Genomic DNA, 57671 nt, shown 5'->3' with positions numbered 1-57671 from the left:
GCTCACTTTTTAAAAAAGCATGTATCTTCACCCACCTATGTATGTACAGATTCCTTTCCTTCAGAAATCCAAGAAATTGAAGAAAATGTATATATAGCTAGACAGCTTGGTTTTGAACGAATTGTTGCTGAAGTCTCGTATGAACTGGTAGAAGGTCTGTTAGGAGACAGAGAACAAGATACGGCCATTCAAAAGCATATTGCGTACATTCATCAAATGGAGTTAGACTACACATTGTCTGTTTATCTCACCAATGAACAGTTTAGTACGAGGAGACGACATATTTTAGCTCATATGCAACAACTCTTAGATAAGTGGAAGTTTGATCGAATAGAGATTCGAGTACAAGCGAGTTCTGATTGTGACGACACGGAACATATGGTTTATCGTTTACTACAGCATATTACAAGCCTTCAAAAAGGAAGGCAAGTTTTAGAGGTTGGCTGCTTTGTGGTTAATAATCAATCGCCTCATTATAGTTTTCCCTCTTCTTTCATGATGAGTGATCGAGCAACAGAACGACTACATATAAAAAACTTGCGGCATTTGTATCCCAATCAGTCCATTCAATCACCGATTATTCAATGGCATGAAAACGAAAGCGTAGAAAATGCCTCGCTCTATTTTATTAACACATTATTTGCGGTGCCGCATGTTAGTATTAGCTTAAAACATTTAAGCTATGAACATTCACAGCTACTATCCTATTGGATTACATTTTGGAAGGAACACTGCAACCTTCTAAACGTTAAAAAGATAAGAGCTACCTCAGCTCAGATGAATGCGGCCATGAGCGTAGAACATGAGCATGAAAGCTTAGTAGTGCGCTACGACTCTACTGCTATTCAGTTAAAGAAAGATAATCACTTATGTACGATTGTGAACGGGTCGGAAGAAGAGACGATAATTGTAAAGTTAACAGCTGGAATATGGCAAGTAAGGATAGTTAACTGCTTAGGGAAAGTGGTTCATAATGAAAATCAAGCTCTAAGTTCAGGATTTCATACATTCAGATGTCCAAAGTCTGGCGTTATTCAACTAGTTAGAAGGGATTTATAAATAAGGTAGTTTTGCAGGTAACTTTTAAAGGTACCTGCTTTTTTTATAATCATCCAAATGTAAACTTATTATAATATTTTGTTGACATTTATCTATGGAAAATGTTAACTTTTATTTCATATAGATTAACATATTTAGAGGGAGGGAATTGCCGTGAAAGCAGCCTATATAAAAGATTGGGGCAAGCTGGCTACTCAGATTATTGAAGAGGGATATGTACTAACAAAAGAAGAAGCCCAACAAATATTAGCTATTCCAGATGAACAAATTTTAAGCATTATGAATGCTGCTTATCAGATTAGACACCACTACTATGGACGGAAAGTAAAGTTAAATATGATTATTAATACAAAGTCGGGACTTTGTCCGGAAGATTGTGGTTACTGTTCACAGTCTATTATTTCAGAGGCTCCGATTGATAAGTATGCTTGGTTAACGCAAGAAAAAATTGTTGAAGGTGCGTTTGAAGCAAAGCGCCGGAAAGCGGGTACATACTGTATTGTGGCGTCAGGGCGTCGTCCAACCGATAGAGAAGTAGAACACGTTATTGGTGCTGTGAAACAGATTCGTGAAGAAACGAACTTGAAAATTTGTGCCTGTCTAGGCTTTTTGAATGATGATCAGGCTTCCAGACTAGTAGATGCAGGCGTACATCGCTACAACCATAACTTGAATACACATGCTGATCATTATGATGAAATTTGTTCTACACATGGTTATGAAGATCGGGTTGATACGGTGCAAAAGTCAAAACAAGCGGGATTATCTCCTTGTTCCGGTGCTATTTTTGGAATGGGTGAAACGGACGAGCAGCGAGTAGATATAGCTTTTGAGATAAATAGATTAGATGCAGATTCTATTCCTTGTAACTTCTTAGTTGCAGTACCAGGCACACCATTAGAGAACCAAAAATCTCTTACACCGATGCAGTGTTTAAAGATTTTAGCCATGATGCGATTTGTTAATCCGACAAAGGAAATTCGCATTTCGGGTGGACGAGAAATCAACCTTCGTTCATTACAGCCACTAGGATTATTTGCTGCTAATTCTATCTTTGTTGGAGACTATCTAACAACAGAAGGACAAGAACCGACGTCGGATTGGCAGATTATCGAAGACTTAGGGTTTGAAATTGAAGAGTGTGCACTATAAAAAGCAGCGATTACATTTTTGTAATCGCTCTTTTTTTTGTTTACAAAACATCTACTCCCTCTTTACAAAACTATACACTTTCTTCACAGTTCCTTTATATGGACGAGCTAAGATAATAACTGTGAAAGACAAGTGAATAGATAATTGGTTATGAATAAGAGAAGCCATAAAAAAACAATAGAATGAAAGATCTATGCGTTTTTTTATGGCTTTTTGTTTACTCTATCTGAGGTGATTGTAAGCGTGAATATAGTAAGTGAATTTCAATTTTATCTAAATCGAGATCGAATGATTGCATCTGTTAAAACACCCAAGAGTCTAGAACTCTTTTTAGAATCAGATGTAAAAGTAGCTTTTCTTCTTACTGGTAACATTAGCGTCATTAAAAAGTACGTGGAGCTACTTAAGAAACATGACCGCTTTGTATTTTTGCACCTTGAGAAAATCAAGGGAATTAGCTATGACAAGGAAGGGCTAAAATTTATTGCGAAATTCGTGAAGCCTACGGGGATTGTAACCACAAAGAGTTCCCTAATCCAACTTGCAAAAAAAGAAGGATTGATTGCTATTCAGCGTTTGTTTTTAGTGGACACAGATGCGGTAGCAAACGGATTGAAAGTAGTTGAAGAAATTCAGCCAGATGCTCTTGAAGTTATGCCAGCTTTAATACCCGAAATGATTGAAAAGTTAAAATTGAAAACATCTTGTCCCCTTATTACAGGGGGATTAATTCAAAACCAACAACATATTGATCAAGCATTACAGAGTGGAGCAGTAGCTGTATCTACAGGTAAAAATTGGTTGTGGAAGACGCAAAATAGTCATGAATAATTATCTTTGTCCGTAAAGTAAAAAAGGGAGTGATGATATGAAAAGAGTACAGTTACAAAATTTCAAAAAATCGTATGATCAAAAAACAAATGTGATCAGCGACATTAACGTCACGATTGAAGCAGGAGAATTCTTTGTATTAGTTGGCCCGTCTGGATGTGGAAAAAGCACGATGCTTCGAATGATTGCTGGACTTGAAGACATTACAGAAGGCAACTTGTTTATTGGAACAGAAAAAGCAAATCGCTTGTTACCGAGCCAACGAAACTTATCAATGGTATTTCAAAATTATGCATTATATCCGCACTTAACGGTAGAGCAAAACATTACCTTTGGCTTGCACACAAAGAAAATTTCTAAAATAGAGCAAAGAGAGCGCTGTCATGAAGCTGCTGAGCTTTTGGGTCTTGACCAACTTTTGAATCGTAAGCCAAAACAGCTTTCTGGTGGACAGCGTCAGCGTGTTGCTCTAGCACGAGCAATTGTGACGCAGGCACCCATATGTTTAATGGATGAGCCATTATCAAACCTAGATGCGAAGCTTCGTGCCAAAATGAGGTCAGAAATCCGGCAGCTTCAGCGTAAGTTAGGCATCACAATGATTTATGTAACTCATGATCAAACAGAAGCGATGACAATGGCAGATCGCATGATGATTTTAAACGGTGGGCATATCCAACAGGTAGGGAAGCCCTTAGATATTTATAATTCACCTACCAATACGTTCGTTGCTTCATTTATTGGCGGGCCTCCTATGAATTTAGCAACCGTACAAGTGCATTCACATCAGCTTATTTTTGAACAAGGTCAGTCACTTTCATACCCTATGTCTATCGAATTAATGACGGAACATAAGGATTTAATTGTTGGCGTAAGGCCAGAAAAAGTGAAGTTGGCAAAAGGGGAGGAACCGAGCCTTTTAGTAAAGGTTATAAACGTAGAGATCTTAGGAACAGAAACGCTGATCACTTTTACAGTCGGTTCAAGCGAACAATGGATTGCTAAATGGAATGGTCAATGGAATATTGCTGTTGGTGATGAGATTCCGCTTTATATTGATTCAAAAGATATCTTTTTATTTCATTCTGAAACCGGTGAATGCGTGCATCAAGACACAAAGCATATTACGTCACACACGGTTGAGGAGGAGTTAGCATGAGTGCTATCCCGAAGTTATCGAATGCTGAGGCGATAAAACCGAAGCTTGTGTCTAACAAACGTTCATCAATGCTGGAAGGTTTGACTTACTTATTGCCTTCTATCCTTTTATTTAGCGTGTTCCTCTTTTATCCTATGCTTCGCACGCTGTATTTAAGTCTATTTATCACGGATAGTCAAGGTGTGCCCTTACGATTTGTCGGGGTAGATAATTTTGTGAATTTACTATCGAATCCTAATTTCTTGCAAAGTATGAAAGCTACTTTTTTATTTGTTTTATACACGGTACCTATTGGAATTACTCTCGCTTTATTTTTGGCTTTAATTGCTAATGAAAAGTTAAAAGGAATCGGCTTTTTCCGTACGATGTTTTCATCCACAATGGGTATGAGCGTAGCCGCATCATCAGTTATTTGGATGTTTATGTATAATCCTGCTATCGGTATTATAAATAAAGTCCTCAATACGGTAGGTATCCAAGGAGTTCAATGGCTGCTTGATCCAAAGTTTGCGCTCATTGCGGTATCCATTTCAACAGTTTGGATGAACGTTGGTTTTACTTTTTTAATCTTGCTTGGAGGTTTACAAAATATTGATGAAAAGCTTTATGAAAATGCGCAGATTGCAGGTGTGAGCTATTGGTATCAGCTAAGAAAAATAACGATTCCTATGCTATCTCCAACACTATTTTTTATCATTACTGTTTCGTTTATTAACGCATTTCAGACCTTTGGTCAAATCGACATTTTAACAAAAGGTGGTCCGACAGATTCTACAAATGTAATTGTTTACTCTATCTATAAAGATGCGTTTATTAATTACAATGTGGGCTCTGCCAGTGCACAAGCGGTTATCTTATTTTTCTGTATTCTGATTTTAACCATCCTTCAATTTAAACTAGGCGAGAGGAAGGTTCACTATCAATGAGTAAAACAAGAAAGTTTATCACATACACCCTATTGATTACCTCAACTTTTATTATCGTATTTCCTATTTTATACGCCTTTTCCATCAGCTTTATGACGGGAGCACAGGTGTTAGAAGGAAATCTTTTACCAACTTCGTTTACGTTTGAGAACTATCGAGCGGCTTTTGAGCGAGTACCGCTGTTGCATTATTTGCTTAACAGTTTCGTTGTGTCTATTTCCGTTATGCTTGGACAAATAATTGTTTCTAGCCTTGCAGCTTTTGCTTTTGTATTTATCTCATTTAAAGGAAGAGAGGCACTGTTCTTTCTCTTTATCTCTACAATGATGATTCCTTGGGAAGCAACGATGGTTCCAAACTTTTTAACAATTCAAAAGCTTGGTTGGCTGAACAGTCATCTCAGCTTGACTATCCCGTTCTTTGCTTTAGCATTTGGAACATTTTTGTTACGTCAGCAGTTTAAAACGATTCCTCATGAACTTTATGAAGCTTCTCAGGTTGCAGGAATTAGTCGCTTCCGCTTCTTTTGGAATGTTGTACTACCAGTTTCAAAGACAAGCCTGGTTACATTAGGAGTCTATAGTTTTTTAACGACTTGGAACATGTACTTGTGGCCACTTCTTGTTACCAACACTGAAGAGGCACGAACAGTACAAATTGGTTTGAAACAGATGCAAACTCAAGAAATTTCGACGGATTGGGGGGTGGTGATGGCAGCGGTTGTTGTAGTGATTTTACCGACATTATTACTTCTATTCTTAGGACAAAAACGACTTCAAAAAGGTCTCACACAAGGTGCAATTAAATAAGGGAGTGACAATGATGAAAAAATGGTTAGCGATACTGAGTGCTTGTATGTTAATGCTTGTTGCAGCATGTTCAAATTCGAGTAGTGGTTCTGAAGTGCAGGAGACAAAGAAAACAGAAGATGGTAAAACAGAAGTCGTCTTTTGGCATGCTATGAGCGGTGATTTAGAAAAAGTGTTAAATACAATGGTAGATGATTACAATAAGTCACAGGATGAAGTAGAAGTGAAGCCGATGTTTCAGGGAACATATGAAGAGGCATTAACAAAATTTAATACGGTAGCAGGCACAAAAGATGCGCCTTCTGTTATGCAAACATTTGAAGTAGGAACAAAATATATGATTGATAGTGGAAAGGTTCAACCTGTTCAAAAGTTTATTGATGAAGAAAACTATGATACCTCTCAGTGGGAACAAAATATTTCAAGTTATTATCAAGTAGACGGTGAACAGTACTCAATGCCTTTTAACTCGTCAACTCCCGTCCTTGTTTATAATAAAGACGCATTTAAAGAAGCGGGGTTAGATCCCGAAAAAGCACCAACGACTTACGATGAGCTACAAAAAGCAGCGGAAAAATTAACAAAGAAAAAAGGAAATCAAACAACGCAGTACGGATTCTCTATTTTAAATTATGGTTGGTTTTTTGAAGAGTTGGTAGCTGCTCAAGGTGGGTTATATGTTGATAATGAAAATGGCCGCAGCGGTAATGCTGAAAAAGCAGTCTTCAATGGAAAAGAAGGATTGAACGCGTTCAATCTTATTTCAGATATGTATAATGATGGTACATTCTACAATGTAGGACAAAATTGGGATGATATTCGAGCAGCGTTTCAATCAAAGAAAGTTGCTATGTTTTTAGATTCATCCGCAGGTGTCAAAACGTTGATTGATAATGCTCCATTTGAAGTAGGAGTGGCCTATTTACCAGTTCCAAAAGAAGAAGATCGCCAAGGGGTTATCATTGGAGGTGCTTCACTTTGGATGTCTAACGGGATTAGTGAAGAAACACAAAAGGCAACATGGGATTTCATGAAATATCTTGCAACACCTGAAGCTCAGGCAAAATGGCATGTAGAAACAGGCTATTTTGCTATTAATCCTAAAGCATATGAGCAAGATATTGTAAAGAAAGAATGGGAGAAATATCCTCAATTGAAAGTAACGGTTGACCAATTGAGCCAGACAAAGCCGTCTCCAGCAACACAAGGTGCGCTAATTTCTGTTTTCCCAGAATCTCGTCAGAAAATTGTATCGGGGATGGAAAGTTTATATCAAGGTGTGAAACCACAAGAAGCCTTAAATCGAGCAGCGGAAGAGACTAATCGTTCTCTTGAAGCAGCGAATCAAAAATAAGAAATGATATAAGGCCCGTTTAGGAAAAGGTAAGCGGGCTTTTATTCTACATAATAAGGGGAGTCGGTATGAGTCAAAAAACAAAGGTTTATGCCCATAGAGGGTTTAGTAGCAAATTTCCAGAAAATACGATGAGAGCATTTGAAGAAGCTAGGAAGAGAAATGTAAGTGGTATTGAACTAGACGTACAGCTAACAAAAGATGGAGAAGTCGTTGTTATTCATGATGAAGAAATAAATCGAACTACTAATGGCATCGGCTATGTTCAAGACTTTTTCTTAAAGCAAATTATTTTATTTGATGCCGGAACTTGGTTTCATAAGGCGTTTCATCAGGAGGCTATCCCTACGCTTCGAGATGTGTTTGAATGGATAGTTAGTACAAAGAGTGTGCTAACCCTTAATATTGAGCTGAAAAATGATGTGATAGCGTATGAAGGTCTGGAAGAAAAGGTGCTAGAGCTTATAGAAGAGTATGAGCTTGGAAACCAAGTCATTATCTCATCTTTTAACTACAAAAGCTTGATAAAAGTTAGGGATATACATCCACATATTTCACTAGGATTTCTCTTTGAAGGAATTGATAACAAAGCAGTTGAAAAAGCTTTGACCATTCAGGCAAGTGGCCTTCACTGTGAAGCTGAATATGCGTTTTCAGCAGAAGCAAAAAGAGCGAAGGCAGCTGGATTAGAGCTTCGCGTATATACGGTTAACGACAAGCACTTGTTTCTTCAACTGATGAATGAAGGCGTAGATGTTATTATGACTGATGACTTGGAAATAAATAAAAGAATGTAAGTGAATGAAAAAGGCCGTAAACTAACTATTTCAGTTAATGAGATGTCCGAATTGTTGAGAGGTAAATCCTTTTGGTGGTTCGGATATTTTTGTTGGCTTGAAAAATAAGTTAAGAAATTAGTGGAATAGGGGACAGTGTCTGTAGCGCGATAGAACCAATGGTTTCTTACAAACTAACTATTTTAAAAACATCATGACTCGTCTTGGAGACAGAATCATTTAGTCATAGCCTAGCCTCTTTTCAAGTTGCACAAATACAACTTCTTTTCCATAAAACTAAATAGTTTAATAGGCTCTATTTACGTGTTAAGAGTCAACAATGTTTCTATAGACCCACACGAAACTCGTTTGGTACACTAGTTTTGCTCATTTTGTTGAGAAAGGTTGCGAACAGTGTGGAAAATTATTATGAACAAGCTCAAAAAGGTGCATGGGTTAGCATTGTCTCATATATTACATTATCAATTTGTAAATTAGTTATTGCATTTATTGCAGGTTCATCGGCTTTAAAAGCGGATGGTTTAAATAACGTAACGGATATTATCGCTTCAATTGCTGTATTAGTTGGATTGAAAATCTCTCAGAAGCCTCGAGACCACGATCATCCATATGGCCATTCGCGTGCAGAGCATATCGCTTCTTTAATCGCATCGTTTATTATGATGGTTATTGGTTTGCAAGTTCTTGCTGATGCAGGACAATCTATCTTTTTAAAAGAAGTAGAAGCTCCTAATCTATTAGCTGCATGGGTAGGGTTGGCTGCCGCAGCTATTATGTTTTTGGTTTATCGTTATAACATTAAGCTTGCTAATAAGCTAAACAGTCAGTCGCTTCGAGCCGTAGCAAAAGATAATCTATCAGATGCATTAGTCAGCATTGGCGCTGTTATTGGAATTGTTGGCTCTCAGTTTGGATTACCTTGGATCGACTTGGTTGCAGCTATTATTGTTGGATTAATCATTTGTAAAACTGCTGTAGAAATCTTTAAGGAAGCGACGCATTCCTTGACGGACGGGTTTGACCAAGAGCAGTTATTGCATTATAAAGAAGTTATTTCTGAAGTTAACGGCGTAAACGAAGTTCACGATGTGAAAGCCAGAATGCTAGGCAATCACGTTGTTTTAGATGTAACGGTAAAGGTTGACCCCTATTTAGACGTCATTAACAGCCATCAAATTGCTGATAAAATAGAACATATGATGAGCGATGAGTATCAAATTAAAGATACGCTGGTACATATTGAGCCGGATGTATCAAGAAAGTTAACGTGAAAAGAGTGTTTTTCTTTAGGGAAAACACTCTTTTTTCTTTTATCAGAAGTAGATTGTTAGAAAAAAGTACTTGAAAACTCTTCACATTTTCAGATAAGTATCCGTTATAAAAGAGGACAGTGAATTAATGAATGTAATGTAGAAAGGTGAGAGTATGAAAAAATTAAGCACCAAAATGATTCTATTCTTCACATCGATTATCATCATCTTATTATTGCTTGTTTCAGGAATTGTTTATCAATTTACGAAAAAGCAAATTGAACACGATGTGCAGGTACAATCACAAACGCTCGTGGGAGAGCTCAAAACAAATATCGATACTTATTTGAAAATGTATAGTCGTAAAGTAGCTGAGTATAGTGAAAACGACGTACTGGTTAACTTTCTAAAAGAAGAAAAAGAGCCACAAAAAGACAGCTACTTTAGCTGGCAAACGGTCCAAAGGGAATTTCAGCAAGTAAGCGAAAAATATCCAAATATGGCCCTCCAATATATTGGAACTGAAAATAAAGGAATGTACACGGTTCCGACGTTAGAATATGACGCAGATTATGACCCAACTGCTAGACCTTGGTATAAACAAGCAGTTGAAAGTCCTGGAAAAGTTATTTATACAGAACCGTATGAAGATGCATCTACTGGAAAGACGGTAGTAACTATTGCTAAAACAATCGAAGATCCTCAAACAAATCAACGTCTAGGGGTACTAGCAATCGATTTAGAGTTAGATGCTTTAAATTCTATGGTAGCAAAAGCTCAAGTGAATTATGATGGTTACGCTTTTTTATTTGATCAGCAAGGTCTTGTTCTCGTTCATCCAACCGCAACAGGCAATGAGTTGCAAAAAGAAGCGTTTATGGATGACGTTTATGCAAAAGATAAAGACTTTCTTCATTATAAATATAAAGGAGAGAATCGAGTTCTAGCCTTTGAGACAATTGAAGATACAGGATGGAAAATAGGAAATGCCTTTATTTACGATAATATGCTTAGTAGCGCTAAGGAAATCTTTCGTATCATTATGACTATCGCAGCCGTTGGGATTTTATTATCAATTCTCCTAATCTTCTTTATTTCAAAAAGCATGACAAAGCCAATTGTTCGATTAAAAGAAGAAGTGGCAAAAGTGGCAGAGGGAGATTTAACGGTTCATATCCAAACCAAATCTAAAGATGAAATTGGTCAACTAACCAACTTGTTTAACGTGATGGTAGGGCGCAATCGCCAATTGATTGCAGCTGTTCAAGAATCTGTGGAAACAGTCAAGGTTTCTGTGGAAAATTTAAGTGCAGTATCAGAAGAAGCAACAGCATCTAGTGAAGAGATTGGAAGAGCCATTCATGAAATTGCAAGCGGCGCAACGCAGCAGGCTTCTGATGCTGATTCAACTAATCATAAAACGATGAGTTTATCAGCCCAAATTGAGCAGGTAATTGATAAAAATACCAAAATTAATACGTTAACGAGTGAAGCGATTCAAGCAAATACGCATGGTTTACATCAAGTGCAGTCACTGCGTGAACAAACGAATCAGTCTGCTAAAACGATTGAATCAGTTCAAGTTGTTATTAATGAGTTGACAGATAAGATGCAAGAGATTGAATATGTTATTCATACAATTAATGATATTTCAGATCAAACAAACTTACTTGCGTTAAATGCCAGCATTGAAGCTGCTAGAGCAGGAGAACACGGAAAAGGGTTTGCAGTAGTAGCAGAAGAAGTACGTAAGTTGGCTGAACAGTCATCTACTGCAACAGAGAAGGTTCGTTTAACAATTGCCAGCATTCAAAAAGAAGTTGCCATGGCTCGTCAAGAATTTGACCATACAAGAGAGCTATCAGTAGCGCAAGAAGGAGCCGTAGCGGATACAGAGCAATCATTTCGTGATATCGCCCAAAATATTGAACAGGTCGTTACATCTATTCAAGATGTGATGAACAATATGCAGGAAATTGATACTCATAAAGATGGTGTAGTAGCATCGATTCAAAGCATTGCAGCCATCGCGCAACAGTCGGCTGCAGGAACAGAAGAAATTACTGCATCGACTGAAGAGCAAATCCGAGCTATTTCGACTGTATCTGAATCTGCTGAACACCTGCAAGAGCTAAGTGAAGAGCTAATGAAAATGATTCATCAGTTTAAGATTGAAGAGGACATAAAAGGAGAATAAATAGTTAAGAAGCACAGCCTCAGGCTGTGCTTCTTAGTATCGAATTTAGCTAGCTTTTTGAATGGATTCAGCTTTGGATTTTTCAGAAGTAAAGCGATCAACTAATTGTGAAATTGCTCCGTCTCCTGTTACGTTACACGCCGTTCCAAAGCTGTCTTGAGCCATATATAGCGCAATCATGAGAGAAGTCATCGTTGCATCAAAACCTAGCATCGTTTGCAGTAAGCCTAAAGAAGCCATAACGCCACCGCCGGGTACACCTGGTGCGGCAATCATAGTAATTCCCAACATCAAAATAAAAGGTAAGACCGTTCCAAATGCTACTTCGGTACCGTTGATGTACAGTACAGCCATTGCACATGAAACAATAGTAATAGTGCTTCCTGATAAATGAATAGTAGCCAGTAATGGAATTGAGAAATCAGCTACTTTATCACGTACCCCATTCTTTTTGGCACGTTCCATTGTAACGGGAATTGTTGAAGCAGATGACTGTGTGCCCAGTGCTGTAAAGTAAGCGGGCATCATATTTTTTAATAAAGCAAGCGGATTTTTCTTAACTAACGTGCCGGAAACGCTGTATTGAACAAGTAAAATAACAAAGTGAAGAATCAAAATCATCACAAATACTTTTGCAAAAACGCTCATAATGGTCTGCACTTGACCACCTTGTGTCATGTTGGCAAAAATCCCTAAAATGTGAATCGGTAGTAAAGGGATAATAACCTTGCCAATCAGTAGTTCCACAACCGAACGAAAATCAATCATTACTTTTTTTAATGAATCATTTTTAATAGCTGCCATGCCTAGTCCGAGAGTAAAAGCTAATACAAGTGCTGTCATCACTTCCATTGGAGCAGGAATTTGAAGTTCTAAGAAAGGTTTTAGTAATGCTTTCTCAGGGTTTTCAAATGCAGAAGATTGAATGGAGTTATTCAGCATAACCGGATATAAATTATGCGCAACAAGATAAGCTAATAATCCAGCTATTGCTGTAGATCCATAAGCTAGAGCAGTTGTTAATCCTAAATATTTTCCTGCTCCCTTTCCAATTTCTCCGATTCCTGGAGCAATGAATGCAATAATAATGAGAGGAATTGCAAATTCTAAAAAGTTTCCAAATATTTCATTGAACGTAGCAAATATGCGAACAAACCATCCTGGCATAAAGCTTCCGATTACAACACCGGCAAAAATAGCCAAGATAATCCGTGGTAAAAGCCCAATTTTCTTCATGATGTCCTCCTGTGAAGTACAAATGTTTTCTAAGAATGTATTATACAGAAAGAGGGACGAAATGTTAAGAGGAAATTTTGTTCAGAGTAAATAAAAAACAGCTTCGCTCCAACACTAAGCGTTGAGAAAGAAGCTGTTTCGTCTTTAAAAATACTGATTATATGGAATTAACGAAGCCTGGTCGGTTTTTGCTGTTACGCAAATATCTTCGTGTGTAAATGGATGCCAAAAGGCTAATTTAAAGGCATGTAAAGCTTGTTGTTGACCGCTTTGTTTACGTCCGCCATACAAGGTATCGCCGATTAAAGGATGGCCGATATAGCTTAAATGCACACGAATTTGATGCGTGCGTCCACTTTCGAGCATAAGTGAGACGAGCGCCTCATTTTTTGACTTGTTTTGTCTCAACACTTGAAAGTGAGTAACTGCAGCTTGACCGGATTTTGAGACTCTTCTCCTTGTAGAGTGATGGCGGTCTTTCCCAATCGGTTCTGAAATTGTTCCTTGTTTTTTAGCAAATAGGCCGTGTACAAGAGCAACGTATGACCGCTTAATTTGTCTTTGTGCCAGCATCTGATCAAATACAGAACTAGCAACATGGTGTTTGGTAAATAAAATAGCTCCTGACGTATCGCGGTCAAGCCGATGAACATGTCGAGGTTTTGTGTATAAACCTTGTGTAGAGAAATAATAAGCAACAGCGTTTAACAGTGTCTTAGTATCTTCAGGAGATGAAGGATGTGTATCCAAGCCCTGTGGTTTATTTATAATTAACACATGAGGGTCTTCATACAAAATTTCAAGCGGTAGTGGATACGGCTTAATTGTATGCTCTTCCGGGCTGTAAAGGTGAAGGTCAGCTTTATCTCCTTCTTGTAGCACATATTTCCATGGTAAGGTTTCTCCATTTATTTTGATGCTTTTATTCATTCGAAATAAATGCAGCGTTTTTTTAGAAAGATGCCATTTTTCTTTTAAATAGTCTTCAATTGTTAACTGACTGTCTTGTTTAGTAATGGGAATTGTTACCCATTCACTTTTTGCATTCACGCTTATCTCATCCTTTTCTTTCATGAATTATGGTAGATTTCAACAAGTGCGGAAGTTCCTTTTTTTAGGAGGAAATAACTACCTTATCTTCTTTGTTTTTATTTATGTTATCCTACGTATATAAACTTGTTTTATAAAAGGAGGGGCAACGTTGAAAATTGCATGTGCAGCTCCAGCTGAGATGGAACATTACATAGAAGAATTAACAGAGCAACTTCTATATGATTTATTACCTCAATATGTATCAGATGAACGACTACAGCATATTCATAGCCATTATTTACTTGGTCATCATGATGAGTCTAACCCATTATATAATGGATTACTTGATGAAGCATTGCAAGTCATTAGTAGTTTGCAAACAGTTATTGCTTTAGTTGAATCCATTCAACATCGTCCAATTAAAAAGAGTGATCGTGATCGATTCGGTAAAAATGTGAGAATACTTAGTAAATTTGGGTTTGTTTTTCCTTTATCTATTGAACTTTTTGAACGAGAGAACTTACTTGTATCTTATTCACAACACTCATCTCAAACTGAATATTATCATTAAAAAGGAGCATCCGCTGGGTGTTCCTTTTTTTAGGATGCTAAATAGTTAGAATTTTTAATTTTGTTTAATATAATGAAAAAAAGGGAAACTAAATTTTCAGTTGTGTGCGAAAGAGGGTTGGTAAATATGTCAACAATAGATTTGTCTAAGTTTGAAAAGAAAATGATTATACGAAACATTAAACACTCTGATATAGATGCAATATTAGCACTTCAAAAACTATCATTCCCAGGAATGGAGCCGTGGAAGCGTGAGCAGTTAGAAAGTCATCTTGAAATCTTTCCAGAAGGTCAAATTTGTGCAGAGTTTGATGGAGAGATTATTGGTTCATGTTCAAGTTTGATTGTCAACTTTGATGAGTATGATGACCAGCATACGTGGGATGATATTACAGATGAAGGATATATCACAAATCATAATCCAGAAGGGTATAACCTATATGGAATTGAAGTGATGGTTCATCCAAATTATCGTGGGATGAAAATTGGGCGACGACTCTATGAAGCGCGCCAAGACTTAGCACGTGAACTGAACTTAAAAAGTATTATCATTGGTGGGCGCATTCCTAATTATCATAAACATTCAGGAGAAATGTCTCCTCGTGAATATGTAGAACAGGTAATTCACCATAAAATTTATGATCCTGTTTTATCATTTCAATTAATGAACGGTTTTACTTTGATGCGAATCAATCCTGGCTACCTCCCAGATGATTTAGCTTCTAATAAATATGCAACGCTCATGGAATGGAATAACGTAGACTATGTGCGACGTTCAAAACGCCATTTCAAAACATCATTCCCAGTGCGAATCTGCGTTGTGCAGTATATGATGAAGCAAATCAATTCATTTGAAGAGTTTGCTACTCAAGTGGAATACTATACGGACGTTGCGTACGATGCGAAAGCAGACTTTTGTGTATTCCCAGAGATATTTACGACGCAGCTTATGTCATTTTTAGATGAGCAAATTCCAAGTAAAGCGATTCAACGCCTTACAGAGTACACAGAAGAATACATTGAGCTCTTCACAGGGTTAGCTGTAAAATATAACGTAAACATTATTGGCGGTTCACACTTTGTGGAAGAAGATGACGGCGATATCTTTAACATTGCGTACTTATTTCGCAGAGATGGAACAATTGAAAAGCAGTATAAGGTGCATATTACACCAAATGAACGCAAATGGTGGGGAATTAGTCCAGGAAATGATGTAGAAGTATTTGATACAGATTGTGGGAAAATTGCCATCCAAATTTGTTATGACATTGAATTCCCTGAACTGGCACGAATTGCAACAGATAAAGGCGCTAACATTATCTTTACACCTTTCTGCACAGAAGACCGTCAAGGTTATTTACGCGTTCGCTATTGTTCTCAGGCACGCGCTGTAGAAAATCAAATTTATACCGTAATTGCAGGGACAGTAGGGAATTTACCGGAAACAGAAAATATGGATATTCAATACGCGCAATCAGCTATCTTTGCCCCTTCAGATTTTGAATTTGCAAGAGATGGTATTGTAGGAGAATGTAATCCAAATATTGAGATGGTCGTTATTGGCGACGTTGATCTGGAGATTTTACGCAGACAGCGCCAATCAGGAACAGTCCGTCAGTTAAAAGATCGTAGGCATGACGTTTATAATATTAAATATAAAAAATAAATTATTTTACACCATGCAAATGCATGGTGTTTTTTTACTCATCTTTTGTCATAATATAAAGAAATAAATAAACAGAGTGAGGGGAAAACATGAGTTTTCATGGACAATCCGTTTTGCCTGCTGTACGTGATATGAAGCAGTTGGAACGCTTTTTAGCAAGTGAATATGAGTATGGTGTTTTGTTAGATAACCAAGTAGGTTTACTGCGAGGCATTATGAAAGAAGTTCATCGACACCAAAAGAAAATGATTATTCATCTCGATTTAATACATGGTCTAAAGCAAGATGAATATGCGGTTGACTTTCTATGTCAAGAATTGAAGCCGGCTGGCATTATCTCCACGCGTACCAACGTGATTTTAAAAGCGAAACAGCGAGGTATTTATGCCATTCAGCGCGTCTTTTTGCTAGATAGTACAGCCCTCAAGAAAAGCTATGAGCTCATTAAAAAGGTAGAGCCAGATTTTATTGAGCTATTACCAGGGATTATTCCATCACTTCTTAAAGAGGTAGCGGAAGAAACCGGGATACCAGTTCTCGCGGGTGGTCTTATTCGAAGGGAAGAAGAAGTAAAGAATGCAATCGCTGCAGGTGCAGCTGCAGTCACTACTTCGAATAAACAATTGTGGAATACGTTTAAATAAAGAGTTATAAGGTTTGAATTTTTTGTCGAAAATGTGTTGACAACGCTTTCAACAGCTAGTAAACTTGTAAACAAGTTAATACATGTGACGGAGAATAGGAGATCCACGATATAGCTCTTTAAATTTATATGCATGAATTTAGAGGGAAGTATGGTGGATTTTTTTATTCTCTTCTTGGTGTAAACGGTTTCTTATTAGACCGAAGGAGGTTTTTTATATGAGTCCATTTTTAGGTGAAGTAATTGGCACGATGATTTTAATTATATTAGGTGCTGGAGTTTGTGCCGGCGTTAATTTAAAAAAATCATATGCAGCAAATTCAGGTTGGATAGTTATTACGTTTGGTTGGGGACTAGCTGTTGCAATGGCTGTATACGCAGTTGGTAACATTAGTGGTGCTCACTTAAATCCAGCGGTAACAATCGGATTAGCAATTGTCGGAGATTTTTCGTGGAAGGAAGTCCCACTTTATATACTAGCACAAATGATTGGTGCAATTTTAGGAGCAACATTAACATATTTACATTATCTACCGCATTGGAGAGAAACAGCTGATCAAGGAACAAAATTAGGTGTTTTTGCAACAGGGCCAGCTATTCCTAATCCATTTTCAAACTTATTAAGTGAGACAATTGGTACGTTTATTTTAGTAGTTGGTTTACTAACAATTGGTGCAAATGAATTTACAGAAGGATTGAACCCATTAATTGTAGGCTTTCTTATTATAAGCATCGGTTTATCCCTTGGTGGTACAACTGGTTATGCTATTAACCCTGCACGTGACTTAGGTCCGCGTATTGCACATGCCATCTTACCGATTGCAGGAAAAGGTTCATCAAATTGGAGTTATGCTTGGGTGCCTGTCCTAGGCCCGATCTTAGGTGGATCATTAGGGGCAGTATTCTATCTTGCAGCTTTTAAAAATCAAACAGGAAGCGCGCTATGGTTTGTATTAACACTTGTGGCAATTGTGTTTGCTGGAGTGTATGGGATATCAAAAGCAAAAAATGCGCCAGGAATGGCAAAGAAAAGCGTTATCAAATAAATGAATGCGTTTTAATCACAGTCAGAGTAAAATAAAAGAAATAATACAAAAAGGGGAAATAAAGTATGGAAAAATATATTTTATCATTAGACCAGGGAACAACGAGCTCTCGCGCAATGTTATTTAATAAAAAAGGCGAAATCGTTCACGTTGCTCAAAAAGAATTCACTCAATACTTTCCAAATCCAGGTTGGGTAGAGCATAATGCTAACGAAATTTGGGGGTCAATCCTATCGGTTATTGCTTCTTGTTTATCGGAATCAGGAATAACACCTGAACAAATTGAAGCAATTGGAATTACAAATCAGCGTGAAACAGCGGTTGTGTGGGAAAAAGCAACAGGAAAGCCAGTTTATAATGCAATTGTATGGCAATCTCGTCAAACAGCAGGAATTTGTGAAGAGCTAAAAGAAAAAGGATATAATGATACGTTTCGCTCGAAAACTGGTTTATTAATTGATGCATACTTCTCAGGTACAAAAGTAAAATGGATCTTAGATAATGTGGAAGGTGCACGTGAGAAAGCTGAAAACGGTGAGCTTTTGTTCGGTACAATTGATACATGGCTAATTTGGAAATTATCTGGAGGGAAAGCTCATGTAACCGATTACTCAAATGCGTCTCGTACACTAATGTTTAATATTTACGATTTACAATGGGATGATGAACTATTGGATATCTTATCGGTACCAAAATCAATGTTACCTGAGGTCAAACCGTCATCAGAAGTGTATGGACATACGGTTGATTACCATTTCTTTGGTCACAACATTCCAATCGCAGGAGCAGCAGGCGATCAGCAGGCAGCTTTATTTGGACAAGCGTGCTATGAAAAAGGAATGGCAAAGAATACGTATGGAACTGGTTGTTTCATGTTAATGAACACGGGTGAAAAAGCCGTTAAGTCTGATCATGGGCTTTTAACAACGCTAGCTTGGGGTGTAGATGGGAAAGTTGAATATGCACTAGAAGGAAGTATCTTTGTCGCTGGTTCTGCTATTCAGTGGCTTCGCGATGGGCTGCGCATGTTTAAGGATGCAAAAGAAACAGAAAAGTATGCTAATCGCGTAGATTCAACAGATGGTGTATACATGGTTCCAGCTTTTGTAGGCCTTGGCACACCGTATTGGGATAGTGACGTTCGAGGTGCCATGTTTGGCTTAACGCGAGGTACAAAAAAAGAGCATTTTGTTCGAGCTACGCTAGAAGCATTAGCATATCAAACAAAAGACGTGCTAAGCGCAATGGAAGCTGATTCGGGCATTACATTAAAAACCCTTCGTGTAGACGGTGGAGCAGTTAAAAACAACTTCTTAATGCAGTTCCAAAGCGACTTGTTAAATGTTCCCGTTGAGCGTCCTGAAATTAATGAAACAACGGCGTTAGGAGCAGCTTATCTTGCAGGTCTAGCTGTAGGCTACTGGAAAGACCGCGAAGAGATTGCGCAGCAGTGGAATATGGAAAAGTCGTTCGAACCTGATATGGAAGAAAGCCGTCGTGAAGACTTATATGCAGGCTGGAAAAAAGCAGTTAACGCAACAATGGCGTTTAAATAAAAATGTAGATATTGGTATTTTGAATGTTAAAATTGAAAAATTCCTGCTGATATAGAGGAAAAACCTTTAAAATTAATCATATTTATGCTATACTAAAGACAAGTTAATAATTTGGTTGGAGAATCGGAGAGACCACGAATCCATATGTTATACATATGCGATTTGTGGTCTCTTTTTTTTAGATAACTGTAAAAAATTGAAAAAAGAAAAGGGGAATGACAAATGTTTTCAAGCAAAATGCGTGTAAATAAATTAGAAGAAATGACAACTCAAAAATATGATTTACTTGTTATTGGTGGAGGTATTACAGGCTCAGGAATTGCTTTAGATGCAGCAAATCGCGGAATGAAAACAGCATTAGTTGAGATGCAGGACTTTGCATCTGGAACATCAAGTCGTTCGACAAAGCTTGTCCACGGTGGCCTTCGTTATTTAAAGCAGTTTGAAGTGAAAATGGTTGCAGAAGTTGGAAAAGAGCGTGCCATTGTGTATGAAAATGGTCCACACGTAACAACACCAGAGTGGATGTTATTACCATTTCATACAGGAGGTACGTTTGGAAAGTACTCAACATCAGTGGGACTACGCGTATATGATTATCTAGCAGGAGTCAAACGTTCTGAGCGTCGTAAAATGTTCAGTGCTGAAGAAACATTAAAGCGCGAACCCCTTGTAAAATCACAGGATTTAAAAGGCGGTGGCTATTATGTTGAGTATAAAACAGACGACGCTCGCTTAACAATTGAAGTAGCAAAAGAAGCAGCAAATCGCGGTGCTGATTTAGTAAACTACACAAAAGTAGACGAGTTTATTTATGACAATGGAACGGTTATTGGTGCAGTAGTTGTTGATCAAATTACGAAAAGATCGTACAAAATTCATGCAAAAAAAATTGTGAACGCAGCTGGTCCTTGGGTTGATTCTCTACGTGAAAAAGATAATTCAAAAAAAGGAAAACAGCTACAGTTAACAAAAGGCATTCACTTAGTAATTGATCAAAAGCGTTTTCCACTGCAACAAGCTATCTACTTTGATACGCCAGATGGCCGTATGGTGTTTGCTATTCCACGTGATGGTAAAACATACGTTGGAACAACGGATACAGTCTATAAAGAAGATGCAAGGCACCCACAGATGACTGTAAAAGATCGCGAATACGTAATTGACGCAATCAACTACATGTTCCCAACTGTCAACATCACAGTTGATGATGTTGAATCAAGCTGGGCTGGTGTTCGACCATTAATTCATGAAGAAGGAAAAGACCCATCTGAGATTTCACGCAAAGACGAAGTGTGGACATCACATTCAGGATTAATTACGATTGCTGGAGGAAAACTAACTGGCTATCGTAAAATGGCAGAGCTTGTAGTAAATACGGTTGCAGAGCAGTTGAAAGCAGAAGGAAACGCGTTTAAACCTAGTCAAACAAAATATTTACCGATTTCTGGTGGAGATGTGGGTGGCTCTAAGAATTTCCCGAAATTCGTCGAGGAAAAAGTGAAAGTCGGCGTAGAGCTTGGGCTGTCTCCTGAAGCAGCAACAAAACTTGTTAAGCGCTATGGTTCTAATATTGATTTGTTGTATCGCTACATGACCGACTATAAAGATAAAATGAAAGCAAGTAATTTACCGGCAAGCGTATTTTTACAAGTACAGTATGGAATAGAAGAAGAGATGGTTACAAAGCCAATCGATTTATTTATCCGTCGTACAGGCGCTTTATTCTTTGATATTGCTTGGGTCCGTGAGTGGAAAGAAGCCGTTATTAAATACATGGCGCAAGAGTTAAGCTGGACGCCTCAGCAAACGTCTGAGTATAGCCAAGAGCTTAACAAACATTTACATGATGCAGTTGTGCCAGTTGATGAAAAAGGTAGCCAAATCGCTGATATTTCATGATACAATAGTACTACATTTCAAAAATTGTCAATTGCGTAAGGAGTAATAGCAGGAAATTCGATTCTTTCATCGAATTTTTATCATATTACGTTACAATATTGACAAGGTATGACATGTCATTTTAAAGGGGAAGGCGACATTTGTCGTTTTTCTCTTTTCATACATAAAGGTATTGATGAGGAGGCTTTTTTCATGAACTGGAAGCAAGTATACACATCTTGGATTGAAAATGTACATTTAGATGGAGAGTTAAAGGAAGCGTTAGCAAGCATTAAAGCGGATGAGAAACAGCTGGAAGATTGTTTTTACAAAAACTTAGAGTTTGGTACAGGTGGAATGCGTGGCGAAATTGGTCCGGGTACTAACCGTATGAATTTGTATACCATTCGCAAAGCATCCAAAGGGTTTGCAGATTATATTGCTTCTGCAGGGGAAGAAGCAAAGGCACAAGGAGTTGTTATCGCTTACGATTCAAGACATAAATCGCCAGAATTTGCGATGGAAGCTGCTAAAACCCTTGCAACTGAAGGGATTAAAACATACGTATTTGATGAGCTTCGCCCAACCCCCGAGCTATCTTTCGCAGTTCGTCAATTAGGTGCTTTTGGTGGAATTGTTATTACAGCGAGTCATAATCCCCCTGAGTATAACGGTTACAAAGTATATGGCCCAGATGGTGGGCAGCTGCCTCCAAAAGAAGCAGATGAGCTTGTAGGCTACGTAAATGCTGTTGAAAACGAACTTGAACTGTCAGTAAAAGAAGAGCAAGAGTTGAAGTCAGCTGGATTGATTGAAATGGTTGGTGCTTCTATGGATGAGGCATATAATGAAAAGCTCAAAACCATCTTATTAAATCCTAGCTTAGCACAAGAGGTAGGTCCAGAATTAAAAGTAGTCTTTACACCACTTCACGGTACGGCTAATAAACCGGTTCGAAAAGCGTTAGAAACAATCGGTTATACGAACGTAACGGTTATTGCAGAACAAGAACTACCAGATCCTAATTTCTCAACAGTAAAGTCACCTAACCCTGAAGAGAAAGCAGCATTTGAATATGCTGTTAATAAAGGCAAAGAAATTGATGCAGATTTATTGATTGCTACAGACCCAGATGCCGATCGATTGGGAATTGCTGTGAAGGATCCAAGCGGTGAATATGCATTGCTTACAGGAAACCAAACGGGAGCAATTTTACTTCACTACTTGCTTTCTCAGAAAAAAGAACAAGGTGTGCTTCCTGAAAACGGTGTTGTATTAAAAACAATCGTAACATCAGAAATAGGAGCTGAGATTGCTCGTTCGTTTGGCTTACATGTTGTCGACACGCTAACAGGGTTCAAGTTTATTGGAGAAAAAATCAAGCAATACGAGCAAACAGGGGAATACGAATTCCAATTTGGGTATGAAGAAAGCTATGGTTATTTAATTGGTAGCTTTGCACGTGATAAAGATGCGGTGCAAGCTGCTGTTTTAGCAGTTGAAGTATGCGCGTATTACAAAAAGCAAGGTATGACGCTTTACGAAGCGCTTCATCAAATTTTCGAAACTTATGGCTTCTATCAAGAAGGATTAAAGTCATTAACGTTAAAAGGAAAAGAAGGATCTGAACAAATTCAACATATTCTTGCGACGTTTAGAAATGAGCCACCAAAAGAGATTGCAGGTCTTAAAGTATCCGTTCTTGAAGACTATACGCTAGGAACTCGTCAGTTTGTTGAAAGTGGAAAAGTAGAAGATATTGAGCTTCCAAAATCAAACGTACTTAAATATGTACTAGAAGATGGTTCATGGTTCTGCTTACGTCCATCTGGTACAGAACCAAAAGTTAAGTTTTATTTTGGTGTCGTAACCAAAGATGAACAAGCGAGCGCTAACCAGTTAGCTGATGTTCAAAAAGCCGTTATGAATCAAGTAGAAGAAGTTATTAATCGCGTGAACGCTTAAAAAAAGGCTGAGCTTATTTGCTCAGCCTTTTCTATACAGCTTTATTTGAATGAATTCCTTTGTAATAAGGAGAAGCTGTTAAAGCTTTATAAATTCGAGGCGCAATTAACGCCGCAATAATTGTAAAGATAATGTCTTTTACACCAAACCAAATCATAATTTTCCAAGCAGTCGCATAGCTCATTGCCGGAGCTTCTAACCAATAGTTAACAGCCATGTACATATATGTTGTTCCAATAATATAGATAATGGCAATACCTGCAAGTGCAGCACTTATAAATACTGAAAAATGAGGTTTCCCTTTCCATTCAATAACTTTTCCTACTACATAAGCAGCAACAATATATGATAATAAAAAGCCGCCCGTACTGCCAAATAAAACGCTAGCTCCTGATTTAAACTGAGCAAATACAGGTGCTCCTGCAAGCCCCACAAGGAAGTATACAATCATGGAAATAGCCCCTAAGCGACTTCCTAATAAAATCCCGGCTAGTATTACGAAAAATGGTTGCATAGACAGTGGAACGCCAGCTACCTGTAAGAATGGTGCCCAAGATGTAATATTTGCACCAATAGCCATGAGAGCTGCGAACATCCCTGCTAATGTTAAATCAAGTGTACGAAAACGAAGTTTTCCACTCAAAGTAATCTTCTCCTTCATATGTAAGATAGTCAATGATACTCAAATTGTACGTGTAAATGATTATTTATGTCAACTTATTTTTTATGCAGGTTCACAAAAAAAGAAAGAAGAGGAAAACCTCTTCTTTTATCTATAGGTGATGTTACGTTAAGGGATCCACTGCTACAAAATCATTCAGGTTGTGCTCTGAAAGCTCTGAAGCATGGTCAATATAACGCAATAACGAATACAGTTCTTCTTGAATTACTCGATAGTTTCGTTCAAAGTTGTAGGCGTGTAAAAAATGTTCGATTTTCTTTGAAAGAAAATCATCTTCAGTGCGAACCATTAAAATTAACAAGTTATCCCATTGTGATCGATTCGTGTAATATAAAGCACGGTCATAATCAATTGTGTCCATTAACAGTCCTCCTTTTGAGGAGTTGAAATTAGTGTATGATATTTACGAAATTTGTTCCCCTGTAAATGTTGGTCAAAAGACCAATGTATAAATAACGGTTAGGAAGCAAAAATGACATTAGAATGAATTGTTTTGTGTGAAAATAAAGTACTACCTTCCCAATTTCTTATAAAGAACCTGATTCAAAACACATGATTTGCGTCATTAGGACATAGATTGAATTAAGGGATATAAAGGGGGAGTTGTAGTGAAAGAAGCGGACTATAAACAACTACATCGAGCGATTGACGAAATTACTGAAATTGCAACAGGATTTGGTTTAGATTTTTATCCAATGAGATATGAGATTTGTCCAGCTGATATTATTTATACATTTGGCGCATATGGCATGCCTACAAGGTTTTCTCACTGGAGCTTTGGAAAGCAGTTCTATAAAATGAAGCTTCATTATGACCTTGGTTTAAGCAAAATTTATGAACTAGTTATTAACTCAGATCCTTGCTATGCATTTTTACTTGATTCAAATGCACTGATTCAAAACAAGCTTATTGTAGCTCACGTTTTAGCCCATTGTGACTTCTTTAAAAACAACAGCCGCTTTGCGAATTCTAAACGAGATATGGTTGAAAGCATGGCTGCAACTGCAGATCGTATTAAAGAATATGAAGTACAATATGGCAAGCGAGAAGTAGAGAAGTTCTTAGATGCAATTTTATCGATTCAAGAGCATATTGATCCATCTTTAATGAGGGCAAAACTGTCATGGAGCATGGATGATGTAGAAGAAGAGCAGGAAGAAGTTTCATCACCATACGATGATTTATGGAGCTTAGACTCACGTGGGAAAAAGAAAACTCGTCAAGTGGAGAAGTTTAAGAAATTTCCACCTCAGCCAGAGAAGGATATTCTTTTATTTATTGAACAATACAGCCCATACTTAGAAGAGTGGCAGCGCGACATTTTAACGATGATGAGAGAAGAAATGCTGTATTTTTGGCCGCAGCTTGAAACAAAAATTATGAACGAAGGCTGGGCATCTTATTGGCATCAGCGAATCATTCGTGAAATGGATTTAACAAGCGATGAAGCTATTGAATTTGCAAAACTAAATGCAGGTGTTGTTCAACCGTCTAGAACAAGCATCAATCCATATTATTTGGGCTTGAAGATTTTTGAAGACATTGAAGAACGATATGATAATCCTACTGCCGAAATGCAGCGACGCGGCATTCAAAAAGGTTCAGGACGGGAAAAAATGTTTGAGGTTAGGGAAGTTGAATCGGATATCTCATTTATTCGAAATTACCTAACAAAAGACCTTGTCATGAGAGAGGATATGTACTTATTTCAAAAGCAAGGGAAAGATTATAAGATTGTAGATAAAGACTGGACAGAAGTGCGAGATCAACTTGTTAACATGCGCGTAAACGGTGGTTTTCCGTATATTACAGTCACGAATGGTGATTACTTGAAAAATGGAGAGCTATACTTAAAACATTGGTATGAAGGAATTGAACTAGACGTCAAGTATTTAGAGAAGGTTGTGCCGTATTTGTATCAATTGTGGGGCAGACCTGTGCATCTAGAAACCGTAATGGAAGAAAAGCCAATCGCCTTTACGTATGACGGGAAAACAGTACACCGAAAGCATTTATAATAAAAGGAGAAGCATTCGCTTCTCCTTTTTGTATATCTACAGTCTAATAAGTATACGACCTTGAGCTTGTCCTTCAAGCAGCATTGGAAGATAGTTAGGTACATCATTAAGAGAGATTTCTTCTTGGATGAAGTCTTCAAGCTGATTTGGCTTAAAGCTTGTTGCTAGCAGCTTCCATGTCTCGTTTCGAAGGGACAATGGGCAATAGACAGAATCAATACCAAGTAAGTTCACTCCGCGTAAGATGAACGGGAAAACTGTAGTTGGGACGGCTGTTCCAGCCGTTAAGCCACTAGCTGCAACAGAACCACCATATTGAATTTGGGATAGCACGCTTGCGAGCGTTTCACCCCCTACGCTATCGACTGCAGCAGCCCACTTTCCTTTTGCTAAGGCTTTGACTTTACCGTTGTAAACATCTTCTCTAGTTAAAAGAGTGGTAGCTCCAAGCTTTGTTAAATAGGTGGCACTAGAAGCTTTTCCAGAGCTAGCAGCAACCTCATAACCCATCTTTGATAAAATAGAAACGGCAAAGCTTCCTACACCACCTGTAGCGCCAGTGACTAGGACAGGGCCATCCTTTGGTTTCAAGCCCGAATCAATGAGCTTTTTTACAGATAAAGCAGCTGTAAAGCCAGCTGTTCCAATTACCATAGCTTCTTTTAAGGTTAGTCCATCGGGAAGAGGAACAATCCAGTCTGCAGGGATGCGAGCGTATTCACTATAGCCACCGTAATGAGAGACTCCAATTTCGTAGCTGGTTGCAATGACTTCATCACCGCTTTTAAAGCGAGGATTATTAGAAGAAACAACCGTACCTGCTAAATCAATTCCTGGTACAAAGGGATAGGCTTTGACAATATTTCCGTTTGGAATACTAGCTAGGCTATCCTTATAGTTAATACCTGAGTAGTGAACTTTGATGAGAACATCGCTTTGCGGTAACTCGTCGAGCGTGAGCGTTTGAATAGTAGATTGAACTTGTTCGTTCTCTTTTGTTAAGACAAGAGCTTTAAAATTTTCCATGCCGTTCTGTCTCCCTTCATATCTTCGAGCTTATATTTATTATAAAAGACAAAAATTCAAAAGTATAATACGATGCAGATAATGCAAAAGGCTGCAGTTCAGCAGCCTTTTATTGAATCATATTTAAAAAGCGACGAGTTCGCTCTTCTTTAGGGTTTTTGAAAATTTCTTCTGGCGTTCCACGCTCCATGATTACGCCTTGATCCATAAAGATTACTTCGTCTGCCACTTCTCGAGCAAAGCGCATTTCATGTGTGACCACAACCATGGTCATGCCTTCTCTTGCTAAATCTTTCATTGCTTTTAGAACATCGCCTACAAGCTCAGGATCCAAAGCAGATGTAGGCTCATCAAATAGCATTACTTTAGGGTCCATAGCCATTGCTCGAGCGATACCCACACGCTGCTGTTGTCCTCCTGATAATTGAAATGGATAAAAATTAACCTTGTCTCCTAGTCCAACTTTTTGTAGCAGGGAAACAGCGCGTTCTTTCGCCTGTTGTTTTGAAATACCCTTTACAATAACAGGCCCTTCCATAACATTTTCAAGCGCTGTTTTATGAGGAAATAAATTATAGTTTTGAAATACCATTCCCGTTAAGCTACGAAAAGATGTTATCCTTTGCTTTGGTAACTTTTTCTCAAAGCTTACTTCTTGATTATCGATGATGATTTTGCCATCAGTAGGAAGTTCCAGCAAGTTTAAACAGCGAAGAAACGTTGTTTTTCCGGAACCTGAAGGACCGATTAGAACCACTACTTTACCCTGCTCGATGTTTAAATCAATTCCTCGCAATACGTGTAAATCATCAAATGATTTATGAAGGTTCGTAATGTTAATCACGCTAATAAACTCCTTTTTTAATACAGTTATCTTGAGACATAACGGTCAAGCTTCGCTTCAATTCGTCCTTGAACAATGGAAAGAATGGTACACATAATCCAGTATAAAAGAGCCGCTTCCGTATAAAGTAATAAAAATTCATAGTTTGTGGCCGCAATTTCTTGTGCACGACGAAACATTTCGGTTACCAAAATAAGAGATGCTAGCGACGTATCTTTAATAAGGCTAATGAATGAATTCGATAAAGGCGGAATGGATACGCGAGCAGCTTGGGGTAAAATAATACGCTTTAAAGCTTGAGTATATGTCATCCCAATTGAATAACCAGCTTCCCATTGCCCTTTAGGAATCGATAAAATCGCAGCACGGATGATTTCAGATGCGTACGCACCTACGTTTAATGAAAACCCAATTACTGCGGCAACAAATGGATCAATTGTAATATCTAGCGTTGGCAACCCGTAGAAAATAATAAATAATTGCACTAGTAAAGGTGTCCCTCGAATCAGTGACACGTATACGCGCGCAATTATATTAAATACTTTTATAGAAGATAAGCGTCCAAGCGCTGTAAGAATAGCTAAAATAAGGCCTAGTATAAATGAAATAAGCGTTAGTGGAATAGTATATTGAATAGCTCCCTCTATCATTGGATAGAGGGAGGATTGAGCAATAGAGATTAAGCGCTCTGCACGCTCAGGGTCAGTAAAGATACTATTTAGGAGAAACATCTTCACCAAACCATTTTTCAGAAATTTTAGCGTATGTGCCGTCTTCTTGCATATCTGCTAAAGCTTTATTTACTTCTTCCACTAACTTACCGCTATCTTTGCGAAACATTAATCCACTTGCTGATGCGTCTTCTGCTTCATCTACAATTTTTACAGGTGCATTTGGACGTTGTTTTTTATAGTCTAAGAATGATAATTTATCATTAATTGTACCGTCTACACGTTTTGAAACGATTAACTCAGCTGATTGCGTGAATCCTTCAACACCTACTAGTTCAGCTTCATATTTTTTTGCTAAATCAGCATAGTTACTTGTAAGTGATTGTGCAGACTTTTTACCTTTCATGTCCTCAAATGATTTCACTTCATTATTGTCTTCACGAACAACAAGCACCGCTGCAGACTCAATGTATGGGTCAGAGAAATCATATTTTTCTTCGCGGTCTGGACGAATTCCAACTTGGTTAGCAATCATGTCAAAACGCTTAGCGTCTAAACCAGCAAACATTCCATCCCACTGTGTTTCTTTAAATTCAGCTTTCACACCAAGGCGCTTTGCAACTTCTTGTGCAATTTCAACGTCAAAGCCTGTTAACTTATTAGAGTCGTCATGGAACGTAAATGGAGGGTATGTACCTTCTGTTCCAATTGTTAGAACGCCGTCTTCTTTTACTTTTTCGTATAAATCTTGATCACTTTTACTTGCGTTATTTGTTTCTTTTTCATTTGACCCACAAGCTGCTAACACAACTGTGAACGCTAATAAAAGAGATAAAAATGCAACTAATTTTTTCATTTTTTGTTAAACCCCCAGTAATTTGATAGGAATTATATTTCTTGATAGCGTAATTGATATTAAACAAGAAGAAGTTAAAAGTCAATAAAAAAAACTTCTAATAGATAGTATGGCTGTTCTCAAAGGGTTTATGTACTTTGTAGAGCATCAGGAAAAGGTTGGGATTATCATATTAAAAATCATTAGTTTATGAATAAAAAGGAAAGGGAATAAGTAGATAGCTGATGATATTTTAACAAAATTTACGTTCTTCCCTTATTGTTTTTGGGACAATTGTTTTATTTTGATTAGATATTCCTTACTCATACTCGAAACTTGTTATAATAGAGAAAAGAGCATTGAAATTAGGATTTGAAAAGTGGAGATAAGTTTAATGAGAAAACGTGAAGTATGGAAATATATTTTATTGATTGTAACAATTGCAGGACAAGTCATTAGTTTTATCTTTTTAATGGTTAACAGCATAGCTGCCTTGTTATTCTACGGATTTTATATCCTAACTTTTGCTACCTTACTTGGCTCATTTCTATGGGAAGAGCATAGGGAAAAAGAAAAAGAGCTCGAAGATTATTAGCTCGGTACATGAGAAAAATGGTCCAGTAGGTTGTAATCACTCACAAATATGTTATACTTCTAAATGAAAAGTGAAAATATTAGAAAAAATCACTAGGGGAGCCTTTATGGCTGAGACGAAAAAATTCGGACCCTTTGAACCTGATCTGGTTTGTACCAGCGTAGGGAAGTGGATGAGCCATGTTTACATAATGAATGCATGCCAACCACTCTACGTTGTAGAGTGGTTTTTTTGCGTTTATGTCGAAATAAAGGTGAGGATGCTATGATACCCAAACTACATGCTGTGTCAACAGGGAAACAGTCCTTTGAACAGCTTCTGAAAATTAGCAGAGATATTGACCCGTATGTAGGAGCTATCCATATTCGAGAAAAAGAGCGAACGGCACGAGAGTTAGAAATGCTCATTGAAGAACTCAAAAAAGACGTGCACGCTTCAAAGCTAATTGTTAACGATCGAGTAGATGTAGCTTTTGCCTCTCATGTAAAGGGTGTGCACTTGGCTTATCACAGTCTAAGTGTTCAAGGGGTAAAAGCACATTTTCAGCCATTGATTGTTGGTAAATCCGTACACAGTATTAAAGAAGCACAGGAAGCTGAACAAACAGGTGTTGATTATGTCATTTATGGTCATGTGTATCCATCAAAGTCAAAGCTTGGTCAAACACCTCGAGGGCTTGAACGGTTAAATCAAGTGGTTCGTTCAGTGAAAATACCCGTAATTGCCATCGGGGGAATTATGCCTTGCAATGTGAGCGAAGTATTGAGCACAGGTGCACACGGCATCGCTGTTATGTCGGGTGTATTTCAAGATGAAAACCCGCTACAGGCAGCGAAGGAATATGATGAACAACTAAGGAGGTGGAGTGATACATATGCAAATACATTATGATGCACTCGTTATTGGTGGCGGGGTCATTGGAGCCTCAACCGCGTATCACCTTTCTAAAATGGGATATCAAGTAGCAATTTTAGAAAAAAACCAGATTGGTTGTGAAGCATCGGGAGCAGCTGCTGGAATATTAGGTGCGCAAGCTGAAATTGATGAAGAAGGGCCGCTTTTAGAGCTAGCCATTCAAAGTAGGTCGCTTTTTCCGAATCTCGTTGCTGAATTAAAAGAAAAAACGAATATTGATGTTGAGTTCATTCAAAAAGGACTATTAAAAGTAGCAGCAACTGAAGCGGAAGCAGGTTTGCTAAAAGCCAAAGCAGAGCGTCACAGGCGGTGGGATTCGGAAGTGAAGTGGTTATCTCCTGACGCAGCAAGGGAAGCTGAACCGTTGTTAACCCCTGATACATACGGGGCTATTAGCATTCCAAAAGATGGCCAGCTGATGCCAGCTAAGTTAACCCAAGCTTTGGTACACGGAGCTTTGTACCATCAGGCAGCTATTTATGAGAACTGTCATGTTCATGAGCTTATATACGATAACAAAAAGGTAGTTGGCGTACGGACATCAGCGGGCAACTTCTACAGTGACCAAGTGATGGTAAGCGCCGGTGCTTGGACGAAAGATCTGGTGACGGCTATTCAGCCAAAGCATTTGTTTCCTATTAAAGGTGAGTGTATATCCCTCACGACCAATCAACCAAGCATTCAAAAGACCATATTTTTAGATGAAGGATTTTATGTTGTTCCAAAAGCAGGAGGAAGAATAGTGATTGGAGCTACAAAGCGTCCCCATGATTACACGAAGCACGTATCTGCAGAAGCTATTGAATTTTTAATTAGCAAAGCAATCTCTCTTGTTCCATCACTTGCAGAGGCGTCATTTGAAAAAGCATGGGCAGGGCTTCGTCCACAAACTGTAGATGGTTGGCCATATTTAGGACAGCACCCGGAATTAGATAATGTTTATTTAGCATGTGGACACTATCGAAATGGTATTTTACTAAGTGCAATCACAGGTAAAATCATGGCGGAGCAAATGAAAGGTGAGAATCCAAAACATTCCTTTTTTTCAGCTTTTCGCTTACAAAGAGAAATGGAGGGAACGTATTGAACTTAGTGATTAATGGAAAGAGCGTTGAGATAGATTCCTCAATTCAAACGGTTTCTGAGTTATTAGAATCAAGGGATTTACATGAGAAAGTAGTGATTGTCGAGTTAAATAAAGAGATTTTACAAAAGCAAGATCATGAAAAAGCCTCATTGTCAGAAGGCGATTTACTAGAGATTGTTTCATTTGTAGGAGGAGGATGAAAGTTATGTTGAAAATAGGAAAATATGAATTTGCATCTCGTTTACTTTTAGGTACAGGGAAGTTTCCAGATTATACGACGCAGCGTCAAGCAGTAGAAGAATCAGAAACAGAGATTTTAACATTTGCAGTGAGGAGAATGGATATTTTTGATCAGTCTCAGCCTAACTTGCTTGAAGCTCTTGATGTTAAAAGGTTTACGCTTTTACCAAATACAGCTGGAGCTAAAAATGCCGAAGAAGCGGTTCGAATTGCGAAGCTGGCAAAGGCATCTGGGTTGTGTGATATGGTCAAGGTTGAGGTGATTGGCTGTGATAAAACGTTATTGCCAGACCCTGTTGAAACGTTAAAAGCAAGTGAAGAGTTGTTAAAAGAAGGTTTTACAGTATTAACGTATACGTCTGATGATGTTGTACTTGCTAGAAGGCTTGAGGAACTAGGTGTTCATGCTATTATGCCTGGAGCTTCTCCAATTGGGTCGGGACAAGGGATTATTAATCCGTTGAACCTGCAGTTTATTATTGAACAGTCTAAGGTGCCTGTTATTGTAGATGCGGGCATTGGTACAGCTTCTGATGCTGCCAAGGCAATGGAGCTAGGTGCGGATGCTGTTTTACTAAACACCGCTGTATCAGGCGCAAAAGATCCTGTGAAAATGGCTCGCGCGATGAAGCTTGCAATCGAAGCGGGGCGTGATGCTTATTTAGCTGGTCGTATTCCATTTAAAGAATATGCGGTCGCAAGTAGCCCAACAGAAGGGATGAGTATGGGGTGACAGCGCGCTATTCACGTCAAGAGCTCTTTTCCCCGATTGGCAAAGAAGGACAGAAAAAATTATCACAAAAGCATATCTTATTAATTGGAGCAGGTGCTCTAGGGACAGGAAATGCAGAAGCGCTTGTTCGAGCTGGGGTTGGAAAGTTAACAATCATTGACCGAGATTATGTAGAGTGGAGCAATTTGCAGCGTCAGCAGCTTTATAGTGAGAGAGATGCAGCTAATCGTATTCCAAAAGCAGTAGCTGCTTCAGAAAGGCTCGCTGAGATTAATGGAGATGTTGATATTGAAGCACACGTAGCAGACGGTACGCCTCAATTTATTGAACAGCTGCTGGAAAACGTTGATTTAATAATTGATGCTACGGATAACTTTGATACACGTCTTGTAATAAATGACTTATCACAAAAACACCAAATTCCTTGGATTTATGGAGCGTGTGTGGGGAGCTATGGGATTAGCTATACAATCGTTCCCGGAGAAACTCCATGTTTAGCATGTTTGTTAGAATCAGTACCTTTAGGTGGGGTTACGTGTGACACGGTAGGGATTATTAGCCCTGCTGTACAGATGGTTGTTGCACACCAAGTGACAGAGGCACTAAAGATTCTTGTAGAAGATCAAGGAGCACTGCGTTCACAGCTAGTATCATTTGATGTTTGGAAAAATGAATACCGTACCATGAACGTTCATGCTTTAAAAACAGATGAATGTACATCGTGTGGTCAGCAGCCAGTTTTTCCTGCACTTCAATTTGAAAATCAGTTGAAAACAGCTGTACTATGCGGACGTGACACTGTACAAATTCGCCCTGCAAAGGCAACGCAAGCACCTAACATAGTAGAGTTAGAACAGCATTTAAAAGGTAAAGGGTACCGAGTGGACCGAAATCCATATCTTTTGTCCGTAGCAATTGATGATTATCGTCTTGTTGTGTTTCAGGATGGAAGAATTTTTGTACACGGCACAAAAGATACAGTAGAAGCAAAAAACCTTTATCACCGTTATATTGGGTAAATGACGAAAGGAAGATTTTTATGAGTGTAGCAAAAGCACTGACAATAGCTGGCTCTGATAGCGGAGGAGGAGCCGGAATTCAAGCAGACTTAAAAACATTTCAAGAGCGTAAAGTATTTGGTATGTCCGCTATCACAGCGGTAACGGCTCAAAACACTCTAGGTGTTCAAGGGGTATATCCGCTCACTGAGGAAGCAATTGCCAAGCAAATTGACTCAGTTGTTACCGATTTACGCCCAGATGCCATTAAGACAGGCATGCTTTTTAGCTCAGATATTATCCGTATTGTGGCGGATAAGCTGCATAAGTACGAACTGAAAAACGTAGTAGTCGACCCGGTTATGATCGCAAAAGGCGGACAATCATTACTTCAGCAAGAAGCTATTGTTGCGTTAAATGATGTACTGCTACCACTATCCGAAGTTGTGACGCCTAATATTCCCGAAGCAGAAATTATGACAGGATATGAAATTACAACGATGGAACAGCGAAGAGAAGCAGCCAAAAATCTTCATAGCCTTGGAGTGAAAAATGTAGTCATAAAAGGGGGCCACGATCAATCCCAAGAGGAGATGATTGATTTAGTCTATGACGGTCAGTTCTTTCATGAAATTGTTCATAAGCGCGTAGATACGAAGCATACGCACGGAACAGGTTGTACGTTTGCTGCTTGTGTAGCAGCCGAGTTAGCTAAAGGAGCAACTATTCTAGAAGCCGTTCAGCTTGCTTCGGATTTCGTCCATGCTGCGATTAAGGATACGCTAGAAATTGGAAATGGGCATGGACCTACAAATCATTGGGCTTATCGGAAGCTTACGTAAAGTAGCATCTCAAAAACAGCATCTCTGCTTTCGAGATGCTGTTTTCTATTCACTTATGCCAACTCGGCAATGGGGAAATCGCGGATTTAACATTTCCTCATAAATAAAATGAGCGGTGTCACCCGTAGATATCTTTTTCCCATCTAAGGGAAGGACGTTTTTTTCAACGCGGTAGTGCGCTGTAATATTTCCATCAGGTAAGTAAGTAGGGCATACAATCGTCCAAAGAAGATTACTTTCTTTCAAGGTCAAAAACCCTTTTAGGTGATCTTCAGCAGCTCTTGTAAGCTTACGCTTTGATTCACTAGACTGAAATCGATATAGTGAAGGTTCTGTTCGAGATTGTAAGATTCCTGCGGTGCCGACAGTAATAATTCGCTCAATACTATGCCTAGTCATTACTTTTATAATTACAGGTATGCTTTCTGAAATGACGTTAGCTCCATCGGTACTAAGTGTACTAATGACAGCATTCTGTCCCTGAAACAAACAATCCAATACTTTTTCTTCACGAGCGTCGCCTTCAATTACCTTCAAGTTAGTATGTGAAATAGGCAGGCGGTGCACATTCCGAACTAAAGCTGTTACCTTGTGATTGTTTTCCAATAATAGTTCAATAAGCTGTTGACCAACGCGTCCCGTTGCACCTAATAAAGCAATATCCAAATTGCATCTCTCCTTTATGTAAACATACGAAGGGCATGAATCTTTCTTTCATAGAATATAATAAAGCAGTTTCTAGAAATAGCCAAATAAAATCGGTTTGTCATAGCAGTTGACATTCATTTTCAAATAGAAAGGTTTCTGATATGATATATTTGTACTATTTTGCACTAAAGGGTAAACGCAATGATGTAGTATAAAATTTTATTATTTTTTTAGGAGAGTGAATGACCTTTGGTAGACCTACCCCTGAGTCAAATTATTTTGTTGGCAGTTCTTATCTTATTATCAGCTTTCTTTTCATCTGCTGAAACAGCTTTTTCAAGTGTAAATAAAATACGCCTGAAAAACTATGCTGATGAAAAAAGAAGAGGAAGCAAAAAAGCGCTGTTGATTACTGAAAACTTTGACCAAGCGTTATCCACCATTTTAATTGGAAATAACATTGTAAACATTGCTGCATCTTCTATTTCAGCGAAGGTAGCAATTGATTTATTCGGCGGTAATTCAGCGCTTGTCATTAGTACAGTAGTTATGACCATCTTAATTTTAATTTTTGGTGAAGTATTACCTAAATCATTAGCAAAAGAGCATGCAGAAAGCTTTACATTGATGATATCCGGTATTTTATACTTTTTAATTAAAGTACTAACACCAATCTCTTATCTTTTTGTTTTGCTGAAGTCTGGTGTGTCAAAACTATTCACAGGTAAAGAATATAGCCCTTCAGTTACTGAAGAAGAAATTAAAGTAATGGTTGACCTGAGTGAAGAGGAAGGCGTTATTGATAATCAAGAAAAAGAGCTTGTTCATCGTTCGTTAGAGTTTAATGAAATTGTTGTTGGACAAATTCTTAAACCAAGAATCGATATGGTAGCGATAGAGGTCAATCAGCCGATTGATGAAATAAAAGAAATCTTTTTAGAAGAACGATATTCGCGAATTCCAGTTTATGAAGATAATATTGACAATATTATTGGAATTTTATCAGAACGTGATTTTTTAACATATTTAGTTCAAGAAAAAGAAGTAAATCTTCGTGAATTAGTACGTGAGCCAATGTTTGTAGTCGAATCAATGAAAATTTCTGTTTTACTACCTGAATTACAGAAGAACAAAGTACATATGGCAATCGTTGTAGATGAATTTGGTGGTACTTCAGGTCTGGTGACGCTTGAAGATATTTTAGAAGAAATTGTAGGAGAAATTTGGGATGAACACGATGAAGCTGTTCGCTATGTGGATCAAATTAGTGAAACAGAGTTTGAATTTAATACGGAAATCCCCCTTGATGATTTCTTAAAATATGTTGAGGTGCCGGCACCAGAAAGTTCGTATCATACCCTTGGTGGCTGGATTTTTGAACAGTTTGAACGAGTTCCTGTTGCAGGAGATTTCTTTAGTTATGAAGGCGTAACGTTTACAATTAAAGAGGTTGAAAATCGTCGTATTCGTAAAGTCAATGTTCAAGTTCAGTCAGCGTCAAATAATGAATTGGAAATAGCAGACTAGAAATCGTATCTTGTCTATTGTAAAAATAAAAAGCACCTCAACAGTTGTTGAGGTGCTATAGCCATGTTATAAAATTGTGTAAATATTAGTACTTGCCGCCACCTAATTGTTGCTCAGCTAATTGTACTAAGCGCTTAGTGATTTCTCCACCAACAGATCCGTTTGCGCGAGCTGTTGTGTCTGGCCCTAAGTTTACGCCAAATTCACTTGCGATTTCGAATTTCATTTGATCGATAGCAGCTTGAGCTCCAGGTGCTACTAACTTGTTTGATGAATTGCTGTTTGATGCTTTTTGGTAGTTTGCCATGTTTATTCATCTCCTCGTTAGATAAAATAATAGTAGTATGGTTGGGCTAGCTGGAATTGAACCAGCGTCGATAAGTTTAGCAAGAAACTTATCTGCCTACCTCGGCGTAGCCCAGTAGTAAATGCTTGCTTTGTTGTTACTAGTAGTATGACAAAGCACTTAAAAGTTTATACATAAGAAAATATTAGTAATTATTGGTAATTTGGATGGAGATCAGTAGAGTAGAAATAATGGAGTTGCACATATTATGTATATCTTATCGAAGTAAAGAAGGGGTAAGGAAATGATGCATATATGTGAGCTTTGCAATGGGCTGTCTACTTTATCTGAATATTGTAAGGTATGTGGCTATGAGTTAAGCGATATGGGAAAGATTAGCGACTATTTCGATGATTACAGCGCGTATATGGAAATTGATGAATTAAAGCTTGAAAACGGCATTTCAAATGATTATGTGCAGCATATTTGCACACACTTTTTCTATTGTCAGAGATGTCAGCACGAAGAGATTAAGTTCATTAAAGAATAAAAAAAGAGAAGAGGGAACTCTTCTCTTTTTTTATTCTTATTCTTTTTCTGCACGAATGCGGCTTTCTGTTTCTGCATCAAAGAAGTGAGATTTATTTAAGTTTAATGCTAAAGTAAGCTTTTGTTGAGCTTTTACTTCAGAACGAGCGTCTACGCGAGCGACAAAGTCTTGTCCGCCAATTTTAGCATACACCATTGTTTCAGCTCCCATTAGCTCTGAAACATCCACATTAACGGTTACTTTTGTGCCAGCTGAAGCTTCAATGAAGACAGGCTCATCATGAAAATCTTCAGGACGGATACCTAGAATTACTTCTTTATTTACATAGCCTTGGTCACGTAATACTTTCATTTTCCCTTCTGGAACTGCAAGAACAGAATCACCAACCGTAATTTTACCATCAGATAGGTTTCCTTTTAAGAAGTTCATAGCAGGTGAACCAATGAATCCGCCTACGAATACATTTTCTGGCTTTTCGTATACTTCTTTAGGCGTTCCAACTTGTTGAATGATACCGTCTTTCATAACAACTAAGCGGCTAGCCATTGTCATTGCTTCCGTTTGGTCATGCGTAACGTAAATTGTTGTTGTACCTAATCGTTGGTGCAACTTAGCAATTTCAGAGCGCATTTGCACACGAAGCTTTGCATCTAAGTTTGATAGTGGCTCATCCATTAGGAATACTTTTGCGTCACGAACGATTGCACGTCCTAATGCTACACGCTGACGCTGCCCCCCTGATAAAGCTTTTGGTTTGCGGTCTAGATATTGCTCTAACCCAAGAATGCGCGCAGCATCTTTTACACGACGATCAATTTCATCTTTTGGAAGCTTACGAAGCTTTAATCCAAACGCCATGTTGTCATATACAGTCATATGAGGATATAACGCATAGTTTTGGAACACCATCGCAATATCACGGTCTTTTGGCGCAACGTCATTCACGCGCTTATCGTCGATATAGAAATCACCTTGTGAAATTTCTTCTAAGCCTGCTACCATTCGTAGAGTTGTTGATTTACCGCAACCAGATGGTCCAACGAATACGATAAACTCTTTGTCTTCAATGTGAAGGTTAAAATCTTTTACAGCCGTTACGTTTTTATCATAAATTTTATAAATATGCTCTAATTTTAATTCAGCCATTTTTTATTCTCCCCCTTGAGTATGTACCTTGTTATTATGAAACCGCTTTCTGTATAAACAGTGTACGATGAATAAGAAAACCGGTAAATGGCAGATGTGCACAAAAAAATGAAAAGGTTTTCGTGCATGTTTACGAAAACCTTTTCATTTTATTAATTCAGCGACTCGGCTGCTAATATGGCAAGGTAGGCTGAAACAGCTCCTTGAAAATTTTTAATATCTAGATCGGTTCGGTCAATAAACTTATCGATGCGATACTGCAGACTGTTGCGATGCATATATAGTTTCTTTGCCGCAAGCGATACGTTAAGATTGCATTCTAAATAACATTTAACAGTGTTAAGTAAAGTCTCGTCATCTTTTATTAACGATAAAATAGTATTCATTTGTTCCTTGGCAGCGGGAGACATCTCTTTAATCAACCAATATGGGAGCGTTGTTGAAAGCTTAATCACTTTTTCTTTTTCAAACACTTTTTGAACTTGTTCAAACCAGCTTTTTTCCATGTGAAAAGCATGAGAGGGTGAAAAAGGAAAAGAGTGAAGTTGGCCTTCAAAAAATTGCATATCACTTTCAAAATCATGTGATAAAATCGTTACGCTATCCTGTAAATCTCTTGTTAACTCTGATGAATCCACTACTTTTTCAATAATTACACCGCTTTGTAAGTTGTCCCATAAGATTGTAATGGGAGTCGCATACATGGATGAAAGAGCATCTTCAAACTCTGTGCGCTGTTCAAACAAACGTTTAATTGAAAAATAAGTAAAACGAATCAGCTTGAATTTATCCAATTTATTTATTACTGTAGGCTTATCTTCGAATAGTAGCTGATACCAATACGATTGTTCCGCTGAGAGCGTGGCGGTCATTGGTTCGTAAGGAATAAGAAATGCTGAGAGTAGAGCAAGTTCTTTCTCAGAAAGCGCGTCTTGCTCGATTCCAATAAAATGATATTCATCGCTTCGAAACCATTTGTATCGGTGGAATTGGTAGGGAACATCTGAATATAGTAGTTTATTGCCAAAGATGTTTTTTAGCTGCTCCATCATGAAACTCCTTTCTACTCTTTACTTTTAACTAGTCTTGATAGACGTGAAATAACATTAGTTCATGAATAAGAGAAATGACTTCTTCTCGATTAATGTTTGGAGAGAGTGGATGTTTAAACTGAACTTCCCCGGTCTTTAAATAGTCTGCTTCGTAATAAGTACCACTTATATAAAAGGAGATGAACCATCCCGGCATTTCTTTTTGGTGATACAAAGGCTTGATTCGGAAATGTGTAATCATAAAAAATCCCCTTTCTCATTTTCACCGCTTTTTAATAAGCTTATCATGAGAAGAGGAAATGGAAAGCAATTATTTTAAAAATTCGTTAATTTATAAAATAACCTTACCAGATGCTTGATACCAACGGATCGGATGTGAGGTTCATCAAAGACCATCGGCTTGGCGTTGATTTCAAAGATGTAATAATCACCGGCTTTTGTTCTTCCAATATCAAGTGAAAATTCTCCAACAAATTGAAAGTGCTGATGAAGTTGCTGACCACATGCATCTACTAGAGATGTTAAAAAAGAATGGTCTATATCATAAGAGAGCTCTTCAATAGATTTAATAATTCCCCCATTTAATGTGTGAGTGGTTACGGTTTGACGCTCGCTTTGTCTCACTCCAATTCCACTGATAATGTATCGTTTTTTAAAGCGATTAGCTAGTATGCGGAGGTCATAGCGCATGTCTTGAAGAGTATCGGTGTCAATCGTTTCTTGAACAAGATAAGAGCGGGTAGGGATAGGCACATGTTCAAGAGAAAGGTAGGTCTTTTTTTGATGAGAACTTTCATATTGAATGCTTCCATCGTGATGAGATGTTAAGGTGAAAATTCCTTTCCCTTTGCTACCGTGAATTGGTTTTAAGTACACTTTTTGATGGTTTTTAAGCATCGTACGTACATCTTCAAGCGATAAAAGTAGTCGAGTATCAGGAAGGTGCTTTTGTATAGTCGGGTTTTTTGATAATAGCTCATATGTCTCCCACTTGGAAAAAAAGCTGGTGTTAAAGAGTGGAATCCGAAGCTGCTTGCTTTGAGAAAGTAATATTTTAAGTTTTTTATGCTCAGTAAAGCGATTTGGAAAGCGATTATAGATAAAATCAGGAAGAGGAAACGTAGCGTGGCACCACTGATCGCTTATTTCCTCAAAATAACTTCCATATACGTAATGTTTGTGAAACTGTTCAGGAGAAAATAAAACAAGTATTCCTCCAGTTTGTTGTAAAGCTTGATGAATTTCTTTAAAGAGAAGGTGTTGCTTCTGGTTCAGGGTATTTAAAACAGCGTTGCTCGTAATAATTCCAATTATAGGGCCTGCTTTACTTCCTCTAGTTCGCAAGCGAAAGGAAGCTTTAGTAGGGTCAAGCTTAACCGGAAGCTCAACACCTTGTGTACCCCACACATAGGAGGAATGTAATTCTTGGTGGTACCAAGTATCGTCTGTTTCACTATAATAAACGGTAATCATGGACGTGAAGCCTCAAGGGATAAAATAGCTTGCTTTGACAAGAAAATGGCATATTCCAACGCAAGCTTTCTTGTATATTGATCTTCTTTTCGTAGAGATGGATGTGAAAAAATAGATCGACCTGGCTTGGAGTTGGCTTCAAACATCCATATGTTTCCTCTCGTATCAACCCCGAAGTCGAATCCAATTTCACCAATAAGTCCTTCCACCTGATGATCTAATGCTAAGCTGATGAGCAGAGCGGTACTTTCCAATAGCTTCTGTATTTTCTTTCTTGTTTCTGGATTCGTAAAAACGCGCTGTAAGGGTTCGATTTCCCCTCCATTTGTCATGTGTGTCGTGACTGTTTCTCCACCACTTATTTTTGCTGCAACAGCAGATAATTCCCATTGATTGTTTAAGTTTTTATTGGTATGAACTCGGAAATCGACAATTCGGTTATCTTTTTTTAATAGTGGAATGGCTTGCTGTGCAATATAGTGCTCTCTCTCATTTGTTTTAAATACCTCATCAACTAAGATGGCTAGCGAAGTATGTGTTTTTTTTATTAAGCTTTCTTCTTTAAAGCAAAGCTGATAAACGTTCTGACCAGAACAATAGGAAAGCGTATAAATACCACGGCCTAAACTTCCATTTTTGGGTTTCAAATAGATTGAACCGTAGTTTTCTACCATTCGAGACAACTGATCTAAGCTTGGCGCATCAATGGTGTACGGCAAGAATCCTTTAACTGCTTCATCCTTTTGTAGAAGGGTATGAACCGTCCACTTGTTAAAGAAGTTAGGGTTAAAGAGCGGAATTTGATATTCATCGGCTAATTTTTCTTTAATCATTTTAAAGGCATCAAGACTTTCTGTTTTTCGATTGGGTAATCGGTTATAAATGACATTTGGAAGAGGAACTTCTCGTTGCTCCCAACCGCTTGATGTATAAAAATAACCTAAGATTGTGCCAGAATCCCACTTAATATGATGAATGCCAAATAAAAAAGGAATGCCTCCAGTCATTGAAGCTGTAGACAAAAGCTTAGCAAACAGTAAAGAGCGTTTTCCAATTGGACGTAGCAAAGAGCCTGTAAACCCTGCGGATAATACGCCGATTAATGGACCGATATAGATGCTATGCTCATCGGTATAGATATGAACATCATGATGAGTCGAAAGATGCAATAAACCCAGCAGGTTTTGTGAAATTTTGATTTCATTCACAGCTTCAGGGGCTTCATAAATCTGACAAGTAGAAGAAAACGTACCGAAATAAATAGTATCTAATTTATGATGATAAAGAGAGGATGGTACATACAGTACATCCTCTTGTTCCGGTAACACCTTTAATTGAAAAAGTAAGTTAGTCATTTTTCTACTCCTTATGCTGAGATGAAGGTAAAGTAGCTAAATATGAGCAATAGGCCATCACATTTTCATACATCTCTTCAGTGGATTCTGGAGTGGTTTCAATAATTGTTTTTCTTCCAGGTTTTGAATTTAAATCAAGCAGCCAAATGCTATAGTCTCTAGAAATACAAATATCTAAGCCAAGTTCAAAAAGAGAGGGAAGCTGAGCTTCTAGTGCAAGCGGTATTCGGTTACATAAGCTGCTTATTTCATCTGCGATAAATGTAGCTTTATGAGGAGGAAGTCGCTTCATCAACTCCTCAAATGGTGAAATAGAAGCACCGTAGCTAATATTTGTAATAAATGAGTCTTCTTTTCCTTTTCGAACGCCTCTTCCAATTTCGTGCCAATTTCCTCTCTTATCTTTTTGTAATAAAACGCGCACATCAAGAGGAGAGTATTGAAGCGATAAGAGCGGAATGAAAGGCTGAGCAAGATACGTTCCATTTTGCATAATGTTAAACAGCCAAGCATGAAAATCTGCTAGCTGTGTGAACTGCTTTGTTTGAAGACCTTTTTTGGAATAAAAGGATGCTTCAATAATTCGAAAGCGTTGAACAAGCTTAACAATTCCTTTTCCTTGTGCACCCGCAATAGGTTTTAGAATAATGGCATCGTGTAAGCGTAACAGCTGCGTTACTTGCTCTTCAGCCGTAATTTTCGTTGTTGAAGGAAGATAAGGAGAAATATTATCATCTTTTATGAGCTCTGTATAAACATCCCATTTATTCGGTAGCCCGTATCCAAGGAACGTAATCGTTGGATTTTGTTTCAGCCAGTTGACAATGGGTATAGCTTTTTTAGAGAGGGAATCTCCGCGATAAAAGCAGCGATCATAAATAAACATAGGAAGAGAGAATGTATCATATTGCCATTCGTTTGTTTCTGAATTATATTTATAGCCCGTAATTTTCTGTGATACCGGCTGAAGTTGAAAGGGCGTAAATCGATAAAAATCAATATTGTACGCAGCCGCATACTTTGCAAGGTTGGTTGCATATTCTACTTCCTGCTCGGGATGAATGGTAATAAAACCTAATGAAATCATAAGAAAGACCTCCTCATCTTAATGAAAACGTGTAATAAAAAGGCAATAATTCATAAGTGCTTTAGTGGATGGACGAATCGTTTGAGAGGCTTCGTCACTTTGTTTAGAAGGCTTTGTATTTACTTCGATAATCCAAGGCTGCCCGTTAGCATCGATAGCTAAGTCAATGCCAAACTCGGCATAAGTTTCATCTTGGAATGGTAAGTTAACACAAATTTCAAGCGCAATCTCTTTTAATAAAGCGATGATATGTTTAGCGGTATGTTCATCATATAATGAAGTGAGTATATGTTTTGGTGAATAAATTTCCCCTCCTCGTGCAACGTTTGAGACAAAGAATCCTTTTTGTGAAACTCGTGTTACAATCGATGTTACGTTCCATTTTGCATGAGACTGTTTGTGACAAAGAATACGAAAGTCAAAGGGGCACCCCTTATACGTTTGAAGGTTAATTCCTTCTTGGATGATAAACCCTTGTTTTTTTAACGTGTGAAAGAGAGTTTCAAATATGTCATGCGGGGAATCGTATTCTTTTTTAAACTCATGGCCAACCGTAGTATAATCAAGTTGATATTGAGCGTCGACTTGTGCGATTTTAAAAATGTGTTTACCTTGGCTACCGTGTATAGGTTTTAGAAAAATGGTTTGGTAGGATGACAGTGCATCTAATAGATCTTGCTTAGACCGCAGTTGATACGTATCCGGTAAATAGGTGTTTAAGTGGACTGTTTGCGACAAGCGTTCAAACACCTTCCACTTGTTTAAGTAATGAGCGTTAAAAAAGGGAATTTCATTGTCCATTGCTTGAATAGTAAGTTCTTGAAACTTAACCGTATTCTCCGTTTTTCGATTGTGGATTCGGTTATGAATGACATTTGGCAGAGGTACATCTTGAAGTATCCAAGAATTACGTTGGAACGTATAACCTTTTTTCGTTCCTTTCAGTAAGTCATCCAGTGTACTCACATAAAAGAAGCAGTTTTCCGAATCGCTAAGAGAGGCAAACTCTTCACAGAAAGTTGTTATACTGCCAAAAAGATCTAGCGAAGACTTAATTTCCGTGACGACACAAATAACTGGACCAATTAATAGTTCATCCTTAGATGGAGAAGAAAATCGCAAAACGATTTCATCTTCAAATAGTCCCCATTCTTGTAAAAGAGTTTTACAACACATAATACAGTAATCAGAGCTTTTAAATGGTATAATACTCACTTCTTTGTGCATACGACCGAATGTGATGGTAATATGAGTATCACAGCTAAGTTTTTGGCAAAGTCCATGACTCATGTAAACCTGATTTTTACCCAGCTTTGACTGAGATGCTTTAATCGTTACGCATGGAGGGTTCATAAATACGTCCTCATTTTTGATTTTATAGGCGAATGCTGATATATCCTATGACTTGCAAAGAGAATATGTGAGAGAATTTGTAACAGAAAGGTCGAAGAAAATAATGGAACAGTTTATTACAATTATTATTATGGCTGTTATTGGGGCAGTCATCGGTGGTGTTACGAACCACTTAGCTATTAAAATGTTGTTTCATCCATACGAAGCCAAGTATATATTTGGGAAAAGGATTCCATTTACTCCTGGACTTATCCCAAAAAGACGAGATGAACTTGCTGTTCAGCTTGGAAAAACGGTGGTTGATCACTTATTAACACCGGAAAGCTTAAAAAGAAAGTTAAAAGATCCAGCCTTTCATCAAATCTTGTTAGGAATGGCAAATGACGGGCTTAAAAAGGTATTTACAACGAAGCAAACGTTAACTGAACTGCTTGATGCTATCGGGATTAAAGACGCTCAAGATAAGACAAATAAGGCTATTCGTAAGCTTGTAGAAAAGAAGTATATTGAATTTATGATGAGCAAATCAGGTCAATCGCTTTCTTCTTTATTAAGTAAGGGTACAAAGCAAAAGGTCGAGCAAGTTATTCCTGTTATCGCCAAACAAATTTGTGAAAAAGCGGTTGATTATTTTGAAAGCGAAGAGGGGAAACAGCGCTTAGAACGTATGATTGATGACTTTTTAATGAAAAAGGGAATGCTTGGAAACATGATTCAAATGTTTCTTGGAAATGCAAAGGTCATTGATAAGGTTCAACCAGAGATTATTAAATTCTTTAAGCATGAAGGAACGAGTGAATTATTTGAAAGTCTAATTGAAAAAGAGTGGAAGAAGCTGCAAGAAAAGACGGTAGATGAGGCAGAAGCGTTTATCGGAAGAGAGACAGTATTAGAGGGTATTCAGAATATTGTTGATCGTACTGTATCGGTAGAAAGCTTATTTGAAAAGCCTGTTTCTGAGCTTGTAGCACCTGCTCATTCGTATGTGCAAAAGGTTGTGCCAGTCGCTGTTGAAAAAGCAGGTGATTTTTTAGTAGGGCGCATTGATTCATTAATGAGCCAGCTCAAGTTAGAAGATATTGTTCGTGAACAGGTAGAGTCGTTTTCAGTCGAGCGCATTGAGGAATTAATTTTAGGGATTTCAAAGCGCGAATTTAAGATGATCACGTATCTAGGAGCTTTACTTGGAGGGATAATTGGAGTGGTTCAAGGCATTATTGCTCTGTTTCTTGTCTAGATATTGACCAAACGAAAGAAAGAATGGGCTTACTCCTTATTTGGGGTTTTACTTTATTTGATGGATTTTGAGAAATAAAGGTCTTAAGCTGAATTTCTCGCCATAATTTGTTATAGTAGTTGGGAAGATGATTATAGTAAAAAAATTTAGGAGGACGTTTATATGTCTGTAAACTTGTACGATGTAGCAAATGAATTAGAAAGAGCCATTCGTCAAAGCGACGATTATACAAACCTAAAAAGCTTGTATGCGGCTGTAAACAATGACGAAGGTTCAAAGCAATTATTTGAGCGCTTTCGTACATTACAAATGGAATTACAGCAAAAGCAAATGACGGGTCAAGAAATCACGGAGGAAGAAGTTCAACGAGCACAGCAAACAGTAGCGATCGTTCAACAAGATGAAAATATCGCGAAGTTAATGGAAGCTGAGCAACGTATGAGCATGGTAATTGGTGAATTAAACAAAATTATCATGAAGCCATTAGAAGAGTTATACGCTGAATAATAGCTTAAGTGATAAAAGCGGTTAGGACTAATTTTAGTTCTAGTCGCTTTTTTTGTACAGAAGGAACACATGCAAAAAGGGCAATTTCTACTCCGGATTGTTTGGTCTCCACGAGACGGGCACTGAATCTTCTTGTCACTACGTTCCCGAGAGACCTTGAGCAGCCTCGCTATTCCTGCAGGAGTCATACATCTTTCATTTTAATTATGGATTTCTGTCATAGGAGAAGTCCTCACTATCTCTATGCCTGATTATGTCCGCGCTTAAATTTCAAAAAAATAACAGTAACTTATTTACAAATAAATACATATGTTATATAGTTAGTTACATAAGTAACTAACCAAAGAACTTAGAAGGTGGTCGTATGGATTTTAAATTAAGAGAGGATCTGCCGATTTTCCAGCAGATTGCAGAGCAGGTTGAAACCAGTATATTGGATGGATCCATTCAAGAAGGTGACCGTGTTCCTTCTACGAATGAGTTTGCCAAGTACTATCAAATTAATCCAGCCACTGCTGCTAAAGGAGTTAATCAGCTTGTTGACCAAGAAATTTTGTTTAAGAAGAGGGGCGTAGGGATGTTTGTAGCAGATGGAGCTAGGAGTATTATTTTAGAAAAAAGAAAAAAGGCATTTTTTGATCAATACATCGTCCCCTTAAAGCAAGAAGCTGAAAAGCTAGGAATCCAGCTTGAGGAACTACAGTCTTTATTAAAGAGGGAGGAATAAGGTTGAATATTGCGGTTGAACACGTTACAAAAACGTTTGGGGAGAAAACGGCTTTAAGTAATTTAAGTTTACAGCTGGAAGCTAATAAAATTTATGGTTTGCTGGGAAGGAACGGAGCAGGAAAAACCACGCTTATGCAGATGCTAGCAGGACACATCACACCAACTGATGGTCAGGTGAAAGTTGAGGGGCTATCACCTTTTGAAAATCGAGAGGTTTTGAAGAATATTTGTTTCATTAGTGAGAATAACAACTTTAAAAAAAAGCTTAAAATTAAAGATGTTTTAAAAGTGGCATCTCTTGTTTATCCAAACTGGTCACAAGATATTGCGAATGATTTATTAACACGTTTTAATCTTGAAGGGAAAATGAGTACTAAAGGCTTATCAAAAGGAATGGAATCTGCTTTAGGCATCACGATTGGTTTAGCTAGTCAAGCACCGCTTACCATTTTTGACGAGCCATATATTGGATTAGATGCGTCAGCACGCTATTTGTTTTACGATTTGATTTTGGAAGCGTACGAGGAGAAACCTCGAACAATTATTTTATCTACACATTTAATTGATGAAGTAAGTAATTTATTTGAAGAAGTAGTGGTTATTCAAAAAGGCAAGAAGCTGCTGCATGAAACAGCGGAAAATATGATGAATAAAGCTCTTCATATTAGCGGGAAAGAAGAAGTAGTTGATGCTTTTATTAAAAACCAGAACGTGATTTATGAATCGACTCTTGTAGGGAAAAAATCTGCTGTGTTATATGGTGAATCCCATAATCCTAGTGAAGTACGTGAGCATGGTTTAACGATTGAATCTATTAACGTTCAACAATTAATGGTTTATCTCACAGAAGATAAAAGGAGTGGAAAGCTTTATGTTTAAAGATATAAAAGCAATGCTATATTATTTATTTCTTGACCACCGCTCGTCGATTTTAATCTTTTGGAGCATCTTTATTGGAAGTATCTTGGCTATTTTAACAATTACGATGGCTGCTGATACTTCTGTTATGGTCGTGTCACCGAGCTTACCGATTCTTATTTTCTGTGGAATTGCAGGATTTGTAATGGTAAAAGAGTCGCTGCCTTTTTGTATTAAAATGGGCATGACTCGAAAAAGCTTTTTAACAAGCGTTTTTTTATTTAACATGTTGTTAGCGATTGGAATATCTATTATTCAGGCTTTTGTAAATGAACTATTTCGTCTGGTCGTTGATATCACATCTACACAAGTTAAAATTTTTAGTACTATTGAAGCTACTACTATGAATCCTACTTGGTACAACCAACTTTTATTTGACTCCATTCTTTGTTTCTTCTTGTTATCAGCGGGGCTTTTATTAGGAAGCATCTTTTACCGCACAGGCTTAATTGGAGGGGCAATTGCTATTGCTTTTTTATTTGGACTGCTTTTATTTTCAACTACAAGAGACTGGCTTGTTGAACTGTTTGTCACAATAAACGATTCGTTTCAAGTCACCCCTAACCTCGGTATAATATTGGTACTGGCTGTTTTAACGGTTATACCGACATGGCTATTGCTCAGAAAAGCATCAACAATCTCATATAACGTACGATAAAATCACATTTTAATCCCTTCTAATTACTGTCATATGCTCATATAACTAATTATCAAGTTTTTTTAAAATAAATACCAACGTTCTAACGTGGTAATAATCTGAGAGACATCTGAGAAGGAAGGGATTTAACAATGACATATCGATTACTAGCGTTAAATATTGATGGTACCATTTTAAATAGTCAAGGCCGTGTGACAAAAGAAACGAAAGAAGCAATTCAGTTCGTTAAAAATAAAGGCGTCTATGTTACGCTCGTAACGAATCGCCACTTTCCATCTGCTCGAAAAATTGCAAGGAGCTTAAAAATTCATCCAACAATGCTCATTACACACAGTGGTGGATTTATTGCTTCTTCGGTTGATAAACCCGTATTAGACCGAAGATTAAGCGAGGAAAAAACGTTTAATCTTATTCAGCTGTTAGAGAACTTTAACTGTCATATTCGAATTTTACATGAACGCTTTTCAATTGGTAATCGTGTAAAGCTTCCAAATAATATCGTTGCTAAAACGATGTTAAAAACAGGGGAGCCGCTCTTTTATCCTGTTCAGTTTGTAGACTCATTGGGAGATACGTTAAGGGATGAGCCAGTATCGACTCCAAAGATAGAAGTGTATTTTGCAGATAAAAGAGAAAAGGAATATGCAGAACAGACCATTGCATCTGCGGTAAAGGATATTGAATGGTTTTCTTATCCTAACGAAAATCGGTGCTACATTACGCCAAAAGGAGCGAATAAAGCATCGGGTATTCGCTATGTTGCAAGTCGACTAGGAATTCCAATGGAAGATGTCGTTTCAATCGGCAATTGTTATGATGACGTGGAAATGATTGAGCAAGCCGGTATGGGTGTAGCGATGGGACATTCACCAACCGATCTTAAAATGCTGGCTGATTGGGTTACAAGGTCAAACAATGAAAACGGAGTGGCATATATGATTAAAGAGCTGTTTAGAAAACAGCAGCGATTAGGTTACTTGAATCAACTTGATGGGACTAAACTAAACTAAGGCATAGAGGCTAGGGCAAAAGTATTTCAGGGAATCATCAATCCGAACTATTGAGAGTTAACAACTCTTTTATAGTTCGGATTTTTTGTTGGTTGATAAGCTATTTTAGAGAACTAGTGTTTGAAGCATGATGGAATGGACTTGTTATTATAACCTAAACATCTTAGAAAAGGCATAATCCGTTTTTTAATTCAGCAGCAATTGACCGAGTCATTGATGTTCTGTAAACTGATATAAGCTTATCTATGTTTAAAATTGAAAGGTGATTATCGTGAAAATATATGTTAAAGGGTTAGAAGACGAACGGTTTCTTCGACCGCTTCAGCTCATTTCGGATTTATTCTTTGAAGAGAGCGATGTTTCTTTTACTCCAAATCAAGAAGACTTACAAATTACGTTTACACTAACTGTCAATGAGCAGATTTCAGCACATATTTCCTTAGAGGCTCGAGACGACGATAAAGTATATACAGAAGAACTATCAAAGCCAAACTTAATAGGTTTAGCTGAAAAAGAACAGTTTAAGCAAGTGAAAAATGTTGTCCTTCGCGCCTTCTTAGCTGTGCTCCAAGAGTATACGAATATCGTACAAAAGTGGGGAGTTCTAACGGGAATTCGTCCAACAAAGCTTCTTCATATGAAGCTTCAAGCTGGAAAAACAAAAAAGGAAGCTCATCAGGAGTTGAAAGAGCAGTATTTAATTACGGACGATAAAATTCAACTGATGCAGGATATTGTTGATCGCCAACTAGCTGCTGTTCCGGATCTTCATGAGTTAGCTAATGAAGTTAGTATCTATATTGGCATTCCTTTTTGTCCGACAAAATGCGCATACTGCACGTTTCCCGCGTATGCAATTAACGGGCGCCAAGGTTCGGTAAATTCATTTCTAGGCGGCCTTCACTACGAAATGCGAGAAATTGGAAAATGGTTAAAAGAACACAATATTAAAATTACAACCGTTTATTACGGTGGAGGAACACCGACAAGCATTACTGCTGAAGAAATGGACATGCTGTATGAAGAAATGTATGAATCCTTTCCTAATGTAAAAAACATTCGTGAAATTACGGTGGAAGCAGGTCGTCCTGATACCATTACAGCTGATAAGTTAAAAGTGCTGCAAAAATGGAATATTGACCGCATTAGCGTCAACCCGCAGTCGTATACGCAAGAGACGTTAAAAGCGATCGGACGCCATCATACGGTTGAAGAGACGATTGAAAAATTCCATTTATCTCGTGAAATGAACATGAACAATATTAATATGGATTTGATTATTGGGTTACCAAATGAAGGTGTAACGGAGTTTGCACATACGTTAAAAGAATCAAAGAAGCTGTTGCCTGAATCATTGACGGTTCATACGCTTTCTTTTAAGCGTGCATCTGAAATGACGCAAAATAAGCGTAAATATAAAGTGGCTGATCGTTATGAAATCAGCAAGATGATGGATATGGCAACAGAGTGGACAAAAGAAAATGGCTACAAGCCTTACTATTTGTATCGTCAAAAAAATATTTTAGGTAATCTTGAAAATGTCGGCTATGCATTTCCAGGTCAAGAGAGCATCTATAATATTATGATTATGGAAGAGAAACAGACGATTATTGGATTAGGGTGCGGAGCTTCTAGTAAATTTGTTCATCCAAAGACAGGTGTGATTACGCGTTTTGCTAATCCGAAAGATCCTAAGTCATACAATGATGGGTTTAAGCACTATACAGAAGAAAAAATTAAGTTGTTAACTGATTTATTCAATGTTTAATAGAAACTGCCATGTATTTATTCCGAAAATACATGGCAGTTTTTAATTTGCATAAAGAGAAGGAAATATGTCGAAGACGATTGAATATATAATCTGTTGCAAGCGTTTTCTAAAAAAGAGTGAGGTGCTGTCCAATGATGAATGTACAATTAACGATTCCTTCAATGATGGAGCGAGCGGAGACGTTTTTTAAGAAAAAGCAGGTTGTTTCAAGATCCACAAAAGGGATGGAGCGTTTTACCTATGAGGAAACGGGAAAAAGAACGCGAAAACTCTCTTCCATGCTAATAGAGCTGGGAGTAGAACGAGGTGACCGTGTTGGAACGTTTGCTTGGAATCATCATCGCCATTTAGAAGCTTATTTTGCAATTCCAGGAATTGGTGCTGTACTGCACACCATTAATATTCGCTTAGATCCTCAGCAAATCATTTATGTCATTAACCATGCAAAAGATAAAGTACTTTTGATTGATGAGTGCTTTTTACCGCTCTTTGAAAAAATCCACCAAGAACTACCTCACGTAGAAGCCTATATTATTATGTCTGACGAACACTCGCTGCCTGAAAGTAGTGTAAAGCCAATTTATCATTATGAAGAGCTGCTGAAGCGAGGAGACGAAACGTTTGCTTTTCTTTCAGATATTCAAGAAGAAGAGCCCGCAGGAATCTGCTACACTTCCGCTACTACAGGTAAGCCAAAAGGAGTTGTTTATTCACATCGAGGCATTTATTTGCACTGCATGGCACTCGGATTAAGAGATGGTGCAGAGCTGTCTGAAGCTGATATTGCTATGCCGGTAGTTCCGATGTTCCACGTTAATGCATGGGGCTTACCGTTTGCTGCTGTGTGGCTTGGCACAACGCTGGTAATGCCAGGAGCTTTTTTTACTCCGGCTATCTTAGCGGAGATGATTCAAAACGAAAAAGTAACGATTGCAGCTGGAGTACCAACAATATGGTTAGGTTTACTGCAAGAGCTTGAAAAAGGCGAATATGATACCAGTCATGTGCGTGCGTTTTTATGTGGAGGATCTGCGGCACCACCGAGCGTTATTCAACGCTTTGAAGAAAAGTTTAATATTCCCTTTATGCATGCGTACGGTATGACAGAAACCAGTCCGCTTGTCACGATATCTAGGTTAAAGAGCTATCAAGAAGAGAAGTCTGCTCCTGAGAGGTTAGCATTAAAGGCTAAGCAGGGGTTTCTTGTTCCTGGAGTTGAAATGAAAGTAATCGGTCAGACCGGAGAAGTAGCTTGGGATGGTAATGAAATGGGAGAGCTCTTGCTCAGAGGGCCTTGGATTGCTTCGGAATACTACGAAGATGAACGTACGAGCGAAGCGTTTAGAGATGGCTGGCTATATACAGGAGACGTGGTTACGGTTGATGAAGAAGGTTTTATTAAAATTGTTGACCGTACAAAAGATTTAATTAAAAGTGGTGGAGAATGGATTTCATCAGTGGACATTGAGAATGCACTGATGGGGCATGAAGGGGTCTTTGAAGCATCAGTTATTGCTGTGCCCCATGAAAAATGGCAGGAACGTCCAGTAGCTTGTGTTGTTTTAAAGGAAGGATATGCAGCACAAGTAACTAAAGAAGATATCATCACCTTCCTTGAGCCACAATTTGCGAAGTGGTGGCTTCCGGATGATGTGATTTTTATGGACGAAATTCCGAAAACAACCGTGGGCAAATTTCTAAAACGAGCACTTCGTGAACAAGTACTAGAACGCTATGAATTGAAAGGGTGAAGGAAGATGACTGTAAATTTAAAAGTTGTTGAATTAGAAGTGAAAGAACGTGTAGCTATTTTATCTTTAAATCGACCAGAATCATTAAATGCGCTTAATGTAGAAGTGCTGCAGCAGCTTGTTCAATGCTTAAAAGAAGTGGAAGAGAGTCAAACTGATATTGTCGTCTTACAGGGGAAAGGAAACGTATTTTCAGCAGGTGGCGATATCAAAATGATGCTAGATCCAAACAGAGCGGATTCGTTTAATAAAGTAATGGATTTAATCAATGAAGTGACGGTAAGGTTATATGCCCTTCCGCAGCTTACCATCAGCGCTATTCACGGAGCAGCAGCTGGCTTAGGGCTTAGCATTGCGCTAGCGAGTGATTATGTGATTGCGCAAAGAGATGCGAAGATTGCTATGAATTTTATTGGAATTGGGCTTATTCCAGATGGAGGAGGCCACTTCTTACTAGCAAAACGTCTCGGTAATCACCGCGCAAAACAGCTTATTTGGCAGGGCGAAACGCTATCAGCAGAAAAAGCGTATGAAATTGGGATAATTGATGAAGTAAAAGAAGGAGATTTGGCGAAGCATGTAGAAGATTATGTTTCATACTGGCTCAAAAAGCCAGCGCTTGCTTTAAAAGAGACGAAACGAATTTTCGTTGAAACGTCAATTGAAGAGCTGAAGACTGTATTACAGTTAGAGAAAAGAAGTCAGTTTAGAATGAGCCAAAGTGATGATCATCAAGAGGGGATTGAAGCATTTTTGGCGAAACGTTTGCCGGTGTTTAATCAGCGTTCAAAAGATATTTCCGAAAATTAAGTGAACTAGTTTAAAAGCAAGTGTTTTTGTCTATCATGTAGATAGAGCATGTTTAAAAAATTAGCATCAGTGGTATCAAAAGATAATAATAGAAATTAATGAGGTGATTGAAAGATGAATAAAACAGATTTAGTAAATGCAGTAGCTTCAAAATCGGAATTAACAAAAGCAGACGCATCAAAAGCAGTAGATGCACTATTAGACACAATTTCTACAACATTAGGTCAAGGTGAAAAAATTCAGCTTATCGGTTTTGGTACATTTGAAGTTCGTGAGCGTGCAGCTCGTACAGGACGCAACCCACAAACTGGTGAAGAAATGCAAATCCCAGCTTCTAAAGTACCAGCATTTAAAGCAGGTAAAGAACTAAAAGAAGCTGTAAAGTAAATAAAAAAGCGTGGTTTCTTATTAGAAACCGCGCTTTTTTATTTTAACGATGAAATAATACAAGTTTCCCGTTAGCCTGTACGCATCGGTGCGTTTTTTCATGGTAATTTAAATCCGTTAATTTGTTCATTCCAATTTCTTTTGCATCCTGTTCACTTGCAGCTTCAAACGTTTCATCCAATAATTTTTCTCCGTCTTTTTCAAAGACTGTTAGCGTATACATTGTCATGAAGACCTCTCCTTTAGAAAATGAATATCAGTTCATTTTATTAAAATTCGAATTTTATATTGAAAATTCCTGCTTCGGTTTACAACTACATAAAATTTCCATACAATGAGTAGTAGGTCTAACTGAGTGATTCTTTCAGCATGTAGCCAAAGTTATACCGGTTAGTAAAAAATGAAATCACGCAAATCCAATTTTGTGAAACGTTTTGCTCATTTCTATTAGTTTGTTTCTTTGGTGAATACAAGATTGTTGTTTCACGAGATAGTTAGAGCATGACTTTATTAAAAGGAGGAGAAACATGTCTCTGTTATTGACGGATGTGTCAAAGCAATACGGCTCATTTACAGCCGTAAACAATTTATCGTTACATATTCCAAAAGGTGAGATATTTGGATTTTTAGGAGCTAATGGTGCAGGAAAAACAACAACGTTTCGAATGGTATTAGGCTTGATTGAACAATCAGCGGGAATTATTACGTGGAATGATGCACCAATTACATACGAAACAAGTAATATCGTGGGTTATTTACCCGAAGAGAGAGGGCTATACCCGAAATTAAAAGTACGAGATCAGCTTGTTTATCTTGGTAAACTAAGAGGGATGAACAAGAATGCTATTTTAACAGAAATGGATTATTGGTTGAAGCGTTTTAACGTACCTGACTATGCGAATAAAAAGGTAGAAGAACTATCAAAAGGAAATCAACAAAAAATTCAGTTCATCGCGTCAGTTATTCACCGTCCAGAACTTCTGATTTTAGATGAACCGTTTAGCGGACTGGATCCGGTGAATGTTGAGCTTCTTAAGTCAGCGGTTATTGACTTAAAAGAGAGAGGAACAACAATCGTCTTTTCAAGCCACCGTATGGAACACGTGGAAGAACTTTGTGAGCATTTATGCATCATGCACCATGGTCGACCTGTTGTACACGGTAAGCTAGGAGACATTAAACGTTCTTTTGGTAAGAAGAATGTTATTGTACATGGAGAAGGTCCATTTGAACGCTTAGAAGCTGTTGATGGAGTTGTCAAAATGAAACAAACGGTTGAAGGTGTTAATCTGCAAATTGAGAATGAAGGCGTGTCCCAAGCCATTTTTAAAGAGCTGAATGACTTTTCGTTTGTGCGAAAATTTATTGTAGAAGAGCCTTCTCTAAATGATATTTTCATTGAAAAGGTAGGTGCTTCTTATGAATAAATTTTGGATCATCGTAGCGCATACGTACTTAAACAAGCTTAAGACAAAATCGTTTATCATTACGACTGCCATTACAGTCCTGCTTTTATTAGGAATTACGAACTTAGATACAATTATTAAAGCATTTGATAATGACGAGCAAACGACTGTGGGAGTTCTGAGTGAATCCGAAGAGACGTACAGCGCATTCAAGGAAAATATGAAACTCATTGATGAAGATTTAGCGCTAAAAGAAATTAAGTCGGAGTCAGAAGCGAAGAAACAGGTCAAGGACGAAGAGATTGAAGGGTATATTCAGCTATCAATTAATAGTGAAGAGTTACCACAAGGTGTTTACAAGTCCAATTCTTTAGCAGAATCTGCAGTTGTGACTTCATTACAACAAGGTCTTCAACAAATGAAAGTTGCTTATGCTACTCAGAAAGTTGATTTAGATCCTCAGCAGATTGAAGAGATTTATAGTCCCGTTGCATTTGAAAAAGAAGCGTTAGTGGATAATGCGAAAACAGAGGAAGAGCTGAATCAAGCTAGGGGACTTGTGTACGTCTTACTGTTCGTTATTTATTTCTCCGTTATTATGTACGGCAGCATGATTGCGATGGAAGTTGCGACTGAAAAGTCATCAAGAGTGATGGAAATTCTTGTATCCAGCGTTTCACCCGTAAAGCAAATGTTTGCAAAAATTGCAGGGATCGCGCTGCTAAGCTTGACTCAGTTTACAATTATTGCTGCGGTTGGCTATACGTCTTTACAAGGAAGTTCCAGCGAACTCTCTGAATTCCTAGGATTTTCAGATGTACCGATTCAGACGTTTGTGTATGCTTTCATTTTCTTCATCTTAGGCTATCTCTTATTTGCAACGCTAGCTGCGTTTTTAGGCTCTCTGGTTAGCCGTATTGAAGATGTACAGCAAATGATTACGCCAATGACGCTTGTTATTGTAGCGGCATTTATGATTGCTATGTTCGGTTTAGGAAAGCCTGATGCATCATTTATTACCATCACGTCATTTATTCCGTTTTTTGCGCCGATGATCATGTTTTTACGCGTTGGAATGCTAACAGTGCCTGCATGGGAAATTGCGCTTTCCATTGGCTTACTCGTTGCGACAATCGGCTTGTTAGCTGTGTTTGGTGCTCGAGTTTATCGAGGTGGCGTTTTAATGTACGGAAAATCTTCATCGTTTAAAGATATTAAAAAAGCACTTCAGCTAACAAAGAAAGAATCTATAAAGAAATAACAATAGAAAAGGCATGAGCTCATAGCGTAATGGAGTTCATGCCTTTTTTGTTCGAGTCGTGCATTAACGAAGTGATGGTGTTAAAATAAATGTAAAGGAATGACAGGTTACAGCGAGAACAGACGCGTAACGTA

Annotated in this window: 57 protein-coding genes, 1 tRNA gene and 1 riboswitch (1 of these 59 cut by a window edge); of the genes, 39 read left to right on the top strand and 19 right to left on the bottom strand. The window is 38.0% G+C overall.

Features of this window, described 5'->3' with window-relative positions:
- The 10 genes from V2145_RS16420 to V2145_RS16375 all read left to right on the top strand — a co-directional run.
- Positions 1-1059, top strand: partial view of a hypothetical protein gene (locus V2145_RS16420; RefSeq protein WP_311859462.1) — the 3' portion only. It extends 492 nt beyond the left edge of the window; only the last 1059 of its 1551 coding nucleotides appear in the window; the start codon falls outside the window, past its left edge; the stop codon is at positions 1057-1059.
- A gap of 153 nt (positions 1060-1212) precedes the next feature.
- Positions 1213-2211: a biotin synthase BioB gene (bioB, locus tag V2145_RS16415; RefSeq protein ID WP_311859460.1), complete on the top strand. Its 999-nt coding sequence runs from the start codon at positions 1213-1215 to the stop codon at positions 2209-2211.
- 288 nt (positions 2212-2499) lie between these two features.
- Positions 2500-3042 (top strand): glycerol-3-phosphate responsive antiterminator, encoded by a 543-nt coding sequence (locus V2145_RS16410; RefSeq protein ID WP_397428378.1) that lies wholly within the window; start codon positions 2500-2502, stop codon positions 3040-3042.
- Between the two features lie 37 nt (positions 3043-3079).
- Positions 3080-4201, top strand: coding sequence for an ABC transporter ATP-binding protein (locus tag V2145_RS16405; protein ID WP_094912648.1), 1122 nt, complete (start codon positions 3080-3082; stop codon positions 4199-4201).
- Positions 4198-5127 (top strand): carbohydrate ABC transporter permease, encoded by a 930-nt coding sequence (locus V2145_RS16400; protein ID WP_131888548.1) that lies wholly within the window; start codon positions 4198-4200, stop codon positions 5125-5127. The genes V2145_RS16405 and V2145_RS16400 overlap by 4 nt, the downstream gene beginning before the upstream one ends.
- Positions 5124-5936 (top strand): carbohydrate ABC transporter permease, encoded by an 813-nt coding sequence (locus tag V2145_RS16395; RefSeq protein WP_094912650.1) that lies wholly within the window; start codon positions 5124-5126, stop codon positions 5934-5936. The genes V2145_RS16400 and V2145_RS16395 overlap by 4 nt, the downstream gene beginning before the upstream one ends.
- Before the next feature lie 13 nt (positions 5937-5949).
- Entirely contained in the window at positions 5950-7290 is a 1341-nt protein-coding gene (locus V2145_RS16390) for an ABC transporter substrate-binding protein (protein ID WP_094912651.1), read from the top strand.
- Positions 7291-7358: 68 nt separating this feature from the next.
- A complete protein-coding gene (locus tag V2145_RS16385; protein WP_094912652.1) occupies positions 7359-8087 on the top strand; it encodes a glycerophosphodiester phosphodiesterase in 729 nt (242 codons plus the stop codon).
- Positions 8088-8482: 395 nt separating this feature from the next.
- A complete protein-coding gene (locus V2145_RS16380) occupies positions 8483-9358 on the top strand; it encodes a cation diffusion facilitator family transporter (RefSeq protein WP_094912653.1) in 876 nt (291 codons plus the stop codon).
- Between the two features lie 154 nt (positions 9359-9512).
- Complete coding sequence (locus V2145_RS16375; RefSeq protein ID WP_094912654.1) at positions 9513-11534, top strand: methyl-accepting chemotaxis protein; 2022 nt, start codon at positions 9513-9515, stop codon at positions 11532-11534.
- A gap of 45 nt (positions 11535-11579) precedes the next feature.
- Here V2145_RS16375 and V2145_RS16370 read toward each other — a convergent pair whose 3' ends face one another.
- On the bottom strand, positions 11580-12770 hold the full coding sequence (locus tag V2145_RS16370) for a dicarboxylate/amino acid:cation symporter (RefSeq protein ID WP_330988011.1): 1191 nt from the start codon (positions 12768-12770) through the stop codon (positions 11580-11582).
- 144 nt (positions 12771-12914) lie between these two features.
- On the bottom strand, positions 12915-13820 hold the full coding sequence (locus tag V2145_RS16365) for an RluA family pseudouridine synthase (protein WP_094912656.1): 906 nt from the start codon (positions 13818-13820) through the stop codon (positions 12915-12917).
- 151 nt (positions 13821-13971) lie between these two features.
- On the opposite strand from V2145_RS16365, the gene V2145_RS16360 reads away from it, so the two are divergent.
- The 7 genes from V2145_RS16360 (at position 13972) to V2145_RS16330 (ending at position 23129) form a co-directional block, all read left to right on the top strand.
- Positions 13972-14373, top strand: coding sequence for a DUF5365 family protein (locus V2145_RS16360; RefSeq protein WP_094912657.1), 402 nt, complete (start codon positions 13972-13974; stop codon positions 14371-14373).
- Between the two features lie 126 nt (positions 14374-14499).
- Entirely contained in the window at positions 14500-16038 is a 1539-nt protein-coding gene (locus V2145_RS16355; RefSeq protein ID WP_025907832.1) for a bifunctional GNAT family N-acetyltransferase/carbon-nitrogen hydrolase family protein, read from the top strand.
- Between the two features lie 89 nt (positions 16039-16127).
- Entirely contained in the window at positions 16128-16682 is a 555-nt protein-coding gene (locus V2145_RS16350) for a glycerol-3-phosphate responsive antiterminator (RefSeq protein ID WP_330988010.1), read from the top strand.
- Positions 16683-16899: 217 nt separating this feature from the next.
- Positions 16900-17727: an MIP/aquaporin family protein gene (locus tag V2145_RS16345; RefSeq protein ID WP_330988009.1), complete on the top strand. Its 828-nt coding sequence runs from the start codon at positions 16900-16902 to the stop codon at positions 17725-17727.
- Between the two features lie 65 nt (positions 17728-17792).
- Positions 17793-19283, top strand: a complete 1491-nt coding sequence (glpK, locus tag V2145_RS16340; protein WP_222582594.1) for a glycerol kinase GlpK — start codon at positions 17793-17795, stop codon at positions 19281-19283.
- Positions 19284-19505: 222 nt separating this feature from the next.
- Positions 19506-21185, top strand: coding sequence for a glycerol-3-phosphate dehydrogenase/oxidase (locus V2145_RS16335; protein WP_094912661.1), 1680 nt, complete (start codon positions 19506-19508; stop codon positions 21183-21185).
- Positions 21186-21377: 192 nt separating this feature from the next.
- Positions 21378-23129 carry a phospho-sugar mutase gene (locus V2145_RS16330; protein ID WP_094912662.1) on the top strand — a complete coding sequence of 584 codons (1752 nt, stop codon included), beginning with the start codon at positions 21378-21380 and terminating at the stop codon, positions 23127-23129.
- Positions 23130-23160: 31 nt separating this feature from the next.
- Here V2145_RS16330 and V2145_RS16325 read toward each other — a convergent pair whose 3' ends face one another.
- Together V2145_RS16325 and V2145_RS16320 are read right to left on the bottom strand one after the other, a co-directional pair.
- Complete coding sequence (locus V2145_RS16325; protein WP_256993393.1) at positions 23161-23724, bottom strand: biotin transporter BioY; 564 nt, start codon at positions 23722-23724, stop codon at positions 23161-23163.
- Between the two features lie 190 nt (positions 23725-23914).
- Entirely contained in the window at positions 23915-24172 is a 258-nt protein-coding gene (locus V2145_RS16320) for a YhdB family protein (RefSeq protein ID WP_078990274.1), read from the bottom strand.
- Positions 24173-24419: 247 nt separating this feature from the next.
- Here V2145_RS16320 and V2145_RS16315 point away from each other — a divergent pair, with 247 nt between their 5' ends.
- Positions 24420-25829, top strand: a complete 1410-nt coding sequence (locus V2145_RS16315) for a SpoVR family protein (protein WP_094912664.1) — start codon at positions 24420-24422, stop codon at positions 25827-25829.
- Positions 25830-25865: 36 nt separating this feature from the next.
- Here the strand turns inward: V2145_RS16315 and V2145_RS16310 are convergent, their stop codons facing one another.
- The 4 genes from V2145_RS16310 to V2145_RS16295 all read right to left on the bottom strand — a co-directional run bounded on the left by V2145_RS16310 (position 25866) and on the right by V2145_RS16295 (position 29226).
- Positions 25866-26855: an acrylyl-CoA reductase family protein gene (locus V2145_RS16310; RefSeq protein ID WP_094912665.1), complete on the bottom strand. Its 990-nt coding sequence runs from the start codon at positions 26853-26855 to the stop codon at positions 25866-25868.
- 109 nt (positions 26856-26964) lie between these two features.
- A complete protein-coding gene (locus tag V2145_RS16305) occupies positions 26965-27699 on the bottom strand; it encodes an amino acid ABC transporter ATP-binding protein (RefSeq protein WP_094912666.1) in 735 nt (244 codons plus the stop codon).
- A gap of 26 nt (positions 27700-27725) precedes the next feature.
- Positions 27726-28430 (bottom strand): amino acid ABC transporter permease, encoded by a 705-nt coding sequence (locus V2145_RS16300; RefSeq protein WP_094912667.1) that lies wholly within the window; start codon positions 28428-28430, stop codon positions 27726-27728.
- Complete coding sequence (locus V2145_RS16295) at positions 28414-29226, bottom strand: amino acid ABC transporter substrate-binding protein (RefSeq protein WP_094912668.1); 813 nt, start codon at positions 29224-29226, stop codon at positions 28414-28416. Before V2145_RS16295 ends, V2145_RS16300 begins: the two co-directional genes overlap by 17 nt.
- Positions 29227-29599: 373 nt before the next feature.
- Between V2145_RS16295 and V2145_RS16290 the strand changes: the two genes are divergently transcribed.
- The 7 genes from V2145_RS16290 to thiD all read left to right on the top strand — a co-directional run bounded on the left by V2145_RS16290 (position 29600) and on the right by thiD (position 34615).
- Positions 29600-29800 carry a hypothetical protein gene (locus tag V2145_RS16290; protein WP_094912669.1) on the top strand — a complete coding sequence of 67 codons (201 nt, stop codon included), beginning with the start codon at positions 29600-29602 and terminating at the stop codon, positions 29798-29800.
- A gap of 84 nt (positions 29801-29884) precedes the next feature.
- A riboswitch (TPP riboswitch) is annotated at positions 29885-29984 on the top strand.
- An 80-nt stretch (positions 29985-30064) separates the two neighbouring features.
- Positions 30065-30691 (top strand): thiazole tautomerase TenI, encoded by a 627-nt coding sequence (gene tenI, locus V2145_RS16285; RefSeq protein WP_094912670.1) that lies wholly within the window; start codon positions 30065-30067, stop codon positions 30689-30691.
- Positions 30675-31802, top strand: coding sequence for a glycine oxidase ThiO (gene thiO / locus V2145_RS16280; protein ID WP_311859452.1), 1128 nt, complete (start codon positions 30675-30677; stop codon positions 31800-31802). Before tenI ends, thiO begins: the two co-directional genes overlap by 17 nt.
- Entirely contained in the window at positions 31799-32002 is a 204-nt protein-coding gene (gene thiS / locus V2145_RS16275) for a sulfur carrier protein ThiS (protein WP_094912672.1), read from the top strand. The genes thiO and thiS overlap by 4 nt, the downstream gene beginning before the upstream one ends.
- Before the next feature lie 5 nt (positions 32003-32007).
- Positions 32008-32775 (top strand): thiazole synthase, encoded by a 768-nt coding sequence (locus V2145_RS16270; protein ID WP_094912734.1) that lies wholly within the window; start codon positions 32008-32010, stop codon positions 32773-32775.
- Positions 32772-33794: a thiazole biosynthesis adenylyltransferase ThiF gene (locus V2145_RS16265; protein ID WP_094912673.1), complete on the top strand. Its 1023-nt coding sequence runs from the start codon at positions 32772-32774 to the stop codon at positions 33792-33794. The genes V2145_RS16270 and V2145_RS16265 overlap by 4 nt, the downstream gene beginning before the upstream one ends.
- A gap of 20 nt (positions 33795-33814) precedes the next feature.
- A complete protein-coding gene (gene thiD / locus V2145_RS16260; protein WP_094912674.1) occupies positions 33815-34615 on the top strand; it encodes a bifunctional hydroxymethylpyrimidine kinase/phosphomethylpyrimidine kinase in 801 nt (266 codons plus the stop codon).
- Positions 34616-34660: 45 nt separating this feature from the next.
- Here thiD and V2145_RS16255 read toward each other — a convergent pair whose 3' ends face one another.
- Positions 34661-35281 (bottom strand): NAD(P)-dependent oxidoreductase, encoded by a 621-nt coding sequence (locus V2145_RS16255; protein WP_330988008.1) that lies wholly within the window; start codon positions 35279-35281, stop codon positions 34661-34663.
- Between the two features lie 231 nt (positions 35282-35512).
- On the opposite strand from V2145_RS16255, the gene V2145_RS16250 reads away from it, so the two are divergent.
- Positions 35513-36790 carry a hemolysin family protein gene (locus V2145_RS16250; RefSeq protein WP_094912676.1) on the top strand — a complete coding sequence of 426 codons (1278 nt, stop codon included), beginning with the start codon at positions 35513-35515 and terminating at the stop codon, positions 36788-36790.
- Positions 36791-36875: 85 nt separating this feature from the next.
- On the opposite strand, the gene V2145_RS16245 is transcribed toward V2145_RS16250, so the two are convergent.
- Together V2145_RS16245 and V2145_RS16240 are read right to left on the bottom strand one after the other, a co-directional pair.
- Positions 36876-37097 carry an alpha/beta-type small acid-soluble spore protein gene (locus V2145_RS16245; protein ID WP_025907811.1) on the bottom strand — a complete coding sequence of 74 codons (222 nt, stop codon included), beginning with the start codon at positions 37095-37097 and terminating at the stop codon, positions 36876-36878.
- A 38-nt stretch (positions 37098-37135) separates the two neighbouring features.
- Positions 37136-37211, bottom strand: a tRNA-OTHER gene (locus V2145_RS16240).
- 172 nt (positions 37212-37383) lie between these two features.
- Between V2145_RS16240 and V2145_RS16235 the strand changes: the two genes are divergently transcribed.
- Entirely contained in the window at positions 37384-37626 is a 243-nt protein-coding gene (locus tag V2145_RS16235; RefSeq protein WP_094912735.1) for a hypothetical protein, read from the top strand.
- A 36-nt stretch (positions 37627-37662) separates the two neighbouring features.
- Here V2145_RS16235 and V2145_RS16230 read toward each other — a convergent pair whose 3' ends face one another.
- From V2145_RS16230 to V2145_RS16200, 7 genes are all read right to left on the bottom strand, one after another.
- Positions 37663-38772: an ABC transporter ATP-binding protein gene (locus tag V2145_RS16230; protein WP_330988007.1), complete on the bottom strand. Its 1110-nt coding sequence runs from the start codon at positions 38770-38772 to the stop codon at positions 37663-37665.
- A gap of 152 nt (positions 38773-38924) precedes the next feature.
- The gene (locus tag V2145_RS16225) at positions 38925-39821 is read right to left on the bottom strand and encodes a PucR family transcriptional regulator (protein WP_094912678.1); all 897 of its coding nucleotides are present in this window, start codon (positions 39819-39821) and stop codon (positions 38925-38927) included.
- A gap of 31 nt (positions 39822-39852) precedes the next feature.
- Complete coding sequence (locus V2145_RS16220; protein WP_094912679.1) at positions 39853-40065, bottom strand: DUF5342 family protein; 213 nt, start codon at positions 40063-40065, stop codon at positions 39853-39855.
- Between the two features lie 74 nt (positions 40066-40139).
- Positions 40140-41297, bottom strand: a complete 1158-nt coding sequence (locus V2145_RS16215; RefSeq protein ID WP_222582596.1) for a YheC/YheD family endospore coat-associated protein — start codon at positions 41295-41297, stop codon at positions 40140-40142.
- Positions 41294-42652, bottom strand: coding sequence for a YheC/YheD family endospore coat-associated protein (locus V2145_RS16210; protein WP_222582597.1), 1359 nt, complete (start codon positions 42650-42652; stop codon positions 41294-41296). The genes V2145_RS16215 and V2145_RS16210 overlap by 4 nt, the downstream gene beginning before the upstream one ends.
- A gap of 4 nt (positions 42653-42656) precedes the next feature.
- The gene (locus V2145_RS16205) at positions 42657-43739 is read right to left on the bottom strand and encodes a YheC/YheD family endospore coat-associated protein (protein WP_131888530.1); all 1083 of its coding nucleotides are present in this window, start codon (positions 43737-43739) and stop codon (positions 42657-42659) included.
- A gap of 18 nt (positions 43740-43757) precedes the next feature.
- On the bottom strand, positions 43758-45092 hold the full coding sequence (locus V2145_RS16200; RefSeq protein WP_131888529.1) for a YheC/YheD family endospore coat-associated protein: 1335 nt from the start codon (positions 45090-45092) through the stop codon (positions 43758-43760).
- 103 nt (positions 45093-45195) lie between these two features.
- Between V2145_RS16200 and V2145_RS16195 the strand changes: the two genes are divergently transcribed.
- The 10 genes from V2145_RS16195 to V2145_RS16150 all read left to right on the top strand — a co-directional run bounded on the left by V2145_RS16195 (position 45196) and on the right by V2145_RS16150 (position 54870).
- Positions 45196-46329 carry a DUF445 domain-containing protein gene (locus V2145_RS16195; RefSeq protein WP_131888528.1) on the top strand — a complete coding sequence of 378 codons (1134 nt, stop codon included), beginning with the start codon at positions 45196-45198 and terminating at the stop codon, positions 46327-46329.
- A 162-nt stretch (positions 46330-46491) separates the two neighbouring features.
- Positions 46492-46836: a YlbF family regulator gene (locus tag V2145_RS16190; protein WP_094912685.1), complete on the top strand. Its 345-nt coding sequence runs from the start codon at positions 46492-46494 to the stop codon at positions 46834-46836.
- 364 nt (positions 46837-47200) lie between these two features.
- The gene (locus V2145_RS16185; protein ID WP_094912686.1) at positions 47201-47563 is read left to right on the top strand and encodes a GntR family transcriptional regulator; all 363 of its coding nucleotides are present in this window, start codon (positions 47201-47203) and stop codon (positions 47561-47563) included.
- A gap of 2 nt (positions 47564-47565) precedes the next feature.
- A complete protein-coding gene (locus V2145_RS16180) occupies positions 47566-48444 on the top strand; it encodes an ABC transporter ATP-binding protein (RefSeq protein WP_094912687.1) in 879 nt (292 codons plus the stop codon).
- Entirely contained in the window at positions 48437-49141 is a 705-nt protein-coding gene (locus tag V2145_RS16175) for a hypothetical protein (RefSeq protein WP_094912688.1), read from the top strand. Before V2145_RS16180 ends, V2145_RS16175 begins: the two co-directional genes overlap by 8 nt.
- Positions 49142-49272: 131 nt before the next feature.
- Positions 49273-50151: a Cof-type HAD-IIB family hydrolase gene (locus V2145_RS16170; RefSeq protein ID WP_094912689.1), complete on the top strand. Its 879-nt coding sequence runs from the start codon at positions 49273-49275 to the stop codon at positions 50149-50151.
- A gap of 271 nt (positions 50152-50422) precedes the next feature.
- On the top strand, positions 50423-51919 hold the full coding sequence (locus V2145_RS16165) for a coproporphyrinogen III oxidase (RefSeq protein WP_330988006.1): 1497 nt from the start codon (positions 50423-50425) through the stop codon (positions 51917-51919).
- Between the two features lie 134 nt (positions 51920-52053).
- Positions 52054-53673, top strand: coding sequence for a long-chain fatty acid--CoA ligase (locus V2145_RS16160; protein WP_131888523.1), 1620 nt, complete (start codon positions 52054-52056; stop codon positions 53671-53673).
- Between the two features lie 6 nt (positions 53674-53679).
- Complete coding sequence (locus V2145_RS16155) at positions 53680-54483, top strand: enoyl-CoA hydratase (RefSeq protein ID WP_094912692.1); 804 nt, start codon at positions 53680-53682, stop codon at positions 54481-54483.
- Between the two features lie 114 nt (positions 54484-54597).
- The gene (locus tag V2145_RS16150; RefSeq protein WP_025907794.1) at positions 54598-54870 is read left to right on the top strand and encodes an HU family DNA-binding protein; all 273 of its coding nucleotides are present in this window, start codon (positions 54598-54600) and stop codon (positions 54868-54870) included.
- A 43-nt stretch (positions 54871-54913) separates the two neighbouring features.
- Here the strand turns inward: V2145_RS16150 and V2145_RS16145 are convergent, their stop codons facing one another.
- Positions 54914-55099: a YhzD family protein gene (locus V2145_RS16145; protein ID WP_094912693.1), complete on the bottom strand. Its 186-nt coding sequence runs from the start codon at positions 55097-55099 to the stop codon at positions 54914-54916.
- 298 nt (positions 55100-55397) lie between these two features.
- On the opposite strand from V2145_RS16145, the gene V2145_RS16140 reads away from it, so the two are divergent.
- Together V2145_RS16140 and V2145_RS16135 are read left to right on the top strand one after the other, a co-directional pair.
- Positions 55398-56297 (top strand): ABC transporter ATP-binding protein, encoded by a 900-nt coding sequence (locus V2145_RS16140; protein WP_094912694.1) that lies wholly within the window; start codon positions 55398-55400, stop codon positions 56295-56297.
- A complete protein-coding gene (locus V2145_RS16135) occupies positions 56290-57537 on the top strand; it encodes an ABC transporter permease (RefSeq protein ID WP_094912695.1) in 1248 nt (415 codons plus the stop codon). Before V2145_RS16140 ends, V2145_RS16135 begins: the two co-directional genes overlap by 8 nt.
- The last annotated feature ends 134 nt before the right edge of the window (positions 57538-57671 follow it).

It is taken from the genome of Priestia sp. GS2 (assembly GCF_036409025.1).
GTDB classification, from domain to species: Bacteria; Bacillota; Bacilli; order Bacillales; family Bacillaceae_H; genus Priestia; species Priestia aryabhattai_A.
The sequence above is the reverse complement of the archived record's forward strand: the minus strand, read 5'-3'. Positions and strand labels throughout refer to the sequence as shown.

Bases quoted from the DNA above. Each gene is read 5' to 3' on its own strand.
- V2145_RS16410 (WP_397428378.1), top strand. From the start codon at position 2,500: ATGATTGCATCTGTTAAAACACCCAAGAGTCTAGAACTCTTTTTAGAA.
- V2145_RS16405 (WP_094912648.1), top strand. From the start codon at position 3,080: ATGAAAAGAGTACAGTTACAAAATTTCAAAAAATCGTATGATCAAAAA.
- V2145_RS16400 (WP_131888548.1), top strand. From the start codon at position 4,198: ATGAGTGCTATCCCGAAGTTATCGAATGCTGAGGCGATAAAACCGAAG.
- V2145_RS16395 (WP_094912650.1), top strand. From the start codon at position 5,124: ATGAGTAAAACAAGAAAGTTTATCACATACACCCTATTGATTACCTCA.
- V2145_RS16390 (WP_094912651.1), top strand. From the start codon at position 5,950: ATGAAAAAATGGTTAGCGATACTGAGTGCTTGTATGTTAATGCTTGTT.
- V2145_RS16385 (WP_094912652.1), top strand. From the start codon at position 7,359: ATGAGTCAAAAAACAAAGGTTTATGCCCATAGAGGGTTTAGTAGCAAA.
- V2145_RS16375 (WP_094912654.1), top strand. From the start codon at position 9,513: ATGAAAAAATTAAGCACCAAAATGATTCTATTCTTCACATCGATTATC.
- V2145_RS16370 (WP_330988011.1), bottom strand. From the start codon at position 12,770: ATGAAGAAAATTGGGCTTTTACCACGGATTATCTTGGCTATTTTTGCC.
- V2145_RS16355 (WP_025907832.1), top strand. From the start codon at position 14,500: ATGTCAACAATAGATTTGTCTAAGTTTGAAAAGAAAATGATTATACGA.
- V2145_RS16350 (WP_330988010.1), top strand. From the start codon at position 16,128: ATGAGTTTTCATGGACAATCCGTTTTGCCTGCTGTACGTGATATGAAG.
- V2145_RS16345 (WP_330988009.1), top strand. From the start codon at position 16,900: ATGAGTCCATTTTTAGGTGAAGTAATTGGCACGATGATTTTAATTATA.
- glpK (WP_222582594.1), top strand. From the start codon at position 17,793: ATGGAAAAATATATTTTATCATTAGACCAGGGAACAACGAGCTCTCGC.
- V2145_RS16335 (WP_094912661.1), top strand. From the start codon at position 19,506: ATGTTTTCAAGCAAAATGCGTGTAAATAAATTAGAAGAAATGACAACT.
- V2145_RS16330 (WP_094912662.1), top strand. From the start codon at position 21,378: ATGAACTGGAAGCAAGTATACACATCTTGGATTGAAAATGTACATTTA.
- V2145_RS16325 (WP_256993393.1), bottom strand. From the start codon at position 23,724: ATGTTCGCAGCTCTCATGGCTATTGGTGCAAATATTACATCTTGGGCA.
- V2145_RS16320 (WP_078990274.1), bottom strand. From the start codon at position 24,172: ATGGACACAATTGATTATGACCGTGCTTTATATTACACGAATCGATCA.
- V2145_RS16310 (WP_094912665.1), bottom strand. From the start codon at position 26,855: ATGGAAAATTTTAAAGCTCTTGTCTTAACAAAAGAGAACGAACAAGTT.
- V2145_RS16300 (WP_094912667.1), bottom strand. From the start codon at position 28,430: ATGTTTCTCCTAAATAGTATCTTTACTGACCCTGAGCGTGCAGAGCGC.
- V2145_RS16295 (WP_094912668.1), bottom strand. From the start codon at position 29,226: ATGAAAAAATTAGTTGCATTTTTATCTCTTTTATTAGCGTTCACAGTT.
- V2145_RS16290 (WP_094912669.1), top strand. From the start codon at position 29,600: ATGAGAAAACGTGAAGTATGGAAATATATTTTATTGATTGTAACAATT.
- tenI (WP_094912670.1), top strand. From the start codon at position 30,065: ATGATACCCAAACTACATGCTGTGTCAACAGGGAAACAGTCCTTTGAA.
- thiO (WP_311859452.1), top strand. From the start codon at position 30,675: ATGCAAATACATTATGATGCACTCGTTATTGGTGGCGGGGTCATTGGA.
- V2145_RS16270 (WP_094912734.1), top strand. From the start codon at position 32,008: ATGTTGAAAATAGGAAAATATGAATTTGCATCTCGTTTACTTTTAGGT.
- thiD (WP_094912674.1), top strand. From the start codon at position 33,815: ATGAGTGTAGCAAAAGCACTGACAATAGCTGGCTCTGATAGCGGAGGA.
- V2145_RS16245 (WP_025907811.1), bottom strand. From the start codon at position 37,097: ATGGCAAACTACCAAAAAGCATCAAACAGCAATTCATCAAACAAGTTA.
- V2145_RS16235 (WP_094912735.1), top strand. From the start codon at position 37,384: ATGCATATATGTGAGCTTTGCAATGGGCTGTCTACTTTATCTGAATAT.
- V2145_RS16230 (WP_330988007.1), bottom strand. From the start codon at position 38,772: ATGGCTGAATTAAAATTAGAGCATATTTATAAAATTTATGATAAAAAC.
- V2145_RS16225 (WP_094912678.1), bottom strand. From the start codon at position 39,821: ATGGAGCAGCTAAAAAACATCTTTGGCAATAAACTACTATATTCAGAT.
- V2145_RS16220 (WP_094912679.1), bottom strand. From the start codon at position 40,065: ATGATTACACATTTCCGAATCAAGCCTTTGTATCACCAAAAAGAAATG.
- V2145_RS16215 (WP_222582596.1), bottom strand. From the start codon at position 41,297: ATGATTACCGTTTATTATAGTGAAACAGACGATACTTGGTACCACCAA.
- V2145_RS16210 (WP_222582597.1), bottom strand. From the start codon at position 42,652: ATGACTAACTTACTTTTTCAATTAAAGGTGTTACCGGAACAAGAGGAT.
- V2145_RS16205 (WP_131888530.1), bottom strand. From the start codon at position 43,739: ATGATTTCATTAGGTTTTATTACCATTCATCCCGAGCAGGAAGTAGAA.
- V2145_RS16200 (WP_131888529.1), bottom strand. From the start codon at position 45,092: ATGAACCCTCCATGCGTAACGATTAAAGCATCTCAGTCAAAGCTGGGT.
- V2145_RS16195 (WP_131888528.1), top strand. From the start codon at position 45,196: ATGGAACAGTTTATTACAATTATTATTATGGCTGTTATTGGGGCAGTC.
- V2145_RS16190 (WP_094912685.1), top strand. From the start codon at position 46,492: ATGTCTGTAAACTTGTACGATGTAGCAAATGAATTAGAAAGAGCCATT.
- V2145_RS16185 (WP_094912686.1), top strand. From the start codon at position 47,201: ATGGATTTTAAATTAAGAGAGGATCTGCCGATTTTCCAGCAGATTGCA.
- V2145_RS16175 (WP_094912688.1), top strand. From the start codon at position 48,437: ATGTTTAAAGATATAAAAGCAATGCTATATTATTTATTTCTTGACCAC.
- V2145_RS16170 (WP_094912689.1), top strand. From the start codon at position 49,273: ATGACATATCGATTACTAGCGTTAAATATTGATGGTACCATTTTAAAT.
- V2145_RS16160 (WP_131888523.1), top strand. From the start codon at position 52,054: ATGATGAATGTACAATTAACGATTCCTTCAATGATGGAGCGAGCGGAG.
- V2145_RS16155 (WP_094912692.1), top strand. From the start codon at position 53,680: ATGACTGTAAATTTAAAAGTTGTTGAATTAGAAGTGAAAGAACGTGTA.
- V2145_RS16150 (WP_025907794.1), top strand. From the start codon at position 54,598: ATGAATAAAACAGATTTAGTAAATGCAGTAGCTTCAAAATCGGAATTA.
- V2145_RS16145 (WP_094912693.1), bottom strand. From the start codon at position 55,099: ATGACAATGTATACGCTAACAGTCTTTGAAAAAGACGGAGAAAAATTA.
- V2145_RS16140 (WP_094912694.1), top strand. From the start codon at position 55,398: ATGTCTCTGTTATTGACGGATGTGTCAAAGCAATACGGCTCATTTACA.
- V2145_RS16135 (WP_094912695.1), top strand. From the start codon at position 56,290: ATGAATAAATTTTGGATCATCGTAGCGCATACGTACTTAAACAAGCTT.